Here is a 54,290-nt window from a genome sequence, read left to right as displayed (position 1 = left end):
TTCGTAACGCTTTGCCATGCGGGCCTCCAGCCAATCATGGCGGCAATTCTACCCTGCCGACTTTTCGTACAAAACCTAGTGCTTTGATATGCACTTTGGTGCTCACCCGGCGAGTGATGTCAATACCGCTGCTCTCCAAACGTACTGAACAGGTAAACAGAGGCGCGATTGAACCATGCGTCTTCGTCAGACACGTGCATGGTCGTGATGCCGGATGCGTTGGCGAACGGTCCCGTTTCCACTACATTGGCAGTCTTGCCAGATGATTGAAGTGCTTCTCGCCGTATTGGGGAAACACCACCGGCCAGCGATGCGATGCAAGTCTATCCCGCCGGACAGGACGACCTTTACCTGATGATGAACCAACCTCATATAGACGGATCTATCCAGCGCCTGCGGTTCAAGCGCTTCGCGCTGGCAGCAGGCACCTACGTGCTGCTGATCGCGCTCGTGTGGGTGGCGTACTGCGCGGGGTACTATTACGCGAATTTCTTCGGCCTGTGGCTGGCCACCGTTCTGGTATTGCTTTCTCAGGGTGTACTGAGCCTGGTGTTCTTCGGCGAGTACAACAAACGCTTCAAGGACCCGAGCCTGACCGAGTTTCAGGTGTTGCTGGGGCTCGGCTGGCAGACCTTTCTGCTCGCTCATCTGGAAACGGCCAGAGGCACTTTCATGGTGCTCTACGTACTGGTATTGCTGTTCGGTCTGTTTCACCTCCCGCCGAGAGTGTTTACCCGTTGCGCCATTCTCGCCCTGGTCGGCTTCACCGGGCTGAACCTGTGGGACGCCTTTGAGGGCCTCCTCGCAGATCCGGGCCTGGCCGCCTTGCAGACCTGTGCCCTGTTCATCGTGCTCGGTTGGCTGTGCCTGTACGCGCGTTTCGTGCAAAGCTCCCGCCAGCGCATGCATCAGCACCGCATCACCTTGCAGGCGCACCAGGAAACCTTGCGCGGAATGATGTTTCAGCTCGAAGAGCTGGCTTCCACCGATGAGCTGACCAACCTCTACAACCGTCGTCATTTTCTGCGTCTGGCCACCCGCGAGCTGGAAACCATGGACGGCTCCTACACAGAAGGTCTGGCCCTGATCGACATGGACCACTTCAAGCGGGTCAACGACCTGCTGGGCCACGCGGCGGGCGACCAGGTGTTGCAGGTGTTCGCCGCGACTGCCTCCGACTGCCTGCGGGCAGACGACATCCTGGCGCGCTACGGCGGCGAGGAATTCGTCCTGTTGATCCCCCGTTGCACCCGCGGCCAGTTGGTCGAGTGCTGCGAACGTGTGCGTCTTGCCTTTGAGCAGGTAGTGATTCCCGAGCTACCGGGCCTGAAGCTGAGTCTTTCGGTGGGCATGACCCTGATCGAGCGTGGCGACGACATGGATCGCGCCCTGCAACGTGCCGACCTGGCGCTGTACCGCGCCAAGCATCATGGCCGCAACTGCTGTCATGGGGCCTGGGATTATGCCGATGCCTGAGATACACGCCGGCGACCGCCGCTGGGCGGTCACTCCCGGCTGCAACCTGCTCGATGCCTTGAACAGCGCAGGCGTGGCGGTCCCCTACAGTTGTCGCGCAGGCAGTTGCCATGCCTGTCTGGTGCGCTGCATCCGTGGCGAGCCGCAGGATGCGCTGCGTGAGGCGCTGGATGCCGGTCAGCGCGCGCAGGGCTGGCGCCTGGCGTGCCAGTGTCAGGTGGTGGGCGACCTGAGTGTGGAAGTCTTCGACCCGCTGCGCGACGGCCTGCCCGCGCGGGTGAGCGCTTGCGACTGGCTGAGCCCTTCGGTCTTGCGTCTGCGCCTGGAACCAGAGCGGCCGTTGCGTTATCGCGCCGGGCAGCATCTGGTGCTGTGGACCATGAGCGGCATTGCGCGTCCTTACTCGTTGGCGAGCTTGCCGGGCGAGGAAGGGTTTCTGGAGTTTCACATCGACTGCCATAAGCCCGGCGCTTTCGCAGACGTTGCCCGTACGTTCAAGCCCGGTGACGCGATTCGCCTGGGTGAACTGCGCGGCGGAGCACTGCGCTACGACCCGGACTGGCAGGATCGGCCGTTCTGGTTGCTGGCAAGTGGCACCGGTCTCGGACCTCTGTGGGGGTTGTTGCGCGAAGCGCTGCGGCAGGGGCATCAGGGCCCGATCCGGGTGCTACACGTGGCCCGTGAGCATTACCTGGCCGTGCCGTTGCAAGCATTGGCTGCCGCGCATGCCCAGTTGGAGGTCGAGCTGATAAACCCTGAAGACTTTCAAGCGCGGCTGTCTGATCTGCGTGTTACTTCTCGCCAGACCATCACCCTCGTTTGCGGATCACCGGCCAGTGTCGAGGGCTTCTCAAGGCGCCTGTTTCTCGCAGGATTGCCCCGAGGCCAGTTGTTAGCGGATGTGTTTCTGGAGAAAGCCTGAGACACGCCCGACCCCAAAAGCCGCACGCCACCCCAGTTGAGATTCTGATCCCACGACACAAAAAAAGCCCCGCGCTCTCACGAGCCGGGGCTTTTTTATCGCTGCTGCGTCTTAGACGATCGGGTCGCCGACGTGCAGGATTTTCATGCCGTTGGTGCCGCCGATGGTGTGGTAGCTGTCACCTTTGGTCAGGATGACCCAGTCGCCTTGCTCCACCAGACCACGCTTGACCAGCTCGTCCACAGCCGACTGGCTAACCTGACCCGCTGGCAGCGAAGCCGGGTCGAACGGAATGGTGTACACGCCACGGAACATGGCGGCGCGCGCCTGGGTGCCGCGGTGCGGGGAGAACGCGTAGATCGGCACCGAAGAACGAATACGCGACATGATCAGCGGGGTGTACCCACTTTCGGTCAGTGCGATGATCGCTTTCACGCCCGGGAAGTGGTTGGCGGTGTACATGGCCGCCAGCGCGATGCTCTCGTCGCAACGGGTGAACGAGTGGCCGATGCGGTGGCTGGAGGTCTTGCCGGTCGGGTGACGTTCAGCACCGACGCAGATGCGCGCCATGGCTTCGACGGCTTCGACAGGGTAGGAACCGGCAGCACTTTCCGCCGACAACATCACGGCGTCGGTGTAGTCGAGCACGGCGTTGGCCACGTCGGACACTTCGGCGCGGGTCGGCATCGGGCTTGAAATCATCGATTCCATCATCTGCGTGGCCACGATCACCGCTTTGTTGTGGCGACGTGCGTGCAGGATGATTTTCTTCTGGATGCCTACCAGCTCGGCATCGCCGATTTCCACGCCCAGGTCGCCACGGGCAACCATGACCGCGTCACTGGCGCGGATCAGCGCATCCAGGGTTTCGTCGTTGGCAACGGCTTCGGCGCGTTCGATCTTCGCCACCAGCCAGGCCGTACCGCCCGACTCGTCACGCAGCTTGCGTGCGTATTCCATGTCGGCAGCGTCGCGTGGGAACGAGACGGCCAGGTAATCCAGGTCCATTTCGGCAGCGAGCTTGATGTCTTGCTTGTCTTTTTCGGTCAGGGCTGGTGCAGTCAGGCCGCCACCGCGACGGTTGATGCCTTTGTGGTCCGACAGCGGGCCACCGATGATCACGGTGCAGTGCAGGGCATCGGCAGTTTCGGTGTCTACGCGCATGACCACACGTCCGTCGTCGAGCAGCAGTTCGTCGCCTACGCCGCAATCCTTGACCAGATCGGGATAGTCGATACCGACGATTTCCTGAGTGCCTTCTGTCAGAGGATGACTGGTGGAGAAGGTGAATTTGTCACCGACTTTCAGTTCGATCTTCTTGTTGGCGAATTTGGCGATACGAATTTTCGGGCCTTGCAGGTCGCCCAGCAACGCAACGAAGCGGCCGTTCTTGGCCGCGATGTCGCGGATCAGCTTCGCGCGAGCCTTGTGCTCGTCGGGCGTGCCGTGTGAGAAATTGAGACGGGCAACGTCCAGGCCGGCAAGAATCAGCTTCTCGATGACTTCTGGCGAGTTACTTGCAGGGCCAAGTGTGGCTACGATTTTGGTGCGGCGAACGGACATGCACAAACTCCTTAAATGAAGCGCAGCGAGAGGCTACTACTGTATTGCGCTGTAGTCATTGTTCCTTTGCACTACTTGTTGCCTTCCAAGTGGGCAATCGGCCAAGTCTGGGCAGACGTACGGCACTCAAATCACGCTTGAAGAATTCCGGCGAGGCGCCGATACAATGCAGAGCGAAGGAGACTCTCATGCGAATCGTGATGATATTAGTGGCGCTGGCGGCCTTGAGTGGTTGCACCCGCTGGGCAATGAATAGCCATCTGAACAATGCCAACCGCGCGTACGCCCAAGGCGACTGCGATGCGGTGATGTACAACCTGTCGAAAGTAGACCGCGAAAGCCGTGCGCGTCGCTATGTACAACCGGAAGTGTCAATGTTGCGCGGAGAGTGCCTGGAACGCCAGAAGTTATATCTGGATGCAGCTCAGACCTACCAATTCATCATTTCCCAGTACCCGTACAGCGAATACGCATTCAGGGCACAGGCGCGATTGGATACGCTGCGTCAATTGGGGCACGACAACGCCGCACCTACATCCACCCCGAGACCTGCTTCACTGTAGTTACACCCGCTTGGATAGACGGTCTCTTTTTTGGGTGGCCTTTGTAAAAGGTTGAGCTAGTCTGCAGTCGGTAGGGACCTAAGATGTCATCACAGGAGTGGCGAAGGGCGCTCCGATGTTCGACCGGATGATCGTCGAAACCCGATGGTTATCGCGAAATCGAATAATCGGATCAGTGACTTCGGTTATGGCTGGTGAGTCAGATGACGTCCCTGTTGCAATGAAATGAACAGGTGGATCGATCGTTTTCGTCGTCTGTGCCGTTCCACACGCGACCGCATCCCTTTGCATTAGCAAGACCATGCTCAATGGTCATTCGAGGACCAATGTCCAATGCTCAACGAAAGACGAATCGAGCGTCACCAGCTCCCTTACTATCTCCAGGTATTCAATCGGTATACCGATAAGCCACTGGGCTGTCTGGGGAATGTTTCCGAACAAGGCCTGATGTTGATCAGTGATCTGCCGATTCTGGCGGGCGCCGACTTTCAACTGCGGCTGAAAGTACCGGACGAGAAGAGCGGGCTCTACAACATCGACATCAATGCCAGTTGCCTGTGGTGTCAGGAGGATGAAACGCCGGGTGTTTACGACTCTGGCTTCAGACTGCAAGCGGCGCCTGCCGAGTACTTCCATCTGATTCAGGCGTTACAGCGTTATTTCAGTTTTTATCCGCTGGAAGCGTCGGCCTGAGACCGGCGCCTTCTATTTATAAGGTGCCTGCCTTTTTCCAGCTCAGATAACGGCTCACCAATTGCGGCCCCAATTCTGCGGGTCGCACATCCAGCACGGGTATGCCGTGGGCGCTCAGGCGTTCATGCAGGGCCGCCCGTGCATTGAGAAATGCCACGGTGCCACAGTAATCCAGTGCTTGCTGCCAGGTGCGCACCGGCGTCTGGCGCAACGCGTCCAACACCTCTTCGCGCAGACTGGCCACCAGCACTCGATGATGCCGGCTCAGCTGTTTGACGGCGCCGAGCAGGTCTTCGTCGTCTTCATCGCGGAGGTTCGTTACCAGCACCACCAGCGCCCGGCGCTTCTGCCGGATCAGCACCTGACGGATCGCTGCGCTGTAGTCGGCAGGACGTCGCGTGCTGTTCAAATCATAAACGTGATTGAGCAGCACATTGAGCTGTGCTACTCCTTTTACCGGAGCAAGGTGCCGGTCGTGTTCGGCGGCGAACGTCGATACGCCGACCGCATCGCCTTGCCGAAGCGCCACATAGCCCAGCAGCAGACACGCGTTGAGGGCGTGATCGAAGTGGGTCAGCTCGCCATCCTGACTGCGCATCCGCCGCCCGCAGTCGAGCAGGAAAACGATCTGTTGATCACGTTCGTCCTGATATTCCCTGGCGATTGGGATGCGCTGGCGAGCGGTGGCTTTCCAGTCGATCTGCCGCAGGCTGTCGCCTTCGCGAAATTCACGCAGCTGATTGAATTCCAGCCCTGGCCCGCGTCGCTGGCGCTGACGGACACCGATCTGACTCAGCCAGTTATCCACAGCCAGCAATTGCCCGTTGTGCAGTCTTGCGAAGTCCGGATACACCCTCGCTGAATTGGCGACAGGCAGGTATCGCCGCGACAGCCACAAGCGCAGCGGGCTGCGCAGCTGGATTTCGATCCGCTGGAAGATGAAATGCCCGCGGCTGGTGGGGCGCAGGCGGTAGGTCAGTTGCGCTTTGCGATGGGGCCGCAGGGTCATCTGCTGCGGCAGGTATTCGACCTCGCAATGGTTGCCCGAACCTTGGGGGCCATGATCGAACAGGGTCAGCGGTACGCTGCGTCGAAAGTTGTGCTCAAGGTCGATGCGCACCTCGCTCCAGCGCCCGAGTGCCAGACTGCCGGACAGGTGACGCTGCACGCGAGGCGAGGGAAGGCGCCACAACCAGAAGGCGTCCAGCAAGGCCAAAGCACCAATCGCGCAAATCAGCGCCCAGAACAGGCTGTCGAGTCTGACGGTGGGCCCGCGCCCCAGTGCCTGAAGTATGCCCACCAGCACGGCAAACGCTGCCAGAATGACCAGCCACCAAAGCATTCGGGTCGATGGCTTGAGCAGTTGTTTCATTGGCGCGGCGCCGGAACCTGATCCAGCAGCTGCTTGAGCACCTGGTCCACCGACATGCCCTCGATGTCCAGTTCTGGCGACAGCCTGACTCGATGGCGTAACACCGCCAGTGCGCAGCCTTTGATGTCGTCGGGGATCACGAACTCGCCACCGCGTAGCAGGGCTCGGGCGCGGCCGCCACGTACCAGCGCGATCGAAGCACGAGGGCCGGCGCCCAGAGCCAGTCCCGGCCAGGTACGAGTGGCGCGGGCCAGGCGCACGGCGTAATCCAGCACCTGCTCATCCATCGGCAGCTCATTGGCGATGCGCTGCAACGCCTGGACATCCTTGGCCTGCATCAGCGTGCGCAACGGCTGGACGTCGAGCATATCCGAACGAGTGGAGCGGGTGACCTGACGTACCATTTCCAGTTCTTGCTCGGCCTGGGGGTAATCCATGCGCAGCTTGAGCATGAAACGGTCCAGTTCGGCCTCGGGCAGCGGATAGGTGCCTTCCTGTTCGATAGGGTTCTGGGTCGCCAGTACCATGAACGGCTGCGGAACGGGCAGGGCGCGACCTTCGAGCGTGACCTGCCGCTCCTGCATGGCTTCCAGCAAGGCTGCCTGAGTCTTGGCCGGAGCGCGGTTGATCTCGTCTGCGAGCAGCAGGTTGGTAAACAGCGGCCCCTTGCGCAGCTTGAACTGCTCGCTCTGCATGTCGTAGACGGCGTGACCTGTGACATCGCTGGGCATCAGGTCGGGAGTGAACTGAATGCGCGCGAACTCGCCGCCGAAACACCGTGCCAGGGCGCGCACCAGCAAGGTCTTGCCGAGGCCGGGAACCCCTTCGAGCAAGACATGCCCGCCGCCGATCAAGGCCGTCAACACATCGTCGATCACGGTGTTCTGGCCGATCACGGCCTTTTGCAGTTCGTGACGCACGGCCTGAGCCAGGTGAATGGCACGCTGACGTTGCTGGGCCGGATTGCTGGCAGGGGCCGATGAGGCGTCACTGCCTTTGGGCTCGACTGCGTGCAGAGCGGGGTCTGCGCTGCTCGACTGCGGGGTCGGATGATCGCTCATAAGGCATTCCTGAGGGTTTGCAGGTACGCAACCTGACGGGTGAGTTCGGTACTGGACAGGCGCTCTTCGATACGCGGTCGCAGGGCCTGGCCGATGTGGCTGGTGGGCTGGCGGGTGGTGCGTGCCAGTATCTGCCATTGTTCGGTCACTGGCAGCGCTTCAAAACCTGGGTGCCGCTGTCGGGCTCGCCGCAAAATGTCCTGCTGCAGCGAACGCAGCAGGGCATGTTGACCCCTGCGACGCAGCATGAAATCCGCACTGGCGCGCAAATGCTCGCTCAACTGGCGGCGGGCGCGGGACGGTTCCGGCTGCAGCGGACCGTTTCGCGTGCCGTAGTGCCAAAGCCCGGCAGCGATACACAGTGCCAGCGCCAGCAAGGCCTGGGGGAAGTACTTCCATAGCAGGCCGAACAGGTCGTCGTGTTCCGTGCGCAGCAGCAGGGTGACCGCGCTGTCCTGACTCAGGTACCACAGCAGCCAGGCATTGTCGTATTTGCCGATAGCGCGGGTCTTCCAAAGGTCAGCGTCGGTGAGCACCGTGATCAGGCCGTTACCATAGGCCATCTGCAGCATGTGCGTGGCATCTGCGCTGTTGGCCCACGACTGCGCATGATCCTGCGGGTCATCCAGATGAAACGCCGGGTCGAAGCTCATGTAGGCCGGATCGTGTTCGTTCTGCACATAAAGTCGGGTGAGTTCCGGCCAGGGCGTCTGAGGCGCCTCGATATCCGGCGTGCTCAAGGGAATGACGGGCTTGATCTGCTCGCGCTCACGGCGCCGGTCCTGCTCGCGCAGATCGCGGGTCATGAACTGATGGATCTGCAGTTGATCGAGCAGCAGATCGCCGCTACGTCCTTTCTTTTCATCCCACAGCTGTTCTGCGACGAACAGCAGCCGGCCACCGCCACGGGCCCAGCTCAGCAGGCGCGTTACTTCGCTCGGCGTCATCTTCTCGCGGGTGTCCAGTAGCATCAGTGTCTGTGCCTGCTGGCGTGTATCGGGCAGCGTGTTGAGCGCCTGAGTGACCTTGACCGAAACGCCGAGCTGGCGCAGGAACGTCTCGGCCGCCAGATAGGGGTTGGCCCGCACTTCAGGAGACGGACCTTGATCGACCACCTCCTGGTAATGCTCCAGGCGCTTGAATGGCACGCTTGCGCCGCCGATGCCGAGCAGCACCGTTGCGGCGAGCATGACCCACAACCGGCGGCTCATGTCGCCGCTCCGCGGGTGAACAGTCGTCGCCAGCCCTCACACAGGTCGTTCTGCACCTCGCTGGCAGGGAGCTGATGACCGTAGGCCAGGTTTTGCCAATGACGGGTGAGCTCCCGGCTGAAGTCGTGCAACGGCGGCTGATTCAATGCTGCGACGCGCTCCAGCACCTGACCTTCGGTGTCGGCGTTTTTCAGCGGCAGTTGATAGTCGGTGAGCAGGCGGTTGAGCAAAGCCCGATACAGCAAGCTCAGCGCCTCCCGTGGTGCTTCTGGCCAGAGCTTTTCCGCCGCGCTGGCGACATCGTCCGGCAGGCTTTCGATGTCCACTTGCAGGCCGAACAGTTGCCGGGGCGCGTCACGCCGTACCTGCGGTTTGCGTGTGTCTCTGCTGACAAAAGTGCCGAACCAGCCCCGATAGCGCCAGGTCACCCACGCCACTGCCAGCGCAATCGCGGTCCATAGCAGTGCCTCGAAAACGCTCGACAAGGTTTTGCCGATGTTCAGCAGAATGAGCACCAGTCTAGTCAGCCACTGGGATGTATCGCCGTTTTTTGCGGTTTTTGCGTCGCGTTTCTGGTCAGAGAGACGCCAGCCGGATACGGCCTTCGGATTCTTGAATGGCGGACTGTCGAGTACAGCCTTGATGGCACTTTGTGAGGCCTCGCTGTTCAGCGGCTGGCTTAGCAGACGCGCCGTGCCCGGAGCTGCGAGCTGTTCCTCGGTTTGTGGCAAGTCCAACGGCGGCAGAGGACAGCTGTAGTTCGACTCATCGACCGTGTCGTCGGCCATCGCGGTCGAGGGTGAGAAACTGAAGACAAGGGAGACGCCGAGCAGCAAAGCGTAGGCAGAGCCGACCAACCGCTGACGAAGGCGGCGGAACGCCAGTTCGATGTCCCAGCCCTCCAGGGTCGTGCGACGGTTCAGGTACAACGCAAACCCGCATGACACGTATATCGGTTCCCACACGATGAGGACCAGCGCGTAGAAGGCATTGGTCAGATGCTCGAGCCAATTCCAGCCGCTCTCGATCTCCAGCAGACTGCGCCAGGACCAGTCCAACTCGACCTGCTGGGGAATGAGCGCATAGAACAGTAGCATCAGGCCTATCCAGAAACACATCTCCAGGGTGCTGCCCATGGAGGTCAGGCATCGCACGACCCGCAGGTTCCTCTGGCCGAGCAGGGCAATGCGCTGCGCCCGCAGCAGTCCGTCCAGGCCTTCCAGTTGTTGAACAGGCAGGTTGAAACTGCGACTGAGGCTGAACCGCCGCCAGGTAAGGCTGGCGAGCAATTGCGGCTTGAGCGCGCGGGGCCAGGCTTTGAGCGCCTCCTTGAGCGACGGTGCAGCGCCGAACAGCGCCTGGGACAGAATCAGCAGCGGCAATCTTTCGTAAGCTGGTTTCAGCCACCAGAACAGCAACACGGCCGCGGACGGGTAATCCCAGAGCAGCACTGTGAGCAGCGCAAAGATGGGAAGGGTGACGATCGCCCAACTGGTCATCAGCAGGCGTCGGTGCTGGCGCGCCAGCAGAACACCGAGGTCGACCGCCTCCCAGGGATTGCGCGGGCGGATCGCCACGCGGGCTTCAGTCAGGCGCATGGGCGGTGCGTCCGGCGAAGATCAGGTAAGCGGCCACCAGCGCCCATAACGCGGCGCCGACCAGATATTTGGTGGTCGCGTGGGGCCAGGTCATCGACGACCAATAGGCCTCTATAAAAGCCGCGATCAGCAGAAACAGCATCACCCCGCCAATCAGGCGCACGCTGGTCCTGGCCGCCACTCGCAATGCTTCGCCACGGCGTAGCGAACCGGGAGCCAGCAATGCCCAGCCAAGTTTCAGGCCGGCAGCGCCTGCCAGAGCGATAGCGGTCAATTCGAAGGCGCCGTGGCCGACCACGAACGGCCAGAAGGTTTCGCCAAAGCCGACATCGGTCAAATGCCCTGCCACCGCGCCGATCATCAGCCCGTTGAAAAACAGGAAGAACAGGCTGCCCAGCCCAAACAGCAAACCGCTGGCAAAGGTCTGAAAGGCGATCCCGATGTTGTGCATGATGTAGTAGCCGAACATGAGCCAGTCGGTGCTCGACGCGCGTTCCGCAGCCTGACCGATGCGCCTTGCAGCGGGGTCGTACATGCTTTCCATCTCGCCCACCTGCGCGGGGCTTACAACGCTGTAGATCAGGTCTGGATAGGCGTAGACCAATAACCCCATGACGATCAGGCTGCCAAAGAACAACAGACACGCCAGCGCCACCAGTCGCCATTCGGTGCGCACCAGCCGAGGAAAGTCCGCCAGCACGAAGCTCAACAGTTGCGCGGCGAACTGACTGCGATGGCGGTACAACTGCTGGTGGCCGCGCATCGCCAGTTGTTGCAACGGTTCGATCAGATAACTGCTGTAACCGCGCTCCTGCGCCAGCGCCAGGTGCTGACAGATCCGCCGATAGTCCTCGGCGAAGCCGGTCCCCGCGTCATTCTTGCCTCGACTACGTTCCAGGACCACCAGACGCTCGGCGAATCGTTGCCATTCATCATCGTGGCGTTGTTCGAATTGGCGCTGCTTCATATCGACCGCCGCTTCATGCCGAACCCGCCAAGCCGCGAGCGATGCCGTTCAACTGACTCAGCGCCTGCTCCGGGGGCATGTTTGCCGGCATTTGCAGAGGGGCAATAAGGATGCCCGCCAGTTCCTGCGCGCGTGCCGCAGAGAGGCTGTCCTGTCGCTCGGCAAAGGACAGCACGGCGCGCTGCTCTTCGAGCGTCAATACCACGGGCGCGACGATGGCAGGTACTTGCGGCAACACCGGGCGCGCCGTCGGCGCATCGCGATAAATCACCAGCGTACCGGCCGCCAGATCACCCAGTCGTTTGAAAAAGGGATGCTGCAAACACGCGAATGCGCCCACGCTGTAGCCGAAAGGCAGCATGTCGACGAACCGCAGCAGGTTGCGCAGCAGCGACGCGGACCAGCCCACTGGCGTGCCGTCGTCATGGACCACGCGCAAACCCAGGAGCTGTTTGCCCGGCGTGCGGCCCTGGTGCAGCACTTCAAATAGCACCATGTACCACCAGTTGATGAGGAACAGCGCCAGCACGAAGATTCCTGTGCCGAATTCGCCAAACGCGTGGAGCAGGTAAAACAACGCAACCAGCAATGCACCACGAATCAACAGATCGATTGCAAATGCCAGCGACCGCGACAGCAGCCCCGCCGGACGCAGCACCAGATCGATGCCTTCCGGGGTTTCCATGCGGACACGGGTGTCCAGCGGAGCAGGCTGCGCAGCGTTGCTTGGCCAAGCGTGCGAGGGGGACATTGTCGGGAGGGGTACGCCAGAAAATAAAGCCTGATGCTAGCCAGCGCAGCAGTGCTAAGCAACCGGATGATTTGGAAGGCGGATGTGGGAAACGTCTTTAAACAGTTTCAGCCGGCATGCGAGTGAGCAGGGCGCTGCAGCGCATCTGTTAGACTGCGGCGGTCTTTGTTCAGGATCAGCCCGTGACTTCCAGCATCTTCTGGTACGACTACGAAACCACAGGGATCAATCCGCGAAACGATCGGCCGCTTCAAGTAGCCGGGATTCGCACGGACGATCAGCTCAACGAGATCGCCGAACCGGTCAATCTGTATTGCCAGCCCAGCGATGACATTCTGCCGCACCCCGCTGCGTGTCTGGTCACAGGCATCACGCCCGCGCGGCTGGCGGAAAAAGGTCTGTGCGAAGCGGACTTCATGACCCGCGTGCATGCCGAACTGTCACTGCCCGGCACCTGCGGTGCAGGCTATAACACGCTGCGATTCGATGACGAAATGACCCGCTACAGCCTCTATCGCAACTTTTTCGACCCCTACGGGCGGGAGTGGCAGGGCGGTAATAGCCGTTGGGATCTGATCGATGTCGTGCGCACCGCGTATGCGCTGCGGCCTGAAGGCATTGTCTGGCCGCAGGAGGAGGGGCGAGTCACTCTCAAACTCGAACGCCTGACAGCGGCCAATGGCATTGACCACGGCCAGGCACACGATGCGCTTTCCGATGTTCGTGCCACCATTGCATTGGCGCGTCTGGTGCGTGAGAAACAACCCAAGCTTTACGACTATCTTTTTCAACTGCGCAGTAAACACAAGGTTCACGAGCAGGTTCGTCTACTGCAGCCTCTGGTGCATATATCCGGACGGTTTTCCGCGGCGCGTAGTTATTTGAGTGTTGTACTACCGCTGGCCTGGCATCCGACCAACCGCAATGCCTTGATTGTGTGTGATCTGTTTCACGATCACAGCCCATTACTGGACGAGGACGCTGAGACGTTGCGTCAACGTTTATATACCCGGCGCGAAGATTTGCTGGAAGGGCAGTTGCCGGTTCCGCTCAAACTACTCCACATAAATAAATGTCCGGTGGTCGCGCCGTTAAGCGTGTTGCGCGAGGAAGATCGCCAGAGGTTGCAGTTGGATCTGCCTGTCTACAAAGAGCGCGTCATCCGTATGAACGAAGGGCAGGCAATCTGGCAAAAGAAGTTGAAAAGGGTTTATACAAGCGACGAATTCGCTGCCAGCGAAGACCCGGAACAGCAGTTGTATGATGGATTTATTAACGACCGGGATCGCCGACTTTGTGAACAGGTTCGAATTGCCGAGCCGCAACAGTTAGCCAACGAAGCGTGGTCGTTCGATGATCCGCGTCTTCCCGAACTGTTATTTCGCTATCGGGCGCGCAACTTTGCCGAAACCCTGAGCGTTGCCGAACAGCAGCGCTGGTTGAGTTTCTGTCGGCAACGCCTGACCGATCCGCAGGCCGGGGCGCCCAATACGCTCCAGGGTTTTACCAAGGCGTTGATAGCGCTCTCGCTGAAAGCCACGCCAGAGCAGCTGAAAGTCCTTTACCAGTGGCAGGATTACTCCCTGCAACTGCAGCAGCGACTAGGGTTGTGAATGCGACTGTCCGGCAACTAGCGCCAATAAAAAACGCCAGCTTTTGCTGGGTCGCACATCACTGTACAACGGCTTGGCAATACCTGGGATATTAGCCCAGCAGAGTTGCCCAGCTTTCAACCTCGTCACCGCCCCACTTGGCTTTCCACTCTTTCAAAGTTTTGTGATTGCCGCCTTTGGTTTCGATGATTTCACCGTTGTGCGGGTTCTTGTACTGCTTGACCTTGCGCGCGCGCTTGGTGCCCGTAGTTTTGACTACAGCGCCGCCACGTGGGGCCTTCAGTTTGGAGTCCGGATCCAGCAGCGCGATGATGTCGCGCAGGGACTTCTGGTATTCGCCCATTAGGGTGCGCAGTTTGCCTTCGAACTCAAGTTCCTTCTGCAGTTTGTCGTCTTGTTGCAGGTTTTGCAGACGAGCTTGCAGTTCTTTGATGGCTTCTTCTGTAGCGCGGTATTCGTTGATCAGGGACATGAGGGCTACCTGTGTTGTGATGGGCAGGGTGTAATGACGCAATAATAGTCACAGTATTTGCGCAAGTAAACATTTAAGAAATGTTTTATCTGTAGCATTTTGAAATAGCTGGCGGACATGCAAGGCTCATCAAAAAGTGTCTCATCTGCGAACCATAAAATAGCGCGCCTATTTAGTGCTTTTATCGTCGCCCTGTTTGACCAGGCTGCGCAACGCCGCGGCAGGAACGCTCTACCGTCGATCGGATCCTTTTTTTCGCCTGCGCAAATCATTCTCAACGGGTTACTGCACAGTCGCCGGGTAATCGCTAGAATAGCCGCCTTTGCGAAGTTCTGGAGTTTCCCCCCATGCGCACTTTTCGTCTGGTGATTGCTTGCCCGGACCGTGTTGGCATCGTTGCCAAAGTCAGTAACTTTCTGGCGTCATATAACGGCTGGATTACCGAAGCGAGCCATCACTCTGACAACCTCAGCGGCTGGTTTTTCATGCGCCATGAAATGCGTGCCGACACCCTGCCCTTCGATCTGGACGGCTTCCGCGAGGCATTCGCGCCGATTGCCGAAGAGTTTTCGATGGACTGGCGCATTACTGACTCTGATCAGAAAAAGCGCGTCGTGCTCATGGCCAGCCGTGAGTCTCACTGCCTTGCGGACCTGCTGCACCGCTGGCACAGCGACGAACTGGACTGCGAGATCGCCTGCGTGATTTCCAATCACCAGGACCTGCGCAGTATGGTCGAGTGGCACAACATTCCTTATTACCATGTGCCGGTTGACCCCAAGGACAAGGAGCCGGCCTTCGCCGAGGTTTCGCGTCTGGTCAAACAGCATGAAGCCGATGTCGTGGTACTGGCGCGCTACATGCAGATCCTGCCGCCGCAGCTGTGCCGCGAATACGCGCATCAGGTTATCAACATCCATCACAGCTTCCTGCCGTCGTTCGTCGGGGCCAAGCCTTATCACCAGGCATCGCTGCGCGGTGTGAAGCTGATCGGCGCAACGTGCCACTACGTAACCGAAGAGCTGGATGCCGGCCCGATCATCGAGCAGGATGTGGTGCGCGTCAGCCACCGCGATAGCATTGAGAACATGGTGCGTTTCGGTCGTGACGTCGAGAAGATGGTCCTGGCTCGCGGCTTGCGCGCGCACTTGGAAGACCGGGTGCTGGTGCATGACAACAAAACGGTCGTATTTGACTAAGCTGTTGATTCTGCCCATCGGCCTTCGCAGTCCGGGTTGCCGGCGGTAGCGATTTCACAACGCCTCCGCCAGTAGGCCGTGCTGCTTCAGGTCATGCGACGTGCGAATCTTCTGCAGCCACCGAGGCTTACGCCATGACCAACCCACTTGACAAAGCCACCTCCAAAGCCCCTCCCACCCTTGGCGAGGGGTGTCTCAGCCGTTACGATCCCGATGCTCTGTCGCCAGAAGACGGCACTGAGTTTGAAGGCGCGGCGCAGTTGTGGGAGCAGTTGAAGCCCGATGACGAGGAGAAATCAGGCGCTCTTGATCCGCAGTAGTTTGATCAGCAGCGGCTTGCCCACCATCAGCAGAAAAACCGGCCCGCCGGCTACCAGATAGAAATAGTACGTCACGATCCGCCAGATCAGAATCGCCGCCGCCGCGGTCGATTTCCCCACCATCGGCGTCAGTAAGGCCGCCGACGTCAACTCCGCTGCACCCGCGCCACCAGGCGACAGGCTGAACTGTCCGGCGCTCAGGGACAGCATCTGCACCAGAAACGTCCATGCCCAATCGATGTCCACGCCCAATCCGAGCAGTGCGAGATACAACACGCTGTAGCGCAGGCTCCAGTGCACGCAGGTCAGGACGAACACCTTGAGCAGTACGCGATGGGGCATCTTCCAGGTTTGCGCCAGGGCATCGCGAAAGTGCAGCAGCTTGCGGGCCCAGCGGATTCGCGTGCTGTGCTTGCGGTTCAGGCGTTTGAGCAGCTTGCCGTTGAACAGGATGATACGGCGGTGGTACCGGGCGAACCCCGCGCAGGCACACAGCCCGGCACCGATCAGCAAGGCGCTGGCGATGAGCATCCACTCCAGGTTCTCGCTGAGTTTGTGGAACACCGCATAAATCAGGATGCCGATCAGTGCCAGTAGAAAGAACACCAGGTCGTTGAGCTGATCGGTGGCGAACGCGGCGGTGCTTTTTGCCGGACCAATGCCGCAGCGTGACAGTAGAGCCACCAGAGTCAAAGGCGCACCACTGCCACCGGGGGTTGCGCTGTAGGCGAACTCAGTCGCCATGACCACTCCCAGACTCTTGCGCATCCCCAGCCCGCTGGCGCTTTCCCCCAACAGCAGGCGCAGGCGCATGGTGTTGGCGCACCAGCCCACCAGCACCATGCCGAACATGGCCAGAAACAGCGGCAGCGGGAAATTGCGCAGGCGATGGAGCATGTCCATTCCGCCCATGAACATCGGAATCATCAGGGCGAGCAACAAGACGACCGCCAGCCATACGAGTCGCTTCACGCGGTAGCCCTTGCGGCGCGCATGTATCGGGTTGGCTTGCGACCGGAGCAAATCAGCATGTCAGTGGGGGCGATAGGCACCTTGGTTGGGATCCTTGATAATTCGTCCTCGATTGACCACCCTCGACAATGGATGTTCGGTCTCGGGCGGTGATGGGGGCCGACGTGGCCGTGGCATGCGCTAGAGTGAAGGGGCCGACCCGGGTTGGCAATATTCGATGCAGGCAATGATGGGTTAATCGCCTTGGTCGTCCTGCAAACAACCCATACGATCTGTAGGTGAAGACATGCCGGATTCTCGACAAATTCTTATCGGTGCGGGCCTGGATGGCCAGCCGATCGGTCAGGCGTTGCATCTGGCCAATCGTCACGGCCTGATTGCCGGTGCGACGGGTACCGGTAAGACCGTGACGCTGCAGCGCCTGGCGGAAGCTTTCAGCGATGCCGGTGTGGCAGTGTTCGCGGCGGATATCAAAGGTGATCTTTGCGGGCTCGGCGCGGCAGGCAATCCGCAGGGCAAAGTCGCCGAACGCATCGCCAGCATGCCTTGGCTGAATCACAAGACGCAGGCTTATCCGGTTACGCTGTGGGACGTCAATGGCCAGTCCGGTCATCCACTGCGCACGACGTTGTCGGAAATGGGACCGCTGTTGCTGGGAAGTCTTCTTGAGTTGACTGACAGCCAACAATCGGCGCTGTATGCCGCGTTCAAGATCGCCGACCGGGAAGGTCTGCTCCTGCTGGACATCAAGGACCTCAAGGCACTGCTCAACTACCTGCGTGAAAATCCGCAGGTGCTGGGCGAGGACAGCGCGCTGGTGACCACCGGCTCCAGTCAGGCTCTGTTGCGGCGTCTGGCGGTGCTGGAACAGCAGGGGGCCGAAGCATTGTTTGGCGAACCTGCGTTGCAATTGGAGGACATTCTGCAACCGGCGAGTGATGGGCGAGGGCGCATTCATTTGCTCGATGCCAGTCGCCTGGTGCATGAGGCACCAAAGGTCTACGCGACGTTCCTGTTGTGGTTGCTGGCTGAATTGTTCGAGCAATTGCCGGAGCGCGGCGATGCCGACAAACCGCTGCTGGCGCTGTTTTTCGACGAGGCCCATCTGCTTTTCGCCGACACGCCCAAGGCCTTGCAGGACCGCCTTGAGCAAGTGGTACGGCTGATCCGTTCAAAAGGTGTGGGGGTGTACTTCGTCACGCAATCTCCGGGGGATCTGCCGGACAACATCCTGGCCCAACTCGGATTGCGGATTCAGCATGGCCTGCGGGCCTTCACCAGTAAGGAGCAGAAATCATTGAGGGCTGTGGCGGATGGATTCCGGCCCAATCCCGAATTCGATACGCTGACGGTATTGACCGAGCTGGCCATTGGCGAAGCGTTGGTGGGCACCTTGCAGGAGAAGGGCACACCTGAGATGGTCAAGCGCGTGCTGGTGGCGCCTCCGCAATCGCGAATCGGGCCACTGAGCGAGGCCGAGCGAGCCGCATTGATTGCCCAGTCGCCGCTGGCCGGGCGTTATGACAAGCCTATTGACCGTGAGTCGGCCTATGAAATGCTTCTCGCGCGCAAGGGGGCTGCACCTGACACGGCGCAAGCTCCGGCTGCTGAAGACAAGCCGAAAGGTGATTTCGCGGATATGGCGGGCGGATTTCTGGGTGGACTGGCAGGCCAAGCGGTCAAGAGCGCAATGCGTCAGGCGGCGAATCAGATTGGACGGGAGTTGGTGCGGGGGTTGATGGGGTCGTTGCTGGGCGGCAGCAAGAAACGCCGTTGAAGCTGTCTTGCGCCTGTGGGAGCACGCTTGCCCGCGAACAAAGCGCCGCGACTTTCTGACAGACTACGTCATCGTTCGGGCAAGCGCGCTCCTACAGGCTATGCACAGAAAAATGCCCATTCATTGAATGGGCATTTTCGAATCAAGCAGTCAGTTGAGTCAGGCCAGCGCCTTGGACGCCAGCCAGAACAGACCTGCCGACAGCGCAATGGTCGCCGGAAGGGTCAGCACCCAGGCCAGCAGAATATTGCGAACGGTACCACCTTGCAGGCCGCTCTTGTTGGCCACCATGGTCCCGGCCACACCCGAAGACAGGATATGGGTAGTCGATACCGGCAGGCTGAACACGTTGGCCAGTGCGATGGCGCTGGCGGTGGTGATTTGTGCGGACATGCCTTGTGCGTAAGTCATGCCTTGCTTGCCGATCTTCTCGCCAATGGTCAGTACCACGCGTTTCCAGCCAACCATGGTGCCGATACCCAGGGCCAGTGCCACGGCGAAGATTACCCAGAACGGTGCGTATTCTGTGGTGGTCGTCAGGTCCTTGCGCAGTTTCTCCAGATCGGATTTCTCACGGGCATCGAGCGCAGGCAGTTTGCCAACCTTACGTGCAGTGTCGTCCAGACACAGCAGATAGCGGCGCACTTCGATGCGATGCTCGGGGGCCAGGCCGCGGTAGTCGGTCACGCCTTTGAGGTTGTTGAGCAGAGCGTCGATGGTCGGCTCGGTCTGCTCGGGGTTGCAACTGAAACGTTCAGGCAGATCGCCAGTGGCCGACTTGCCCAGCGCCAGGTATTCACCGAGCGTTGCGGCATTGCGCTGGTAGAACTGGCTGAGGTGCAAAGTCGCGTCGCGGGTGCGCTCGATCTGGTAGGTCGTGCTGCTCAGATCCAGAACGAATTGCGCCGGTACGATACCGATCAGTACCAGCATGATCAGACCGATGCCTTTCTGGCCATCGTTGGAGCCGTGCACGAAACTGACGGCCATGGCCGAAATCACCAGCACCAGACGATTCCAGAAAGGCGGATGTTTTTTATCTTTCAGATTGCGGCGCTGTTCGGGTGTGTTGTGCATCTTCGACAACGGACGCCAGGTCTTGAGGGCCCACAAACCCAAGCCGGCGACAACGAATCCCATCACAGGCGAGAATACCAGCGAGGCGCCGATATCGATTGCCTTCTGCCAGTTGACGCCTTCTGCCAGTGGAATATGGTTGATCAGCGAATTGGCCAGACCCACGCCCAGAATCGAACCGATCAGCGTGTGCGAGCTGGACGCCGGAATCCCGAAGTACCAGGTTCCCAGGTTCCAGGTGATCGCGGCCGCCAGGAGCGAGAAAACCATCGCCAGGCCGTGACCGGTGTTGACGTTGATCAGCAACTCGACCGGCAGCAGGTGAACGATGGCATAAGCCACGCCAACGCCGCCGAGCAGCACCCCGAGAAAGTTAAAAACACCCGAGAAGAACACGGCCAGATGTGGCGGCATGGCTTTGGTGTAAATGACTGTCGCCACCGCGTTGGCGGTGTCATGAAAGCCATTGATGAACTCGAAGGTGAGGACAAAAGCCAGGGCGAGCAGCAAGCTCACAATCACCCAAGCGTCCAGTCCGCTGAATAAATCGATCATGGAAGGTTTTCTGACCCGGTATTAAGGGGGCGGGATTATGACAGAAAAAAAACTAATCGATAGGCACGCCGCTAATTGGTAGCAACCTGCAACGAAATTTCTGCCGAGCCACCCCGTTGACTTCCTGTCAGGAAGCGAAATGTAAAACGCATTTCACTTCAACCTTAGCTGAAACCGGTCGAGGCGAATCAAGCCTCCGGCTGCGGCTCGTCCGACGGTGATCCCGACGCTTAGGGTCAAGGCTCTTCTTTGAGCTCTTCTTCCATCTTCTGGAGTTCTTGCTTGAATGCCTGATCGAGCAAGCTGGCACGTTTGCGCCAAGGCTTGCGTTCTGGCTCCGGCTGAGCGGCGTAGGTGGTCACTTCGCCGCCGTATACTTCCTTGTAACGTTGTTCCTGGCGCTCTAATTCGGCGCGCAGTTCATCTTTGGTCACGTTATTACCTGATAGTGTCAAGTTTGATTCCGGTGATAACGCAGTGCCTGGAAGTGTCGTATGCCCCTGACCGATCAGCTGCGCTAAACGTTTGCGATCAGTTCTGGACGAGGTATTGAACACTTCTGTCACATGCGGCTACGCGCACCAGAACGACAAAACTGTCGTAGCTACATTCTTCTTTCGGGTTGCCAGTCTGCTGGCGAATTGACCAGGCTTCTGGCCCGTCTATCGCCGGGCGGTGCACTCGGGTAGTGCACGCAGCGTGTTGATTGGATCCATGCCCGACTGAGCTATGGACGTCACCCACGCCTTGGCGTTATAGCGCGTCAATTGACCGGTACTATCTCCAAGAAGATCACAAGAGTCAACTGTAGAGAGCGCTGTAATTGAATAACTGAGGAGAAATACTGTTTTCTTGTACGAAGGTTCCGAAGTTTGCCGAGTAAAATTATCGCGAAACTTTGTTAGTCATAAACAGTGTGGCAGAGACAGAATTCTGGCGACGTAATTCCTCTATGCGTCGTTCAGTCCGGTAAATGCAAATGTATTTGGAATTCTACAATTGAAGATGCAGCGAGAAGCGGAGATAAAAACGGCCTTGCGGGTAGCAAGGCCGTGCCTGGGACTTCTCAGTGGGTACCTGACCAGTATTTCCAAGAAGCCACCGGGTGGCGTGTGAAAGGTATAAGCAACCGGGCGGCGGGTCAATTGCGATTATCGGCCAGTGGTTCGATAATCGCCCAAATCTGCCTTGCCGGTGTATCTAAAAGAGGCGAGAGTGGCGCTACAGACGGCCTCCACGGCTACGACGAACGGTGTCAACATGAACGACCAACTGCGTAATTCCTTTGCTTCCCTGGCCCCGCCCATCGTGGCGTCTCCGGCCAAACGGATTCAAGCCTTGACGGGTGATCCTGACTTCATGACATCGCTGGCGCGCGGTTTGGCGGTCATTCATGCCTTTCAGGAGCGCAAGCGGCACCTGACCATCGCGCAGATCAGCCATCGAACCGAGATTCCTCGTGCCGCCGTGAGGCGGTGTCTGCACACCCTGATCAAACTCGGGTACGCGACCACGGATGGCCGCACCTATTCATTACTGCCCAAAGTACTGACCCTGGGCCACGCGTACCTGTCGTCGACGCCGCTGGCGGTATCTTCCCAGCCGTACCTGGACCGCATGAGCAATCAATTGCACGAGGCCTGTAACATGGCCACCCTCGAAGGCGATGACATCCTTTATATCGCTCGGTCGGCAACGACTCAGCGGCTCATTTCCGTAGACCTTGCGGTAGGGGGTCGTCTGCCGGCGTACTGCACGTCTATGGGCCGGATTCTTCTGGCGGCGCTGGATGATGTCTCGTTGCAGGAATATCTCGATCACGTCGACCTGCAACCCAAGACCAGCCGCACCTTGCGCACCGCCGACGCATTGCTTGAATGTTTGCAGCAGGTTCGTCAGCAGGGCTGGTGTATTGTCGATCAGGAACTCGAGCAGGGCCTGCGCTCGATTGCGGTGCCGGTTTACGACGCTTCGGGTCAGGTGCTGGCGGCGCTGAATGTCAGTACCAGCGCGGCGCGGGTGAGCCGCAACGAGCTGGAGCAGAAATTTCTCCCGATCATGCTCGACGCCAGTCGAGACCTGAGTACGCAACTATTTACCTGATTCTGCCTTCGCAACTCTCCGTTCGATTATCGAACAGATAGTCGATTATCGGATTGTTCCGCATAACGCTCAGGCATAACCTGAATCGCATCCCGGCGCAGATCGACGTGCCGCTCACCGATTGAGATTTTGAACCTGGAGCACCCCATGGCTGAAATTCTTTCCCTGCACGATGCTGTGAAGCAATTCGTCAACGATGGCGACACCGTTGCGCTCGAAGGCTTCACCCATCTGATTCCTACAGCAGCTGGTCATGAGATCATCCGTCAGAGGAAGAAAGATCTGACCCTGGTCCGCATGACCCCCGATCTGATCTACGACCAGTTGATCGGTGCGGGTTGTGCGAAAAAGCTGATTTTCTCGTGGGGTGGTAACCCTGGTGTCGGCTCGTTGCATCGCCTGCGTGACGCCGTTGAAAAACAGTGGCCGCAGCCGATGGAAATCGAAGAGCACAGCCATGCCGACTTGGCCAATGCTTACGTTGCCGGCGCCTCGGGCCTGCCGTTCGCGGTGCTACGTGCCTACGCCGGTTCCGACCTGCCGAAGGTCAACCCGCTGATCAAATCCGTCACCTGCCCATTTACCGGCGAGGTGCTGGCCGCGGTGCCTGCCGTGCGCCCGGATGTGACCGTGATCCACGCGCAGAAAGCCGACCGTAAGGGCAACGTGCTGTTGTGGGGCATCCTCGGTGTGCAGAAAGAAGCGGCCTTGTCTGCCAGGCGCTGCATCGTCACGGTTGAAGAAATCGTCGATGACCTGAACGCGCCAATGAACGCGTGTGTCCTGCCGACCTGGGCTCTGAGCGCAGTCTGCGTCGTACCGGGCGGCGCGCATCCGTCCTACGCTCATGGTTACTACGAGCGCGACAACCGTTTCTATCAAGCGTGGGACCCGATCGGGCGTGATCGTGAGGCATTTTCGGCCTGGATCGACGAATACATCCACGGCACCCCTGATTTCAGTGAGTTCCAGAGCAAGCTGGCCCGCGCTTCGGAGGCAAAATAATGACCTACACCACCAGTGAAATGATGACCGTAGCCGCTGCCCGTCGCTTGAAGAACGGCTCGGTCTGCTTCGTCGGTATTGGCCTGCCATCCAAAGCCGCCAATCTGGCGCGCCTGACATCTTCGCCTGATGTCGTGCTGATCTATGAGTCCGGGCCGATTGGCGCCAAGCCCAACGTGCTGCCGCTGTCCATTGGCGATGGCGAACTGGCGGAAACCGCTGACACCGTGGTGTCCACCAGCGAGATCTTCCGCTACTGGCTGCAGGGTGGCCGGGTCGATGTCGGCTTCCTGGGTGCCGCTCAGGTCGACCGCTTCGGCAACATCAACACCACCGTGGTGGGTGATTACCACAATCCCAAGGTACGTCTGCCCGGCGCCGGCGGGGCACCGGAGATCGCAGGTTCGGCCAGGGAAGTACTGATCATTCTGAAGCAGTCCTCCCGCGCCTTCGTCAACAAGCTGGACTTCGTCACCTCGGTCGGTCACGGCGAGGGTGGGGATTCGCGCAAACGCCTTGGGCTGCCGGGGGCGGGGCCCGTCGGCATCATCACCGACCTGTGCATCATGGAGCCCGAGGCGGGCACCAATGAGTTCGTCGTGACCGCACTGCATCCGGGCGTCACGCGTGAACAAGTGATCGCCGCCACCGGTTGGGAGCTGCGCTTCGCCGACAATGTAGTCGTGTCCGAGGAGCCGAGCGAGTATGAACTGTCTGCCCTGCGTGATCTGGAGGCGCGTACCGCTGCCGCTCACGGTCAGGCACCGGGAGAAGCATGATGCGCGATGTGTATATCTGCGATGCGATCCGTACCCCCATCGGCCGTTTTGGCGGCGCGCTGGCGACCGTTCGCGCCGACGATCTGGCGGCCCTGCCGATCAAGGCGCTGATCGAGCGCAACCCATCAGTGAACTGGCAGGAAGTCGACGAGGTGTTCCTCGGCTGCGCCAATCAGGCCGGTGAAGACAACCGCAACGTGGCGCGCATGGCCGCGCTGCTGGCCGGGCTGCCGGAAACCGTGCCGGGCGTGACCGTCAATCGCCTATGCGCTTCGGGGCTGGACGCTGTCGGCTCCGCGTTCAGGGCCATCGCGTCGGGCGAAATGGAGCTGGCGATTGCCGGGGGTGTCGAGTCCATGTCCCGCGCGCCCTTCGTCATGGGCAAGGCCGATGCTGCGTTCGGTCGCGGTCAGAAGCTTGAAGACACCACGCTGGGCTGGCGCTTCGTCAACCCGCAAATGAAAGATCAGTACGGCGTGGAAACCATGCCCCAGACCGGCGACAACGTCGCCGAAGACTACAAGGTTTCCCGTGAAGATCAGGACGCCTTTGCCCTGCGCAGCCAGCAACGCACTGCCGCAGCCCAGGCCAATGGCTTCTTCGCCGAAGAGATCGTGCCCGTGCGCATTGTCCATAAAAAGGGCGAAACCATCGTCGACAAGGACGAACACCCGCGTGCAGACACCAGTCTCGAAGCGCTGAGCAAACTCAAGCCTGTCAATGGTTCCGGCAAGACGGTCACCGCCGGTAATGCAGCGGGTCTGAATGATGGTGCCGTGGCGTTGATCCTGGCCTCGGCCGAAGCGGTCAAGAAACATGGCCTGACCCCTCGCGCTCGCGTGTTGGGCATGGCCAGTGCCGGGGTCGAGCCGCGGGTGATGGGCATCGGTCCGGTCCCGGCCGTACGCAAGCTGGTCGAGCGCCTTGGCCTGGCGGTTTCTGATTTCGATGTGATCGAACTCAACGAAGCCTTCGCCAGCCAGGGGCTGGCAGTGATGCGCGAACTGGGCATCGCCGACGATTCATCCAAGGTCAATCCGAACGGCGGTGCCATTTCGCTGGGCCACCCGTTGGGCATGAGCGGGGCGCGGCTGGTGCTGACGGCGTTGCATCAATTGGAGAAAACCGGCGGCAGCAAAGCATTGGCGACAATGTGCGTCGGTGTAGGACAGGGCCTGGCCCTGGCGATAGAAAGATAAGCGACACACGTCTGAAAACAACCACCCGAGTCATCGCTTGCCTCCACGAAAAGGCAACTGATCGCTTGGGTGGTTGTCCTTGTGATGTCGAAGTGTTACTGCTTAAGTCTAACTGTTTCAGGTTATGTCGTAGACTCACGCTTTAGGCTGGTCTTTATAAAACTGGGGAAAAAATAATGACAACGACTCACTACACCGGAGAAGAAAGGAGCAAACGGATTTTTGCGATTGTGGGCGCCTCTTCGGGCAACCTCGTGGAATGGTTCGACTTCTATGTCTATGCCTTCTGCGCGATCTACTTCGCACCGGCTTTCTTCCCGTCCGATGACCCGACCGTACAGCTGCTCAACACCGCTGGCGTCTTCGCCGCGGGCTTTTTGATGCGCCCGATTGGTGGCTGGCTGTTTGGCCGGGTGGCCGACAAACATGGCCGCAAGAACTCGATGATGATCTCGGTCCTGATGATGTGCGCTGGCTCGTTGGTCATCGCCTGTCTGCCGACCTACGCGGCAATCGGGGCCTGGGCGCCGTTTCTGCTGTTGATCGCGCGGCTGTTTCAGGGCTTGTCGGTGGGTGGCGAGTACGGCACTACGGCCACGTACATGAGTGAGGTCGCGTTGCGGGGGCAACGGGGTTTCTTCGGCTCGTTCCAGTACGTGACGCTTATCGGCGGTCAATTGCTGGCGGTGCTGACCGTGGTCATCCTGCAGCAGTTTCTCAGTGCCGATGAGCTGAAAGCCTACGGCTGGCGCATCCCGTTCGTGGTGGGCGCCATCGCTGCAGTGATCTCCTTGCTGCTGCGTCGCTCGCTCAAGGAAACCACCACTGCCGAAGTGCGTCAGGACAAGGACGCCGGCAGCATGTCCGCGCTGTTCCGTGATCACAAACGCGCGTTCATTACCGTGCTGGGTTACACCGCCGGTGGCTCGTTGATTTTCTACACCTTCACTACGTACATGCAGAAATACCTGGTGAACACCGTGCACATGGACGCCAAGGTCGCCAGTTACATCATGACCGGCGCGCTGTTTCTCTATATGTGCATGCAACCGGTGTTCGGTATCCTGGCGGACAAAATCGGCCGTCGCGCTTCGATGCTTTGGTTCGGTGGTCTGGGCACAATCTGCACCGTACCGTTGCTGATGACGCTCAAGACCACGACCAGCCCGATCATGGCGTTCATCCTGATCACGCTGGCACTGGCCATCGTCAGTTTCTACACCTCCATCAGCGGCCTGGTGAAAGCCGAAATGTTCCCGGTGCATGTGCGTGCATTGGGAGTGGGCCTGGCGTACGCCGTGGCCAATGCCATCTTCGGTGGTTCGGCGGAATTCGTTGCGCTGAGTTTCAAAAACATGGGGTCGGAAAACATCTTCTACTGGTACGTGACGGGCATGATGGCGATCGCCTTCCTCTTCAGCCTGCGGTTGCCGAAGAAGCCGGACTACCTGCATGAAGACCATTGATCCCGTTGCGCGCGCCTGCAACCGGGCGCGCGTCATCGATGTTCTTCAATGACATCCTCGCAAGTGCTCGATAACAAGGGAGCTGCCATGGCATTCGTACAACTTCAAGACGGTCAACTGCATTACGAGATCGAGGGTCCCACGGATGCTCCGGTGCTTGTTCTGTCCAATTCTCTGGGTACTGATCTGCACATGTGGGATGCGCAGATCGCTTCGTTCAGCAAGTCGTTCCGGGTCTTGCGTTACGACACCCGTGGCCACGGCAAGTCTGGGGTGAGTCACGGCCCTTACAACATCGAGCAACTGGGCCGCGATGTGCTGGGGTTGCTCGATGCGTTGGAGATCAAGCGCGCGCATTTTTGTGGCCTGTCCATGGGGGGCCTGATCGGTCAGTGGCTGGGTATTCATGCCAGTGACCGGTTGCACAAGCTGGTTTTGTGCAACACCGCTGCGAAGATTGGTGGACCTGACACTTGGAACCCCCGAATTGAAGCGGTAGAGAAGGGTGGACAGCAGGCGATGCTGGAGCTGGGGGCTGGCGCTGTAGGGCGTTGGTTCACGCCGGAGTTTGCCCGTGATCATGTCGACAAGGTCAAGGCGGTGACTGATGTGTTGGCGGCAACTTCACCAGTGGGGTACGCGGCGTGCTGCGCGGCGGTGCGTGATGCGGATTTCCGCGGCCAAGTGGGTTCGATTGCGGTTGATACATTGGTGATTTGTGGCAGTCATGACGCTGTGACGACGGTTGAGGATGGGCATTATCTGCAAAACCATATTCATGGGGCCCAGCTTTCGGATTTCTACGCGGCGCATCTTTCCAGCGTTGAGTTGGGTGATGTGTTTGCCTGGCGCGTTAATGAGTTTTTGTTGAGCTGAGTTGGCGTTGAGATGGCGTGTATATCCATGTCTGCGGTAACTGCGACTCATGGTTCCGCTTTTTACAGCGGGTCAATTTTGTAAGAGCAACAAAAGTGGCCAAAGCGCTTTTCGAAAGTGACCCGCTGTAAGAGCGGAATCGATATTAGCGCCAACGCAAACAACGGATATACACACAAACCAGCGCCACATCCGACACCCATAAAAAAACCCACCAAATGGTGGGTTTTTTATCGAACGTCGAATCAGAACATCCGCGTTTCCGGGACATCACCCGAGGTCGGCTTTTTATCGCCCTTCGGGGTTTGCTCGTACCAGCCGCCACCCAGCGCCCGATAGAGGTTCACCTCACTGTTGAGCTGCGACAGACGATCAGTGATCAACGATTGTTGCGCACTGAACAACTGACGCTGGGCATCGAGGAAGGTCAGGTTGCTGTCGATGCCGATGCGGTAGCGACGCTCTGCCAGGCGGTAGTAGTCCTGGTTGGCGTTGACGAAGTCGTTCTGCGCCTTGAGCTGATCGGTGAAGGTCTTGCGTGCGGCCAGACCGTCGGAGACTTCCTGGAAGCCCGTCTGAATCGCCTTCTCGTAGTTGGCGACGCCGATGTCCTTCTGGATCTTCGAGTAATCCAGGCTCGCACGCAGGCTGCCCGCGTTGAAGATCGGCAGATTGATCTGTGGCTCGAACAGCCAGGAGCCCGAACCGCCCTTGAACAGGCCGCTCAGATCACTGCTGGCAGTCCCGGCACTGGCGGTCAGGCTGATGCTCGGGAAGAACGCTGCACGTGCCGCGCCGATGTTGGCATTGGCTGCCTTCAGACTATGCTCGGCCTGGAGGATGTCCGGACGGCGTTGCAGCAGCTCCGATGGCAGACCGGCCGGCAATTCGTTGAGCATGTCGGCGCTCAGCGGTTGCGAAGCTGGCAGGTTGGCTGGCAGCCCAGTGCCCAGCAGCAGGACCAGGTTGTTTTCATCTTGCGCGACCAGACGCTGGTATTGCGCCAGTTTGACGCGGGCGCTTTCCACCGACGTGCGCGACTGCGCCAGATCCAGCGCCGAGGCGACGCCGACTTCGTTGCTGCGCGAGGTCAGCCGCAAGCTTTCTTCGAAGGCGCCGAGGGTGTCCTGGGTCAGCTTCAGCAGCTCCTTGTCCGCCTGCCAGGTCAGATAAGCGTTGGCGACGTTGGCCACCAGGCTGATCTGTGTGCTGCGACGGGCCTCTTCGCCGGCGAAGTAAGTTTCCAGGGCTTGCTCGCTCAAGCTGCGCACGCGGCCGAACAGGTCCAGTTCATAGGCGCTGACGCCCAGGCCGACCGAGTACTGGCTGGTGATGCCCTCCCGGCCGGTCTGCGACAGGTCTGCTGGCACCCGCTGACGGGTACCGGAAGCATCGACGGACACTGCCGGGAACAGGTCCGCACGCTGGATGCGGTACTGTGCCCGGTAGGCGTCGATATTCAGCGCCGCGACACGCAGATCGCGGTTATTGCTCAGCGACGTCTGAATCAACTGTTGCAGCGCCGGGTCATGAAAGAACTGGCGCCAGCCTTGTTCAGCGGCTGCCTGGTTGGCCGCTTCGGCCGGCGCGTACGCCGGGCCTTGCGGATACTGGGCGGCCACGGGGGCCGCGGGCTGCGTGTAATCAGGGATCAACGAGCAGCCGCTAAGTACGAACGCGGTAACTGCCAGAGAGATCAGGGACTTGCTCATTGGCCAGCCTCATCGTGTGGGATGTGTTTCTGTTTGCTCTTGAACAATCCGGATACCGATACGAAGAACAGCGGCACCCAGAAGATCGCCAGAATGGTAGCGGTGATCATACCGCCGATCACGCCGGTACCGATCGAATGCTGACTGCCCGAACCTGCACCGCTGGAGATCGTCAGTGGCACCACGCCGAGGATGAACGCCATCGACGTCATCACGATCGGACGCAGACGCATCCGGCATGCTTCCACCGCCGCATCCATCAGCGACTTGCCCTGTTCATGCAGCTCTTTGGCGAACTCGACGATGAGAATGGCGTTCTTCGCCGCCAGACCCACTGTCACCAACAGGCCCACCTGGAAGAACACGTCGTTGGACAGGCCGCGCAGGCTGGTTGCCATCAGCGCACCGATCACACCGAGCGGAACCACCAGCAGAACAGCGATCGGAATCGACCAGCTCTCGTACAGTGCCGCCAGACACAGGAACACGACGAGCACCGAAATCGCATACAGCGCCGGGGCCTGCGAGCCGGAGAGCCGCTCTTCGAACGACAGGCCGGTCCAGGAGTAGCCGATACCCTGCGGCAGTTGCTGCGACAGTTTCTCGATTTCCGCCATCGCCTGACCGGTACTGTAACCAGGGGCTGGAGTACCGAGGATTTCTTCCGCTGGAACACCGTTGTAACGCGACAGTTTCGGCGATCCGTACACCCACTCGCCGCCGGCGAAAGCGTCGAACGGAACCATGGTGCCGCTGGCGTTACGCACGTACCACTTCTTCAGGTCTTCAGGGCTCATCCGGGATTTTGCATTACCCATGATGTACACCTTCTTCACCCGCCCGCGGTCGATGAAGTCGTTGACGTAGCTACCGCCCATCGCCACCGACAGCGTGGTGTTGATGTCGGATTGGGTCACGCCGAGGGCGCGGGCTTTTTCGTCATCGATGATCAACTGGTATTGCGGTTCGTCGGTCAGACCGTTAGGGCGCACACCGGCCAGCACCTTGCTCTGCGAGGCCAGGCCCAACAGTTGGTTACGTGCCTGCATGAGCTTCTCGTGGCCCAGACCCGCCTGATCCTGCAGATACAGGTCGAAACCGGTAGCGTTACCCAGCTCCAGTACCGCGGGTGGAACAACGGCAAAAGACATCGCGTCCCGGAAGCCAAAGAAGTGGGCCTGAGCCCGTTTGGCCACTTCGAACACGCTGTTGGACGAGTCACGATCTTCCCATGACTTGAGCATCACGAATGCCAGACCGGAACTCTGTCCACGGCCTGCGAAGTTGAAGCCGTTGATCGAGAATACGGAATTGACGCCCGGATCGGTCACCAGGTATTCGCGCATCTTGTCCAGGGTGTCTTGAGTCCGCTCGGCGGTCGAGCCGGGTGGCGTCTGCACCTGCGCGAAGATGATGCCCTGGTCTTCTTCAGGCAGGAACGCCGTCGGAATGCGAGTGAACATCCAGATCATGCCGCCGAAGATCAGCAGGTAGACGAGGAACGCCGGGATTTTGTGACGGATGATGTTGCCGACACCACGCTCGTAGCTCAATACACCGCGATCGAACGTGCGGTTGAACCAGCCGAAGAAACCTTTGCGCGGCTGACCGTGTTTTTCGGAATCGATCGGCTTGAGCAGCGTCGCACACAGGGCCGGGGTGAAGACCAATGCGACCAGTACCGAGAGCGCCATCGCGGACACCACGGTGATCGAGAACTGTCGATAGATCACACCGGTGGATCCACCAAAGAATGCCATTGGCAGCAGTACCGCCGACAGCACCATGGCGATACCTACCAGAGCGCCCTGAATCTGTTCCATGGACTTGCGCGTGGCGTCTCGGGGAGACAAGTGCTCCTCGGCCATCACCCGCTCGACGTTTTCCACCACAACGATCGCATCGTCCACCAACAGACCGATCGCAAGCACCATGCCGAACATGGTCAAGGTGTTGATGGTGAAGCCGGCCGCGGCGAGGATACCGAAGGTCCCCAGCAGTACCACCGGCACGGTCATCGTGGTGATGATGGTGGCGCGGAAGTTTTGCAGGAACAGGTACATCACCAGGAACACCAGAATGATCGCTTCACCCAGGGTGTGTACTACCCCGCTGATCGATTCTTTCACCACTGGGGTGGTGTCATATGGGTAGACGACTTTCATGCCCGGTGGAAAGAACGGTTCCAGACGACCGATGGTGTCGCGAATGGCCTTGGAGGTGTCCAGTGCGTTCGCGCCGGTAGCCAGTTTGATTGCGATACCTGACGCCGGCTTACCATTGTATTGCGCATCAATACTGTAGTTTTCGCCGCCCAGACCAATGCTGGCGACGTCTTTCAAGCGTACTTGAGAGCCATCCTGATTGACCTTGAGCAGGATGTTGCCGAACTGCTCGGAGGTCTGCAGACGAGTCTTGCCGATGATGGTCGCGTTGAGCTGCTGGCCCTTGACCGCTGGCAAACCACCGATCTGCCCGGAGGACACCTGAACGTTCTGTGCAGTGATGGCCGACTTGACGTCAACCGGAGTCAGCTGGAAGTTGTTCAGCTTGTCCGGGTCGAGCCAGATGCGCATCGCGTACTGCGCACCGAACACCTGGAAGTCACCTACACCCGGAGTACGGGCGATCTGATCCTGGATGTTGGACACGATGTAGTTGGACAAGTCTTCCTTGCCCATGCTGCCGTCTGCGGATACCAGACCGACCACCAACAGGAAGTTCTTCACTGCCTTGGTCACGCGCAGGCCCTGCTGTTGCACCTCTTGAGGCAGCAGCGGGGTGGCCAGGTTGAGCTTGTTCTGCACCTGAACCTGAGCGATATCCGGGTTGGTACCCTGGTTGAAAGTCACGGTGATGGTCATGCTGCCATCAGAGTTACTTTCCGACGAGATATAGCGTAGGTTGTCGATGCCGTTCATCTGCTGCTCGATAACCTGTACCACGGTGTCCTGCACGGTCTGTGCGGACGCACCCGGGTAGGTCACCTGGATCGCGATGGCCGGTGGCGCAATGGCCGGGTACTGGTTGATCGGCAGATTGAGGATCGATAGAGCCCCGACCAGCATGATCACGAGGGCAATTACCCACGCGAAAATGGGACGGTCGATGAAAAACTTCGACATGGATCAATTACTCCCTTGGGCGGGAGCCGGCGCGGCAGGCTTGATGTTGGCGGCTTCCGCTACCTTCACTTCGGCGCCCGGCTTGACGTACTGCAGGCCTTCGGTGATCACGCGATCGCCTGGATTGAGGCCTTTCTCCACCACCCAGTCAGCGCCGCTGGTGCGATTGGCGACAAGTGTGCGTAGCTCCACCTTGTTGTCCTGATTGACGACCAGCGCAGTCGGAACGCCTTTCAGGTCACGGGTGACGCCTTGCTGCGGCACCAGAATCGCCTTCTCGTTAACGCCCGATTGCAGACGCGCGTGCACGAACATGCCTGGAAGCAACGTGTGGTTGGGATTCGGGAAAACAGCGCGAAGGGTGACCGAGCCTGTGGTCTGGTCAACGGAAACTTCGGAGAATTCCAGCTTGCCGTCTACCGGGTATTGGCTGTTGTCTTCCAGGGTCAGCTTGACCTTGGCAGCGTTGTCACCGGCTTTCTGCAGCTTGCCGCTTTCCAGCTCGCGACGCAGACGCAGCAACTCGGTCGACGACTGCACCACGTCCACATAAATAGGGTCGAGTTGTTGAATGGTTGCCATCGCATCGGTCTGGCCATTACTCACCAGCGCACCCTCGGTGACCAGCGAACGACCTATGCGACCGGAAATCGGTGCATACACCTTCGTATAGCGCAGATTGATCTCGGCGGTCTGCACGGCGGCCTGAGCTTCGCGGGCATTGCCGACGGCGGTGTCGTATTCCTGGCGGCTGACGGCCTGCTCGTTGATCAACTGCTTGTAGCGACCTGCCAGCGAGTTGGTCGCATCGAAGGTCGCCTTGGCGCTATTGAGGTTGGCCTCATACACGGCAGGGTCGATCTGATACAGCTGCTGGCCGGCTTTTACGTCCGTACCTTCAGTGAACAGGCGCTTGAGAATGATGCCGTTGACCTGGGGACGCACTTCCGCAACGCGATAGGCAGTGGTGCGGCCGGGCAGGTCGGAGACCAGCGTGTAAGGCTGGGGCTGGAGGGTCACGACGCCGACCTGAGGGGGCGGTGGTGCAGCCGCAGCCGCGTCTTCCTTTTTACTGCATCCGCTGAGCAGCGATGCCAGGGCGGCGGCAGTGACCAGTACGGTAACAGCTGGCTTGAATTGCATGAAGATCCTCGGGTCAGGAGCTGGGCTCATGAGAAGTTGTAAGGGGCGTTAAATGGTTTCCGGCTGGATAAGTAGCAAGCTAATGAATATACTTACGTTCACGGTTGTTTGTAAACACCCACGGCTGCGACACTCGAACGCACCGGGGGTATCGATTGCGGATCCGGGACAAGGCAATACAAAGGCCGCCCGGCATGCTGTTCAGGCCATTCGAGCAGAGAGCCTGAAGCATTTTCATTGAGGTTTTACTGCCATGGTTCGTCGCACGAAAGAAGAAGCTCAAGAAACGCGCAGGCAGATTCTCGAAGCCGCCGAGCGAGCTTTTTACGATCGTGGCGTGGCGCGCACGACTCTGGCAGACATCGCGACGCTGGCGGGAGTGACGCGTGGGGCCATCTACTGGCACTTCAGCAACAAGGCCGATCTGGTGCAGGCGATGCTCGACAGCCTGCATGAGCCACTGGAAGAAATGGCCCGCGCCAGCGAAAGCGCTGAAGAAACCGATCCACTCGGGTGGACGAGAAAGCTTCTGGTTCACTTGTTTCAGCAAGTTGCTACGGACCCGAAAACCCGCCGCATCAATGAAATTCTGTTTCATAAATTCGAATTCACCGATGAAATGTGTGACATGCGGCGTCAGCGCCAATTTGTCTGGCTCGATGCCAACGAACGCATTTCCCTGGGGTTGAGCAATGCGATACGCCAAGGGCAATTACCCGCTGACCTCAACCCTCAACGAGGGGCGATCTGTCTGCATGCTTATGTACATGGCATTCTCGGCCAGTGGTTGCTGGTACCGGACAGTTTTCAGCTGTCCAGAGACGCCGAACGCCTGGTCGATACCGTTCTGGACATGCTCCGCTACAGTTACGCGTTGCGAGACCCTGCTCCCGAGTCGGCGACGGGCGCGACTAACGGATGAGTGGTAGATGCTCGATCCTGCGCAAGGCATATTCGGCTTACTCTTCAGGCAGGCGACTATAACCGTGTGGCGCGCAGCCTGCATCTATACATTTGTTCGTGCCGCTTGAACAGATGGTTTACTTAGCCTTTACTCAGATCCTTATGGGCATTCAGCAAAGCGACAGTCCATCAAGCGCAGATCCGGCGTCCGAATACTTCCCTATTGCCTCCTCCCGTCTAAGCTTGCTCGCAAATCAATAAGAACGGAGTAAGCGCAATGCCAGTCGTTTCGAAATGTGGTACGTGGAAAACATTCGTGATCGCTGCGCTTGCCTGCGTTTGTGCAGGCCGGGTGCTGGCGGCGGACGAAGCTCAGGAGGCGGCAGCGGCAAAAGGGCTACTGGAAAAGGCCGTCACCCATTACCGGCAGGTAGGCGACAAGGCGCTCGCCGAATTCAGTCGCCAGGGGGAGTTCGTCGATGGTGAGCGATATGTGTTCGTCACCGACACCAACGGCGTGATGCTCGCCAGTGGCGGGCCGTCTGTCGTGCTGATCGGACGCGACATCTCTTCGGTGCTGGACCCCGCGCTGCAAAAGGCCTTCAAGGACGTGTTGCAGACCCCGGAAAGCGCCGGTATCCAGCAGGCCGAATACCGCTGGGAGAATTGGCGCGATGGCAAGATCGAGCGCAAGCGCGTGTATTTCGAGCGCGTGGGCAATCGCATCCTGGCCGTGGGCTATTACCTGCCTCGGGCCACGGCGGAACAGGCCAAAGCGTTACTGGACAAGGCATCGAAAGCGCTGGCGCAGGATGAGCCCAACACGGTCGAAGCGATAAACAGCCTCAAGGGCGGATTTCTCCAAGATGATTTGTATGTGTTCGTCGTCGATACGGACAGCAAACGCTACGTCGCCCACGGCACCAATCTGCGTCTGGTCAACACCGACTTCAGCAAGGTCAAGGACCCGGAAGGCAAACCTGTCGGAATCCCGATGCTGGAGAAGATCAAGAAGCAGCCCGAAGGCGAATACGAATACCTGTGGCGTAATCCCGTGACCGGCAAGGACGAGCACAAGCACGCTTACATGCGCAAAGTTGGGCATTTTCTGGTAGCGGTAGGGTATTACAGCGGCTGATTTTTTTCTGTGTTCGCCTCCAACCTGTAGGCGCGCGCTTGCCCGCGAGAGGCCGGTTTGACCAGGGAAGAGTTATAGCCTGGCCCAATGGCTCGCGGGCAAGCGCGCTCCTACAGATCAACGTCAGCGATCCTTATCTTCCCGCCCACGCAGCAGATGATTCGGCATCGCCAGGGCTGCAGCCAGACCAAGCAGCGAGACCGCGGCACTGGTCATCAGCAAATGCTGGAAGGTCATCGACAGTTGCCCACGCAACAGGACCAGCGCCGGACCGCTCACCGCGTGCAGGCTGTCCATCAGCAGATTCCCCGAACCGCGTTTACCGCCTATCGTGCTGCCGTCGATCTGCTCCAGACCGGAACCCGCAAGCATCGCCAGCAGTACGGCCGACATGCTGGCGACACCCACCGCACCGCCCAGCGAGCGAAACAGATTGGTGGTGCTGGTTGCCACACCCATGTCCTTCATCTCGACCGAGTTCTGCGTGCCCACCAACGAGGTCGGAAACTGCAACCCACAGGCGATACCGGCCAGCACCATGAACACGCCGGTGAGGATCGCCGAATGGGGTGGAGTGAAGGCGATCCCCAGAATGGCCAGCGGCATCAACAGCGCGCCGGTCAGGATGATCGGTTTGTAGCGACCTGTGAGAGACGTGCGTCGGCCACCGAAGTAGGCCCCAATGGGCATGCCGATCGCCAAGGGCATCAGGTGCAGCGCTGCGCTGTCCGCGCCGCCGCCGGTCACGGTCTGGAAGCGCAGGGGCAGCAGAACGATCAACGAGATCGCCTGAAAACTGGTGAAAAAAATCGTGCACCAGCACAACACCGCGCTGCGGTTGGTGAACAGGTGCATGGGCAGCAGCGGCTCGCGGGTGCGGCGCTCGTAAAGCACGAAAAACACCAGCGCCAGCAATGCCACGCTCAGTTGCCCCAACACATGCTGATCGCGCCAGCTGTGGCCCTGGCCGATTTCAGTGATGCCGAGCAGCAAGGCGGTGAGGCCGACGATCATCAATAGCGTGCCTGGATAATCGATGATCGGTTTACGCTGCGGCACCGGCAGGCCGATGAGCGTCTGCCGGGCGACCCACCAGGCCAGGAAGCCCAATGGCAGATTGATGATGAAAACCCAGCGCCAGGACAGGTACTCGGTCATGAACCCGCCAAGCACTGGTCCAGCCACGCTGGCGGCCGCGTACATGCTGCTGAAATAGCCTTGGTAGCGACCTCGTTCGCGCGGGGGCACGATGTCGCCAATGATTGCCTGACTGACCGATACCATCCCGCCCGCACCGATGCCCTGCAGCACCCGCGCCAGTACCAGTTGTTCCATGCTTTGCGCCATCGCGCAGAACAGCGAAGCGAGGGTGAACACGCCCAATCCGAGCAGCATGAGACGGCGTCGCCCATAAAGGTCGCCCAGCTTGCCGTAAATCGGTACGGCGACAGTCAGCGCCACCATGTAGGCAGAAATGACCCAGGCCAGCAGGTCGAAATCCTGGAATTGAGCAGAAATGGCGGGCATCGAGACCGCAACAATGGTTTGGTCCAGCGCGCTCAAAAAGACGGCCATCATCAGCGCAAAGAGAATGCTGCGGATGTCCGGGCGGGTTTGATTGAGGCTGGTCACGAACAAGAACTCGAACTGACAGGTCGACCCGCCAAACTTTCTGCGGGAAAAAGTGCGTCCAGTCTAATCCGTTAGTTTGCTATTCGATAGCTGGCTCAATCGATTCATCCAGCCTGAATAGCGATCATCGCAGTGCGCTGAAGCTGGCATCCGCAGGCACGCAGTGGCCGATGGTGCACACCACCGCCATGCGCGGTGATTGGCGAAGTTGCTCGATTCTGTAGGCACCCGCCGCATAGATGCTCAGCACCGTAACGACAGCAACGACATAAACGCATTGTCTTTTTATTGTGGTTCTCATGACGCGTACCTCGATCCGGTTAAAAATTATTTTTTTGCGGATGAGGTGAGTGTAGGTCGCTATTCCGGTCCTGGCCTAACGACAGGCATTGAATGTTTTTATCGGCGGCCGGACGGGGCGACGATTTGGTGATCAGGCCGGGTCGGCGCGCCACCGCTATCGGTTACGCGCGGCGGCTTCTGCCAGCAGCCAGTCCAGCAACTCGCGCAGCTGTGGCGTCGATTCCGTGCGCGTGGGATAGACAAAGTAATACCCTGCGCCTGTCTTCACCCTGAGATCGAACGGGGTAATCAAGCGCCCCGCGCGCAGGTCCTCGCCGATCAGCGACCAGTCGCCCATGGCAATGCCTGACCCTTGAGAGGCAACGGTCATCGCCAGGTCCATGGTGTCGAAGTGCTGACCTTTGCCGACATTACCCAGGCGGGTCCCCGCTGCCTTCAACCAGTGCGCCCAATCCTGCTCATCGAGCGTGGGATGCAGCAGCATGTGCTGGTCCAGATCCTCGAATCGTTCCAGCGGCTGAGCGCCCGCGAGCAGCGACGGTGCGCAGACCGGTGTCAGCTGTTCGTCAAACAGGTGGTGAACGTGCGGCGAATCGTCGGGATATCCACCATAAACGACAGCCGCGTCAAACCGTTCGCGCCGGAAATCCACGTCGTGGGCAATAGTAGTGGTCAATTCGACCGGCACATCGGGGCGCTCTTTCTGCCATTGCAACAAGCGCGGCAAAAGCCAGCGCGTAATGCAGGTGGGCGCCTTGAGTTGCAAGGTTTGCTGGCCGGTTTCCAGGTGATCCACCGCTTCTTCAATCAGGCCAAAGACATGCTCGATACGCGGAAAAAACTCACGGCCCTGTGCAGTCAGACTCAACCCCCGCGCCTGGCGATGGAACAGCCGATACCCCAAGTGGCTTTCCAGGCCGGAAATCTGTCGACTGACAGCGCCTTGGGTGATGTGCAGCAATTGCGCCGCCCGCGTGAAATTGCAGCATCGCGCCGTGATCAGAAAGGTGTGTAGAGCGGGCAGGGGCGGCAGGCGTTTCATGGGTAGGCGCAGGCATGATCTGAGAACATGGCTAAGCATGACATTTTTTGCGTTGTCACCGGTATCGCCACGCGGTTCCAATGATCGCCATGCAGCGCTCCAGGCGTAGCCCGGCGGGCGCCTTCGAAAGCGATTCCACGAACGAATGAAGGTCCAGACATGGCAACATGCGGCGAAGTATTGGTCAGGTTACTTGAGGGGTATGGCGTTGAGCAGGTCTTCGGCATACCCGGTGTGCATACCGTGGAGCTGTACCGCGGGCTGGCCAGCTCTTCGATCAATCACGTCACCCCGCGCCACGAGCAGGGCGCCGGTTTCATGGCCGATGGCTATGCACGCACCAGCGGCAAGCCGGGCGTGTGCTTCATCATTACCGGTCCCGGCATGACCAACATCACCACCGCAATGGGTCAGGCTTACGCCGATTCGATTCCGATGCTGGTGATTTCCAGCGTGCAGTCGCGCAGTCAACTGGGCGGCGGTCGCGGCAAGCTGCATGAATTGCCATCGCAAGGGGCACTGATCGCAGGGGTCGCCGCGTTTTCGCATACCTTGATGTCCGCTGCGGAATTGCCATCGGTCCTGGGCCGCGCTTTCGCGCTGTTTCAGGCCGGCCGTCCGCGCCCCGTGCACATTGAAATCCCTTTGGACGTGCTGGTGGAAAACGCCGACGACCTGCTCGATAGCCAGCCGGTGTCGATTACCCGCGCCGGGCCTGCGCCTTGCGCGATCAAACAGATGGCTACGCTTTTGGCCAGCGCCAAACGTCCCTTGATCCTGGCCGGTGGCGGCGCCATCGATGCCGCTGCGGCGCTGACGCAACTGGCCGAGAAACTGGACGCGCCTGTCGCGCTGACCATCAATGCCAAGGGCATGCTGCCATCCAGCCACCCGCTCTTGATCGGTTCGACGCAGTCCCTCGACCCCACCCGCGAAATCATCGAAGGCGCCGATGCAGTGCTGGCGATTGGCACTGAATTGGCGGAAACCGATTACGACATCACGTTCCAGGGCCACTTCAAGATTCCTGGCACATTGCTGCGCATCGATATCGACCCTGACCAGACAGTGCGCAATTTCCCGCCGAAGGTGGCGCTGGTGTCCGATTCGAAAATGGCCGCTGAAGCCCTACTGGCGGCATTGGACGAGCACGACCTGGCCGAACGCGAAGCAGACTGGGGTCGCAAACGCGCCGCCGCGCTGAAAGCCACTCTGCACGCCTCATGGGATGAAGCAACGCGCGGGCAGACCCTTTTCCTGCAAACCGTGCTGGAAATTCTTCCCGAGTTGGTCATCGTTGGCGACTCGACCCAGCCTGTCTACACCGGCAATCTGACGCTCGATCTGGACAAGCCGCGGCGCTGGTTCAACTCGTCCACCGGCTACGGCACCCTCGGCTACGCCTTGCCGGCTGCGATCGGTGCCTGGCTCGGCAGTCAGGACGCTGGCGAGCGCAACCCCGTGGCCTGCCTGATCGGTGATGGCGGTCTGCAATTCACCCTGTCGGAACTGGCCAGCGCGGTCGAGGCGCGCACGCCCATCATCGTCCTGCTGTGGAATAACCAGGGTTACGAGGAGATCAAGAAATACATGCTCAACCGGGCCATCGAGCCGGTCGGTGTAGACATCTACACCCCCGATTTCATCGGCGTTGCCAAGGCGCTGGGCTGCGCCGCCGCAGCGGTCAGTGGCGTGGAGCAATTGAAAGCCGCCCTGAATTCAGCGAAAGATCGTCAGGGGCCGAGCGTCATCGAAATCGACCAGCGCGGCTGGATGAATGGATTGAAAGCATCATGAGTGAGGCGACAGTGTCGAGTCCGGTTTTGGCAGGTCTGTACATCGACGGGCAATGGTGCTCGGGTGGCGAGCAATTGACGGTGACCAATCCTTGCACTGAAGAGCGGTTGGCGATCGTCACGGGCGGCGATGCGCGGGCGGTGGATGAGGCAGTGCACGCCGCGCAGGCGGCGTTCGACGCCTGGTCGAAAACCACGGGTGCAACACGGGCGTTGATCTTGCGCCGGATCGCCAGCGGCGTTGCCGCACGTCGCGAGCGCCTGATGGCGCTGCAGTCGAGCAATAACGGCAAGCCAACTTTCGAGGCGGGTATCGATGTCGATGATGTGATCGCCACGTTCAGCTATTACGCCGATCTGGCCGAAGCTGCCGATGGCCAGCAGAATCGCGCGGTCGAACTGCCGAGCGAAGCCTTCGACGCCCGCCTGCGTCGAGAGCCTTGTGGTGTGGTCGGTTTGATCGTGCCGTGGAACTTCCCGATGGTCACCACCGCATGGAAGCTGGCCCCAGCGCTGGCAGCCGGTTGCTGCGTGCTGCTCAAGCCCTCGGAAGTCACCCCGTTGGCAGAGCTGGAACTGGCGCAGATCATTGCCGCCAGCGGCTTGCCGACGGGGGTATTCAACGTAATCTGCGGCACCGGTCTGGCGGTCGGCGCGCCGATGTCCGCACACCCCGGTATCGCCAAGGTCTCCTTCACTGGCAGCAATGCGGTTGGCGTGCAAGTAATGCAGCGCGCGGCGGAAACGGTGAAAGGTGTGAGTCTGGAACTGGGTGGTAAATCGTCGTTGCTGGTCATGGCTGACGCCGACCTGGATCTGGCGGTGGAGCTGGCCAGTGGTGGCGGTTATTTTAACGCCGGCCAAATGTGCTCGGCCACCAGTCGGGTACTGGTGGCGCAGGAGCTATTGGAGCCGTTTCTGCAGCGCATTGTCGCCAAGGCTCGGTCGATCAAGGTTGCCGGACCTCTGGAAGACGACACCGAGATGGGGCCGTTGGTCAATCAGGCGCAGTATCAGCGAGTGATCGACCACATCGAAGCCGGGAGGGAGGCTGGCGCGTATCTTCTGTGCGGTGGCAAACGTCCGGCCGCACAACCTCGCGGTTACTTCCTGGAGCCTGCCGTGTTCACTGAAGTCCCTCTGGACAGCGCGCTGTGGCGCGACGAGATCTTCGGTCCGGTGCTTTGTGTGCGCGGCTTCAGCAGCGAGGCCGAGGCGATCGCGCTGGCCAACGACACCCGGTTCGGGCTTGTGGCCAGCGTGGTCAGCGGCGACAGTGAAACAGCCGATCGCGTCGCGAATGCGTTACAGGCCGGGCTGGTCTGGATCAACGCGCCGCAGGTGATCTTCCCGCAGACCGCTTGGGGTGGTTACAAGCAGAGCAGCCTGGGTCGCGAGCTGGGGCCGTGGGGCATGCAGGCGTTTCAGGAGATCAAGCACGTGGTGCGTGCGCTCTGATCAGATGGTTTTGCGCAAGCGCGCCAAGTCCCGCAAGGGGGGCGCGCCGAACAGACGACTGTATTCGCGGCTGAACTGAGACGGGCTCTCGTAGCCCACCCGGTAACCGGCTGCCGACGCCTCGAGCCCGTCGGCCAGCATCAGGCGCCGGGCTTCCTGCAATCTCAGCTGTTTCTGATACTGCAACGGGCTCATGGCCGTCACGGCCTTGAAACGGTGGTGCAGCGTAGAGACGCTGAGGTTTACCTCCCGAGCGAGTTCCTCGATGCGCAACGGTTGCTGGAAATTGTCGTTCAGCCACTTGATCGCTTGGGTCACGCGATGGGTTTGACAATTGGCGATTGCAATTTCGTACAGCCGATAGCCCTCACTGCCGCGCAGCAGGCGGTAAAGGATTTCGCGGGTGATCAGCGGCGCCAGCATCGGGATGTCTTTTGGACTGTCCAGCAGGCGAATCAGGCGAATCACCGCATCCAGCAACTGCGAGTCGATTCGCTCGACATACATCCCGCGACCGCTGGGGCGCGTTGGCACGCTCATGGGACCGGCTTCCGCGATCAGCGCATTGATGTCAGCTGGATCGATGTCCAGGCGCATGGCCAGATGCGGATCTTCGGGCGTGGCATGGATGACCTTGCCGCTGATGGGCAGCGCCACCGACAGCACCAGATAGTTCAGCGGGTCGTAGGTGAACAGTTCGCCACCCAGCGTCACGTCCTTGCGGCCTTGGGCCATGATGCACAGCGCTGGCTGCACAAGACCTGGCACCGACTGCAACGGGCGATCATGACGAACCATGAACAACGACTTGATCACGGTTTGGAAGCTGCCATCGGTGGGCGCGTGGCGGCGGATCAGCTCCGCGAGTTCGGCACGCTGTTGCTCCATGTGAGCGCTCAGTTCGGGGATAGGCAACGTGCCTGGCATGGCGTCCGGCATGGCGGCAGCCGCAGCAGTTGGCAACATGGAGAACTCCTCTGGCGAAGCATTGATGCGATACAGCTTATTTTTGTGCAAGCGCATGCGTTATGCGAATCCTGTCGGATGATTGCCTGATTCTGCAGCATGGTCATCTATTGACCGATGAAACGCGCTGCCCAGCAGGGCCGATTGCTTGAAAGTCCCGACTGCGAGCCCTCAGGTCTTAGCCGTGAGGGCTCGTTATTGCACGACACTTGCGCAGAATGAGGCAATAACCGGGCAGTAATTGGCTATCGGGCATTGCGCCCTGGCCTCTAATCTTCACTCCTGGCCGCAGCGTGTTCTTTGATTGCGGCTGATCAAAAGGAGCCCAGATCATGCATAGCACTCCCTTCGTGACCCACCTGGTAACCCTTCGCGCCAGCGTTGGAAACAGTGCGCAATTAGGCGCGCGTCTGAACACGCTGAGCAGCACGTCCGCCAGGGCCGCCGGGTGCCTGCACTTTGCTTTGCAGAAATCCATGACCGAAGACGATGTGTGGGTGATCAGCGGGCTGTGGGCAGATAAATCGGCGATGAGCGACTGGTTCGCTGCGCCGGAGCTGAATATCTTTTCAGAGCTTGTTACCGAGGGGTTGGTGAGCCACCTGGATTTTCAGACGTTCGCCAACGTGACAATAGCCCAAGGCGAGGCGGCGATTGAGGCTGCAAGCGCGCGGATGGCGGGCTGAGCGCTTTCTCGCTGCGGACCGCTACGCCCTTGGGCCAGAATCAGAATCAGGCACCACTGGCCCCAAACCATGATCGACGGTTTAAAATCCGCGCCTTTCCCTTTTCAGGCAGGATGTTCCTTACATGGCACGCAAAGAATTCCAGCATTACGAAGCCGTTTCCGCCGCCGTTCCCGGTGATGGAGGCTACAGCGCAGCGATCGCGGTCAAGGGCCTGGACGCAGGAGGCGCGCCTACTTTCCATCGGGTGCTTCAGGATCAGAAGTTCAAGACCGCGCTGGCCGCCGATCAAGCCGCTGTCGAGGAACTGGAGCGCTTGATCGACGTGACGTCTGAAGGCGAGCTGATGTTCGCTCAGGATTGATCAGGCTTTTGGCCGGTACATTTTGAACAGCGATTCGGGGCTCAGCTGGAAATAATCTGCCGGGCCGCCACCCCGCAGGATTGGCTCCCCGGCTGCGGTGTCATAGATGCCATCCTTGAGAAGCCGTTTGGCGATATGAATCGCCACCACTTCTCCCAGAATCAACCAGCTCGGCACGACCTCTTTATCGGCGCGTTGCAACTGGACGATTTGCGTCACTTTGCATTCGAACGCCACCGGCGTTTCCTTCACTCGTGGAACCGAGACGATACGCGAGGGTTCGGCTGTGAGATTGGCCAGTTCGAACTCGTTGACGTCGGCCGCCACTGCGGCACAGCTCATGTTCATTTGTTCGGCGAGCGGGCGGGTAGCCAGGTTCCAGACGAATTCGCCGGTCTGTTCGATGTTGTTCAGGCTGTCTTTTCGACCGATGCTGCAGAAGCCAATGATCGGCGGAACATAGTTGAAGGCGTTGAAGAAGCTGTAGGGCGCGAGATTGAGCTTGCCCTGTGCGTCGTGGGAGGAGATCCAGCCGATGGGGCGCGGGCCGACGATGGCGTTGAATGGGTCGTGGGGCAAACCGTGCCCCTTGGAAGGTTCGTAGAAATGGATATCGTCTGACATGGCGGCGGTTCCTGAGCGGTTGAGCCGACAGGGATGACTGCCTGTCGGTTGTCGAGCTGACCATAGTGCAAGGCATTGGAACGGGATGCCAGAGCTTGCAGGGATTGGTGGGTAAAAAAGGCGGAGCCTGAAAAAATGCCAAAAAAAGCCCGACATCAGTCGGGCTACAAAGGGAGTTTCGGGAGGTGGAACGTGTAAAGCGGGAATCAGCTGACGCGGTTATTGCCTACGCGGTCGGCGCCGTCAGAGGCCAGGCGGTTGGCACCGACGTGGTCAGCGCCATCGGCAGCCTGACGGTTGTTGCCTACGCGGTCGGCGCCATCGGAGGCCAGGCGGTTGGCGCCGACATGGTCAGCGCCATCGGCAGCCTGACGGTTGTTGCCTACGCGGTCAGCGCCGTCAGAGGCCAAGCGGTTGGCACCAACGTGATCGGAACCATCAGAAGCCTGACGATAGCTGCCAGTGTGAGAGGCATTGGTGTGAGAAGAACCGCCCTCGGCTACAACATTGCCGTTCAATACAGCGTGAGTATCCGAAACAGGCAGAGCGAATGCGCTCGACGCCAGAATCGACAGACTAAAAGCAAATACCAGGTTCGAAGTTTTCATGATGTTAGCTCCACAGAAGTTCAATAATTTTCTTCACTTGGGTATGGAGCTAAGTTTACGCGCGCATGGATTAAGTAGAAGTTAACAAGGTTGCTAACGATCATCGGCGAAAATGATAGTTGGCCGCAGCGCCCGTTTTTAAAGCGCTCCAGCGGATTTTGATTCGAAATGGGGCGATTTTTGTCAAAAATGGCAAAGCATGCTATTGACAGATTTGAAGTTATGTGGTTTTGAATTTTTTTGCGATCAGCTTGCTTGATGCCACGGGATACGCTGCAATCATGCTGAAATTTGCTGTTCACGGGCATTAAATTGCTGGCCTCAATGAGAAGCCCATAAGCCACTGCGCTTGTAACGATATGTGGCGGCAGAAAAAACTAAGCCCGGCATAAGCCGGGCTGGAGAGAACCGCCAGAAAAATCAGCTCAGGCGATTTGCACCCACGTGATCAGCGCCATCAGCAGCGAGACGATTTGCACCAACATGGTCAGCGCCATCAGCAGCTACACGATTTGCACCGACATGGTCAGAACCATCAGCGGCAACGCGATTTGCACCCACATGATCAGAGCCGTCAGCAGCGACGCGGTTAGCGCCCACGTGGTCCGAACCATCAGCAGCAACGCGGTTAGCGCCTACGTGATCCGAGCCGTCAGCAGCAACCCGGTTGGCGCCTACATGGTCCGCGCCGTCAGTAGCGAGGCGGCCGATGTTGGTATGGGAAGAACCATTTTCGGCAACTACGGATGCATTCACTTGTTGGTGTGCGTCCACCGCTGGAAGTGCGAAAGCGCTAGTTGCCAGGATGGAGAAAGCGAGGCCGAAGATGAGTTTGTTAGTTTTCATGTTGCGTTTCATGACAGTTGCTCCAGATCGATTCAGTTAGTTGGTAACTCGGTATGGAGTTAACTTTACTCGACTCTGGTTCATTAAGAAGTCAATCGCATTGGTAGCGATCATCGTTGAAATTGATATTACGAAAAGCTACCGGTGATTCAGCCACTTAGCTGCCATGAGAGTGAAAAACGGGGGCAGTCACTTGCGCGATTGTCCCCCTGTTTTGCGGATCGAATATGCAGATTCGCCCTGCTGATACGATCAGTCAGTCTCGATCCGCGAGTGCTTGCGGGTGTCCTTCATGAACACGTAGACCAACAGCGAGCAGGCGATACATGCCGTGACGTACCAGTAGTAGCCGGTCTCCATGCCGATGCTCTTGAACCACAGTGCGATGTACTCGGCCGTACCGCCGAAGATAGAAACCGTCAGCGCGTAGGGCAGGCCGACACCCAGCGCGCGGATTTCAGTCGGGAACAGTTCGGCCTTCACCACTGCGTTGATCGAGGTGTAGCCGCTGACGATGATCAGCGCCGCCATGATCAGGAAGAACGCGCCCCACCACGTCTGAATGGTGTGCAGCGCGGTCAGGATTGGCACGGTGCACAGCGTACCCAGTACGCCGAAAGCGATCAGGATCGGGCGACGACCGATTTTGTCCGAGAGCGCGCCGACCACTGGCTGCAGAACCATGAACAAGAAGAGCGTGGCAGCAGAAATGGTGGTGGAGTCGGTGATACTCATGCCGACGGTGTTAACCAGGTATTTCTGCATGTAAGTGGTGTAGGTATAAAACGCCAGGGTGCCGCCCATGGTCAGGCCGACGACGGTCATCAGTTCCCTGGGGTGACGCATCAGGGTGCGCATCAGGCTTTCTTTCGGCGCTTCCTTTTTCTTTGTGAACGACTCGGTTTCTTCCATACCGCGACGCAGAAACAGCGCGACCACGGCACACAGCGCGCCAATAGCGAACGGGATGCGCCAGCCCCATGCATTCAACTGTTCGGTGGTGAGGGTCTGTTGCAGCACAATGAGCACGCCCAGCGCGATGAGCTGGCCGGAAATCAAGGTCACGTATTGGAAGCTGGAGTAGAAGCCACGACTCTTCTTGGTCGCCATTTCGCTCAGATAGGTCGCTGAAGTGCCGTATTCGCCGCCTACGGACAGACCTTGCAGCAGACGCGCAAGTACCAGGAGGATCGGAGCGCCAACGCCGATGGTTTCATAGCCTGGCGTCAGGGCGATGATCAGCGAACCGAAGCACATAAGCAGAACCGATGCCATCAGCGCGGCCTTGCGGCCTCTGCGGTCAGCGTACAAGCCCATCAGCCAGCCGCCGATCGGGCGCATCAGGAAGCCTACGGCGAAGATCGCAGCCGTATTCAGCAGTTGTGCGGTGGTATCCCCTTTGGGGAAGAAGACTTTGGCGAAGTAGAGGGAGAAGGCGGCGTAGACGTACCAGTCATACCACTCGACCATGTTGCCGACCGAACCGCTGAAAATGGATTTCAGGCGACTTCCGGTGGTTTTTTCGGCGACAGGCGTGGCAGTCGATCCGTTTGACACAGGGTTGGGGATAGCCATTGGTTTTCCTGCAAGTCATTGTTGTTAGAAAGAGCGCATCGATGCGATCTGCCGACAGTGATAGCAGGAGCTGTGCCAAGGCTTTAAAGGCCCGGTTTACAAGGGTTTGCCGCGTATCGGTGAGCGGGAATCCGCTTATGGGCCTTTCTGAGGTGAGCGGGAAATTGCTGATCGCGGTTTATCTGTAGGGGCGTGCTTGCCCGCGATGGCAGGGGGTCCGACTGAATATTTTTCAAAAATAGCCCAATCGCGGGCAAGCGCGCTCCTACGGTGATGTGTCGTTTGGAGCAACGAAATCCTCCCGCACCAACCCATGACGCTGCATTTTCTCGTTCAAGGTACGGCGCGGCAACTGTAGCTCCTGCAAAACCGCCTTGATCTCCCCCCTGTGCCGACTCAGCGCCGAACGCAGGCAATGGGCCTCGAACGCTTCCTGCTGCGCGACCAGTGACTGGCCGGCTGGCATCTCGATGCAGGCAGGACTCTCAAGTCCGAGTACCTGCCGCTCAGCCGCATTGGCCAGCTCGCGCACGTTCCCAGGCCAGTCCTGACTCAACAATTGACCCAGCTGCCCGCCGCTAAGGACCGGTGCCTTGCGGGCCAGGCGTCCTGCGGCCAGGTGCGAGAAATGCGCGAACAACAACGGGATATCTTCGCGTCGTTCACGCAACGGTGGAAGGCGCAGTTCAGCGATGTTCAGGCGATAGGCCAAGTCTTCGCGAAAGCGTCCTGCGCGAGCCTCGTCCAGCAGATCCGGTTTAGTGGCGGCAATGATCCGCAAGTCGACCTCGATGCTTTGGTTCGAACCCAGTCGCTCCAGACGCCGCTCCTGAATCACGCGCAGCAGCTTCACTTGTTGGGCCAGGGGCATGCTTTCGATCTCGTCGAGAAACAGCGTGCCGCCGTCAGCGAATTCGAGCTTGCCGATGCGTTTGCCCTGAGCGCCTGTAAATGCGCCGCTTTCATGGCCGAACAATTCCGCCTCGAACAGTTGCTCCGGGATGGCCGCACAGTTGACCGCCACGAACGGTTTTTTTACCCGAGGACCGAAGTCGTGCAGGCAGCGAGCGACCATTTCCTTGCCGCTGCCGGTTTCGCCGCGAATCAGCACGTTGACCGGCAATTGCGCCAGGTCCAGCACCTGACTTCGCAAGGTTTGCATCGCAGGCGACAGCCCCAGCAACGTCGTATCAAGACGAGCTCGGCTGTCGGTCTGTTGGTGCAGCCGACGGTTTTCCAAAACCAGTGCACGTTTCTCCAGGGCGCGGCGCAGGCTGTTCAGCAAGGTCTCTGGAGTAAAGGGTTTTTCCAGAAAGTCATAGGCGCCGTCACGCATGGCTTCGACTGCCATCGGCACGTCGCCATGGCCGGTGAGCAGAATGACCGGCAGATCGGCATCGCGGGTCTGCAGCTCGGCAAGCAGCTCCAGGCCGCTCATACCCGGCATGCGCACGTCCGTGAGCACCACGCCGGCAAAGTGCTCTGGCAGTTTCGCCAGGCAGTCCTCGGCGCGGCTGTAGAGGTGCACGACAAAGCCGGACAGTGAGAGCCACTGCTCCACTGCCTCGCGGATGGGAGCCTCGTCGTCGACCAGGATGACCGAGTTCAGCATGGGGTATCGGCCTCCGGAGCCTGGGTCAGAGAAAAGAAGAACTGAGCGCCATTGTTCAGATTTTTCGCGCTCAGGCGACCGCCCAGTTCATGAACGATGGCGTAGGACACCGCCAGCCCCAATCCGAGGCCGTCCCCGACCGGTTTGGTGGTGAAAAACGGATCGAAGACATTCGCCAGATGGCCCTCGGCAATTCCGCCGCCGCTGTCCGTCACTGACAGACGCCACTGGTCATTTGTGTCTTCGATGCGGATTTCCAGGCGCTTGAGCGATTTATCGCTCATCGCATCCAGGGCATTGCGCAGAAGGTTGATCAGCACCTGTTCCAGACGAATCGCATCGCCGCGCACCCAGGCCGGCCGCGTCAGGTCGAGCACGCAGCTGACCCGCTCTTCGCGAATACGCGCGTCCAGCAACAGCAATGCCTGATCGACGACGCAGGCCAGGTCCAGTCTTTCGCGCAGGCCGCTGGGGCTTTTTCGGGCGAAGGTCTTGAGATGGCCGGTGAGGGCGGCCATGCGGGTCAGTTGCTGGTCGAGCAAGGTCAGGGCCTTGTATGCATCGTCGACGCGGCCGTGATCGAGCAGCAGACGCAGGGTCGCCAACTGCATGCGTTGAGCGGTCAGTGGCTGGTTGATTTCGTGAGCCAGCGCGGCTGACATCTGCCCCAATGCCGCCAGTTTGGTCGATTGCACCAAACCGTCCTGGGCTGTCTGTAGGTCGCGGGTGCGCTCTTCCACCAATTGCTCCAGCTCTACGCGGCTGCGCTGACGCAAACGCGCCAGACGCCAGCGTTGGTAGAGAAACAGTCCGAGAAATACCAGTGCCAGCCAGATGCCTGCGGCAGCCAGCGCGGCATTGCGCAGGTCTTCAGCGGCGGGCTGGGGTCTGCGCAACAGGTGCAATCTCCAGCCTTCCGGTTGCAGCGGCAGCGACTGCCAAAGGTATTCAGCCGTGCCCTCGGGCGCGAGCACCTGGCTCAGGTGACTGGCGTCGTTGAACGTGCGCAGCGGCTGATGGACCAGCGGCGTTAGCGACTGTTTGTCGTATTGGCGCGTGCTGCTCAGCTCCGCCCGGTCCTTTTCGGACAGCGGCCGCAACGCGCGATAGCGCCAGCCGGGCTGATTGGCGATGAACACGATGCCTTTGGCGTCGCTGACCAACAGCAGGTCGTCGCCCTGCGCCCAGGTGTGCTCCAGGTCGGGAAATTCGAGCTTGACTACCATCGCGCCGATGAACTGCCCCGCATCGTCGTGCACGGCGTTGGACAGGAAATAACCAGGGATGCCACTGGTCACGCCGACCGCATAGAAACGTCCGACGCCGTTGGCCTTGGTCTGAGTGAAATAGGGCCGAAAGCCATAATTGTGACCGACGTAACTGCTGGGCAGTCGCCAGTTACTGGCACCGATGGCCAGACCGTTGCGGTCGAGCAACTCTAATGTCGAGGACTGCGCAGCGCCGTTGATCTGCTCCAGCTTCAGGTTGAGGGCCTGGGTGGTCTCGAGGCTGACCGGGCCTTTGAGTGCATCCCGTAGCTGCGGATCCAGCGCCAGCACGGCGGGCAGCGCGCGATAGCGTTCGATGAGGGTTTGCAAGGTGTTGGCGTAAAGCGAAAGTTGGGCCTGCGCACGCGCTGCATCGTCTTCCAGCGAATGTCGCTGCGCCTGATGCATCGCCAGCGTGGCGACAATGACCGCGCCGGCGAGGATCAGCAGTATGTATAAAAGAAGGCGGGCAAAGCGGGGCATGGCGAAAACCTGTGGGGCTGGACCTGTAGGAGCGCGCTTGTCGGCGAGGCGGTATGTCGGTCACCTTTGCAGGGCCTGAAAAAAACCAACGCGGGCAAGCGCGCTCCTACAAATACTCCATGTGTAGCGCGGTCGAGGTTCAGGCCGTGCTACCTGCAGTTTTACAACAAGTTGAACGTCGCCTCTTTCACATCCTCGGAATCCAGGCCGATCATCAGCTTGAACTCGCCCGCTTCAGCGGCGTACTTGAGTGACGGGTTGAAGAACTTCAGGTCTTCTTCGGTCACAGTAAAGGTCACGGACTTCTCTTCGCCTGGCTTCAACATGATTTTCTGAAAGTTCTTCAGCTCTTTCACCGGACGACTCAGCGAAGCCGCCACGTCGCGCAGATACAGCTGAACCACGGTTTCACCAGCGACCTTGCCGATGTTCTTGACTTGAACCGTGGCGGTCAGTTTGTCCTTGCGGGTCATCTTGTTGATCGAGAGCACGATGTCCGAGACGCTGAATTGCGTATAGCTCAGGCCATAACCGAACGGGAACAGCGGGCTGGTCTGCTCTTCGAAGTAGTTCGAGGTGTAGTTCGAATCGTCCGGACGATACGGGCGACCAGTGTTCAGGTGGTTGTAGTACGCCGGCACCTGACCTACCGAGCGCGGGAAGGTCATCGGCAGTTTGCCCGACGGGTTGTAATCGCCGAACAGCACGTCAGCCAGCGCGTTACCGCCCTCGGTGCCGAGGAACCAGCTTTCGAGCATCGCATCGGCCTGTTTGTTTTCTTCAACCAGCGCCAGCGGCCGGCCATTCATCAGCACGATGACCAGCGGCTTGCCAGTGGCCTTGAGCGCCTTGATCAGATCGCGCTGACGGCCTGGAATGACCAGATCGACACGGCTTGCCGCTTCGTGGGACATATTGCGTGACTCACCAACGAACGCAACGACCACGTCCGACTGCTGAGCGACCTTGACCGCTTCGTCGATCATTTCCTGCTCTGGACGTCCATCGATGTGGAGCTGATCGTCCATCTTGTCCAGATAAGCGATGGCTTGCTGGTTATCGGTGATGTTGGAGCCTGCGGCATAAAGGATTTTCGCCTTGTCACCGACCGCGTTGGCCAGGCCGTCGTAAGCGCTGACGGTCTGACGCGCCAGCCCGGCCCCGGACCAGCTTCCCATCATGTCCAGCGAGCTTTTCGCCAGCGGACCGATCACGGCGATGGTGCCTTGTTTTTTCAACGGCAGGGTGTCGTTTTCGTTCTTCAGCAGCACCACGCTGCGTCGTGCGACATCCCGGGCCTCGGCGCGGTGCAGGCGGTTTTCTGCATCGCGATCGGCCGGGTCGTCCACTGCCGCGCCGATGCGCAGGTATGGGTTGGCGAACAGGCCCATGTCCCACTTGGCGCCGAGCACTTCACGCACGGCATTGTCCACTTCCTTGACCGAGACTTCGCCGCTCTCGACCAGCGCAGGGAGTTCTTGGCCGTAAGCCTTGTCGTTCATGCTCAGATCGACGCCAGCCTTGATCGCCAGCTTCGCCGCTTCGCGGAAGTCCTTGGCGACGCCGTGGTCTATCAGTTCCTTGATCGCGCCGTGGTCGCTGATGGTGACGCCTTTAAAGCCCCAGTCCTTGCGCAGCACATCCTGCAGCAGCCACGCATTGGAGGTCGAGGGAACGCCGTTGATCGAGTTCAACGCAATCATCACACCGCCAGCGCCTGCATCGATTGCGGCACGGTACGGCGGCAGGTAGTCCTGCCGCATACGGACCGGACTCATGTCCACAGTGTTGTAGTCCCGACCGCCTTCGACCGCGCCATACAGCGCAAAGTGTTTGACCGCCGCCATGATGCTGTTCGGCGCCTGGGTGCTGGAGCCCTGGAAGGCGTGGGTCATGGTGGCCGAGAGCCTCGAAACCAGATAGGTGTCTTCGCCGAAGCCCTCGGAGCTGCGGCCCCAGCGGGCATCGCGCGTGATATCGACCATCGGTGCGAACGTCATGTCCACGCCGTCGGCAGCGGCTTCGATCGCCGAAACGCGGCCCGCGCGGGTGACGGCGTCCATGTCCCAGGTCGATGCCAGGCCCAGGCTGATCGGGAAAATGGTGCGTTGGCCGTGGACCACGTCGTAGGCGAAGAACATCGGGATCTTCGTGCGGCTGTGGGCAACGGCGGCGTCCTGCATGGCGCGGTTGTCGGGCAACAGGACAGAGTTGAAGGTGCCGCCGATCCGGCCAGCGGCGATTTCCTTGAGGATTTCCGACTTCGGCATCTCCGGCCCGATGCTGATGAGGCGCAGTTGCCCGATCTTCTCGTCGAGGGTCATCTGCTTCATCAGGTTGGAGATGAATGCATTCTTGGCTTGTAGCGTGGAGACATTACTGGCGGGGTTGGCGGCGGTTTCAGCCCAGGCGGACTGACTGGCTAATCCGATGACAAGACTCAGCAAACACAGCTTATTCATGAATGATTTTCTCAAGGCGTTGGCCGGCAACTCGCGCGAAATACCGGGCGGCCTTTGTTTTTTGGTGTGAAACCTTTGGTTTTTATTGTCACCAGGACGAGGTGGTCGCTGAACTCCCGACGCTTTCGGGCATCAGTAGCGCAGCGAGTTTTATCCGATTGCGGCTGGGCAATCCAGAGCCTGGCGACGTAATGGGCCGAGATTATGCCGGGGATCGTCCAATTTGGCTAAAGTCATGTCTGACGGGACGACCACTAAAGAACACAAAGGAGTGCGCAGGCCATGCAAATAGAGCGTTACGGGCACATTCGGGGCAGTCGTTACAATTTGTCACTGACACTGCTGATGCTGCTGAGCACGTTGTTGTCCGGTTGCGGCATCAACAATATCCCTACCTACGACGAGCAGGTCAAAGCGGCCTGGGCACAGGTGCAGAACCAGTATCAGCGTCGGGCAGACCTTATTCCCAATCTGGTGGAAACCGTGAAGGGCTACGCCAAACAGGAGCAGGAGACCCTGACTGCAGTCATCGAGGCGCGCGCCAAGGCCACGTCGATTCAGGTCGATGCCAGCACCTTGAACGATGCGGCCAAGCTCAAGCAGTTCCAGGATGCACAAGGCCAGCTTACCGGCGCCTTGAGCCGCTTGATGGTGGTATCAGAGCGCTACCCGGATTTGAAATCCAACCAGAATTTCCTTTCATTGCAGTCGCAGCTCGAGGGCACGGAAAACCGGATCGCCGTCGCCCGTCGTGACTTCATCGCCGCGGTGGAGAAATACAACACGGAAATACGCACGTTCCCCGGTCGCCTCTGGCATTCGGTGATGTACAGCGATCTGCCGATTCGCCCTAACTTCGAAGCCACCGCCGCTGGCGCCGACAAGGCTCCGGAAGTGAAGTTCTGATGACCGGCGCGCGGCGGGGAGCGATAGTCGCGTTTCTGGCGATGTGGG

At 59.5% G+C, this 54,290-nt stretch carries 48 protein-coding genes (1 of these 48 running past the window's edge); 22 read left to right on the top strand and 26 right to left on the bottom strand.

Annotated elements, in window-relative coordinates:
- The first annotated feature begins 354 nt into the window (after nt 1-354).
- Entirely contained in the window at nt 355-1,476 is a 1,122-nt protein-coding gene (locus CE491_RS20770; protein ID WP_110950219.1) for a GGDEF domain-containing protein, read from the top strand.
- Complete coding sequence (locus CE491_RS20765; protein ID WP_110950206.1) at nt 1,469-2,398, top strand: iron-sulfur-binding ferredoxin reductase; 930 nt, start codon at nt 1,469-1,471, stop codon at nt 2,396-2,398. Before CE491_RS20770 ends, CE491_RS20765 begins: the two co-directional genes overlap by 8 nt.
- A 111-nt stretch (nt 2,399-2,509) precedes the next feature.
- Here the strand turns inward: CE491_RS20765 and pyk are convergent, their stop codons facing one another.
- A complete protein-coding gene (gene pyk / locus CE491_RS20760) occupies nt 2,510-3,961 on the bottom strand; it encodes a pyruvate kinase (RefSeq protein WP_110950205.1) in 1,452 nt (483 codons plus the stop codon).
- A 188-nt stretch (nt 3,962-4,149) separates the two neighbouring features.
- Here pyk and CE491_RS20755 point away from each other — a divergent pair, with 188 nt between their 5' ends.
- Nucleotides 4,150-4,524 (top strand): tetratricopeptide repeat protein, encoded by a 375-nt coding sequence (locus CE491_RS20755; RefSeq protein WP_110950204.1) that lies wholly within the window; start codon nt 4,150-4,152, stop codon nt 4,522-4,524.
- Between the two features lie 333 nt (nt 4,525-4,857).
- A complete protein-coding gene (locus CE491_RS20750; RefSeq protein WP_110950203.1) occupies nt 4,858-5,217 on the top strand; it encodes a PilZ domain-containing protein in 360 nt (119 codons plus the stop codon).
- Between the two features lie 16 nt (nt 5,218-5,233).
- Here the strand turns inward: CE491_RS20750 and CE491_RS20745 are convergent, their stop codons facing one another.
- From CE491_RS20745 to CE491_RS20720, 6 genes are read right to left on the bottom strand one after another with little or no spacing between them, the layout of a single operon-like run.
- The gene (locus CE491_RS20745) at nt 5,234-6,589 is read right to left on the bottom strand and encodes a DUF58 domain-containing protein (protein WP_110950202.1); all 1,356 of its coding nucleotides are present in this window, start codon (nt 6,587-6,589) and stop codon (nt 5,234-5,236) included.
- Entirely contained in the window at nt 6,586-7,650 is a 1,065-nt protein-coding gene (locus CE491_RS20740; protein ID WP_234407638.1) for an AAA family ATPase, read from the bottom strand. The genes CE491_RS20745 and CE491_RS20740 overlap by 4 nt, the downstream gene beginning before the upstream one ends.
- A complete protein-coding gene (locus tag CE491_RS20735; RefSeq protein WP_110950201.1) occupies nt 7,647-8,861 on the bottom strand; it encodes a DUF4350 domain-containing protein in 1,215 nt (404 codons plus the stop codon). The genes CE491_RS20740 and CE491_RS20735 overlap by 4 nt, the downstream gene beginning before the upstream one ends.
- Nucleotides 8,858-10,459 (bottom strand): DUF4129 domain-containing protein, encoded by a 1,602-nt coding sequence (locus CE491_RS20730; protein ID WP_110950200.1) that lies wholly within the window; start codon nt 10,457-10,459, stop codon nt 8,858-8,860. The genes CE491_RS20735 and CE491_RS20730 overlap by 4 nt, the downstream gene beginning before the upstream one ends.
- Nucleotides 10,446-11,426 carry a stage II sporulation protein M gene (locus tag CE491_RS20725; protein WP_110950217.1) on the bottom strand — a complete coding sequence of 327 codons (981 nt, stop codon included), beginning with the start codon at nt 11,424-11,426 and terminating at the stop codon, nt 10,446-10,448. Before CE491_RS20725 ends, CE491_RS20730 begins: the two co-directional genes overlap by 14 nt.
- Before the next feature lie 13 nt (nt 11,427-11,439).
- The gene (locus CE491_RS20720) at nt 11,440-12,177 is read right to left on the bottom strand and encodes an RDD family protein (RefSeq protein WP_110950199.1); all 738 of its coding nucleotides are present in this window, start codon (nt 12,175-12,177) and stop codon (nt 11,440-11,442) included.
- Nucleotides 12,178-12,359: 182 nt separating this feature from the next.
- On the opposite strand from CE491_RS20720, the gene sbcB reads away from it, so the two are divergent.
- Nucleotides 12,360-13,790, top strand: coding sequence for an exodeoxyribonuclease I (gene sbcB, locus CE491_RS20715; protein WP_110950198.1), 1,431 nt, complete (start codon nt 12,360-12,362; stop codon nt 13,788-13,790).
- Nucleotides 13,791-13,881: 91 nt separating this feature from the next.
- Here sbcB and mvaT read toward each other — a convergent pair whose 3' ends face one another.
- Nucleotides 13,882-14,262, bottom strand: a complete 381-nt coding sequence (mvaT, locus tag CE491_RS20710) for a histone-like nucleoid-structuring protein MvaT (protein WP_110950197.1) — start codon at nt 14,260-14,262, stop codon at nt 13,882-13,884.
- 347 nt (nt 14,263-14,609) lie between these two features.
- Here mvaT and purU point away from each other — a divergent pair, with 347 nt between their 5' ends.
- Both purU and CE491_RS20700 read left to right on the top strand, forming a co-directional pair.
- The gene (gene purU / locus CE491_RS20705) at nt 14,610-15,461 is read left to right on the top strand and encodes a formyltetrahydrofolate deformylase (RefSeq protein WP_110950196.1); all 852 of its coding nucleotides are present in this window, start codon (nt 14,610-14,612) and stop codon (nt 15,459-15,461) included.
- A 134-nt stretch (nt 15,462-15,595) separates the two neighbouring features.
- On the top strand, nt 15,596-15,781 hold the full coding sequence (locus CE491_RS20700) for a hypothetical protein (protein ID WP_110950195.1): 186 nt from the start codon (nt 15,596-15,598) through the stop codon (nt 15,779-15,781).
- Here the strand turns inward: CE491_RS20700 and CE491_RS20695 are convergent.
- Nucleotides 15,758-16,753 (bottom strand): lysylphosphatidylglycerol synthase transmembrane domain-containing protein, encoded by a 996-nt coding sequence (locus tag CE491_RS20695; protein ID WP_110950216.1) that lies wholly within the window; start codon nt 16,751-16,753, stop codon nt 15,758-15,760. The two genes, CE491_RS20700 and CE491_RS20695, sit on opposite strands and share 24 nt — an antisense overlap.
- 286 nt (nt 16,754-17,039) lie before the next feature.
- On the opposite strand from CE491_RS20695, the gene CE491_RS20690 reads away from it, so the two are divergent.
- A complete protein-coding gene (locus tag CE491_RS20690; RefSeq protein WP_110950194.1) occupies nt 17,040-18,530 on the top strand; it encodes a helicase HerA-like domain-containing protein in 1,491 nt (496 codons plus the stop codon).
- Between the two features lie 159 nt (nt 18,531-18,689).
- Here CE491_RS20690 and CE491_RS20685 read toward each other — a convergent pair whose 3' ends face one another.
- Both CE491_RS20685 and CE491_RS20680 read right to left on the bottom strand, forming a co-directional pair.
- On the bottom strand, nt 18,690-20,162 hold the full coding sequence (locus CE491_RS20685) for an inorganic phosphate transporter (RefSeq protein ID WP_110950193.1): 1,473 nt from the start codon (nt 20,160-20,162) through the stop codon (nt 18,690-18,692).
- Nucleotides 20,163-20,398: 236 nt separating this feature from the next.
- Nucleotides 20,399-20,596 (bottom strand): hypothetical protein, encoded by a 198-nt coding sequence (locus CE491_RS20680; RefSeq protein ID WP_037014498.1) that lies wholly within the window; start codon nt 20,594-20,596, stop codon nt 20,399-20,401.
- Between the two features lie 826 nt (nt 20,597-21,422).
- On the opposite strand from CE491_RS20680, the gene pcaR reads away from it, so the two are divergent.
- The 6 genes from pcaR (at nt 21,423) to pcaD (ending at nt 27,590) form a co-directional block, all read left to right on the top strand.
- Nucleotides 21,423-22,265: a pca regulon transcriptional regulator PcaR gene (pcaR, locus tag CE491_RS20675; RefSeq protein WP_110950192.1), complete on the top strand. Its 843-nt coding sequence runs from the start codon at nt 21,423-21,425 to the stop codon at nt 22,263-22,265.
- Nucleotides 22,266-22,412: 147 nt separating this feature from the next.
- Nucleotides 22,413-23,270, top strand: a complete 858-nt coding sequence (locus tag CE491_RS20670; protein WP_110950191.1) for a CoA transferase subunit A — start codon at nt 22,413-22,415, stop codon at nt 23,268-23,270.
- On the top strand, nt 23,270-24,049 hold the full coding sequence (locus CE491_RS20665; protein ID WP_110950190.1) for a CoA-transferase subunit beta: 780 nt from the start codon (nt 23,270-23,272) through the stop codon (nt 24,047-24,049). The genes CE491_RS20670 and CE491_RS20665 overlap by 1 nt, the downstream gene beginning before the upstream one ends.
- Nucleotides 24,046-25,248, top strand: coding sequence for a 3-oxoadipyl-CoA thiolase (gene pcaF / locus CE491_RS20660; protein WP_199885192.1), 1,203 nt, complete (start codon nt 24,046-24,048; stop codon nt 25,246-25,248). Before CE491_RS20665 ends, pcaF begins: the two co-directional genes overlap by 4 nt.
- Nucleotides 25,249-25,424: 176 nt before the next feature.
- Nucleotides 25,425-26,714, top strand: a complete 1,290-nt coding sequence (locus tag CE491_RS20655) for an MFS family transporter (RefSeq protein WP_110950188.1) — start codon at nt 25,425-25,427, stop codon at nt 26,712-26,714.
- A gap of 87 nt (nt 26,715-26,801) precedes the next feature.
- Nucleotides 26,802-27,590: a 3-oxoadipate enol-lactonase gene (gene pcaD, locus CE491_RS20650; protein WP_110950187.1), complete on the top strand. Its 789-nt coding sequence runs from the start codon at nt 26,802-26,804 to the stop codon at nt 27,588-27,590.
- Nucleotides 27,591-27,835: 245 nt separating this feature from the next.
- On the opposite strand, the gene CE491_RS20645 is transcribed toward pcaD, so the two are convergent.
- The 3 genes from CE491_RS20645 to CE491_RS20635 are packed head-to-tail and all read right to left on the bottom strand — an operon-like array spanning nt 27,836 to nt 33,570.
- Nucleotides 27,836-29,302 carry an AdeC/AdeK/OprM family multidrug efflux complex outer membrane factor gene (locus tag CE491_RS20645; RefSeq protein WP_110950186.1) on the bottom strand — a complete coding sequence of 489 codons (1,467 nt, stop codon included), beginning with the start codon at nt 29,300-29,302 and terminating at the stop codon, nt 27,836-27,838.
- Entirely contained in the window at nt 29,299-32,427 is a 3,129-nt protein-coding gene (locus tag CE491_RS20640) for an efflux RND transporter permease subunit (RefSeq protein WP_110950185.1), read from the bottom strand. Before CE491_RS20640 ends, CE491_RS20645 begins: the two co-directional genes overlap by 4 nt.
- Nucleotides 32,428-32,430: 3 nt before the next feature.
- The gene (locus tag CE491_RS20635; RefSeq protein WP_110950184.1) at nt 32,431-33,570 is read right to left on the bottom strand and encodes an efflux RND transporter periplasmic adaptor subunit; all 1,140 of its coding nucleotides are present in this window, start codon (nt 33,568-33,570) and stop codon (nt 32,431-32,433) included.
- Nucleotides 33,571-33,823: 253 nt separating this feature from the next.
- Here CE491_RS20635 and CE491_RS20630 point away from each other — a divergent pair, with 253 nt between their 5' ends.
- Both CE491_RS20630 and CE491_RS20625 read left to right on the top strand, forming a co-directional pair.
- A complete protein-coding gene (locus tag CE491_RS20630) occupies nt 33,824-34,492 on the top strand; it encodes a TetR family transcriptional regulator (protein WP_110950183.1) in 669 nt (222 codons plus the stop codon).
- Between the two features lie 258 nt (nt 34,493-34,750).
- The gene (locus CE491_RS20625; protein ID WP_110950182.1) at nt 34,751-35,611 is read left to right on the top strand and encodes a cache domain-containing protein; all 861 of its coding nucleotides are present in this window, start codon (nt 34,751-34,753) and stop codon (nt 35,609-35,611) included.
- 123 nt (nt 35,612-35,734) lie between these two features.
- On the opposite strand, the gene CE491_RS20620 is transcribed toward CE491_RS20625, so the two are convergent.
- The 3 genes from CE491_RS20620 to CE491_RS20615 form a co-directional block, all read right to left on the bottom strand.
- Nucleotides 35,735-37,243, bottom strand: a complete 1,509-nt coding sequence (locus CE491_RS20620; protein ID WP_110950181.1) for an MDR family MFS transporter — start codon at nt 37,241-37,243, stop codon at nt 35,735-35,737.
- A 124-nt stretch (nt 37,244-37,367) separates the two neighbouring features.
- A complete protein-coding gene (locus CE491_RS30355) occupies nt 37,368-37,544 on the bottom strand; it encodes a hypothetical protein (protein ID WP_199885191.1) in 177 nt (58 codons plus the stop codon).
- A 156-nt stretch (nt 37,545-37,700) separates the two neighbouring features.
- Nucleotides 37,701-38,588 (bottom strand): LysR substrate-binding domain-containing protein, encoded by an 888-nt coding sequence (locus tag CE491_RS20615; RefSeq protein ID WP_110950180.1) that lies wholly within the window; start codon nt 38,586-38,588, stop codon nt 37,701-37,703.
- 159 nt (nt 38,589-38,747) lie between these two features.
- Here CE491_RS20615 and CE491_RS20610 point away from each other — a divergent pair, with 159 nt between their 5' ends.
- The gene (locus tag CE491_RS20610; protein ID WP_110950179.1) at nt 38,748-40,385 is read left to right on the top strand and encodes a 5-guanidino-2-oxopentanoate decarboxylase; all 1,638 of its coding nucleotides are present in this window, start codon (nt 38,748-38,750) and stop codon (nt 40,383-40,385) included.
- Complete coding sequence (locus tag CE491_RS20605; protein WP_110950178.1) at nt 40,382-41,842, top strand: aldehyde dehydrogenase family protein; 1,461 nt, start codon at nt 40,382-40,384, stop codon at nt 41,840-41,842. The genes CE491_RS20610 and CE491_RS20605 overlap by 4 nt, the downstream gene beginning before the upstream one ends.
- On the opposite strand, the gene CE491_RS20600 is transcribed toward CE491_RS20605, so the two are convergent.
- Entirely contained in the window at nt 41,843-42,769 is a 927-nt protein-coding gene (locus CE491_RS20600; RefSeq protein ID WP_234407641.1) for an AraC family transcriptional regulator, read from the bottom strand.
- Between the two features lie 371 nt (nt 42,770-43,140).
- Between CE491_RS20600 and CE491_RS20595 the strand changes: the two genes are divergently transcribed.
- Both CE491_RS20595 and CE491_RS20590 read left to right on the top strand, forming a co-directional pair.
- Entirely contained in the window at nt 43,141-43,494 is a 354-nt protein-coding gene (locus tag CE491_RS20595) for an antibiotic biosynthesis monooxygenase family protein (protein WP_110950177.1), read from the top strand.
- A 124-nt stretch (nt 43,495-43,618) separates the two neighbouring features.
- Entirely contained in the window at nt 43,619-43,858 is a 240-nt protein-coding gene (locus CE491_RS20590; protein ID WP_110950176.1) for a hypothetical protein, read from the top strand.
- Here CE491_RS20590 and CE491_RS20585 read toward each other — a convergent pair whose 3' ends face one another.
- From CE491_RS20585 to bglX, 8 genes are all read right to left on the bottom strand, one after another.
- Nucleotides 43,859-44,482: a flavin reductase family protein gene (locus CE491_RS20585; RefSeq protein WP_110950175.1), complete on the bottom strand. Its 624-nt coding sequence runs from the start codon at nt 44,480-44,482 to the stop codon at nt 43,859-43,861. It abuts the gene before it with no gap.
- A 206-nt stretch (nt 44,483-44,688) separates the two neighbouring features.
- Entirely contained in the window at nt 44,689-45,090 is a 402-nt protein-coding gene (locus tag CE491_RS20580) for a hypothetical protein (protein ID WP_110950174.1), read from the bottom strand.
- 20 nt (nt 45,091-45,110) lie between these two features.
- The gene (locus CE491_RS30350; protein WP_199885190.1) at nt 45,111-45,392 is read right to left on the bottom strand and encodes a hypothetical protein; all 282 of its coding nucleotides are present in this window, start codon (nt 45,390-45,392) and stop codon (nt 45,111-45,113) included.
- A gap of 118 nt (nt 45,393-45,510) precedes the next feature.
- Nucleotides 45,511-45,936 (bottom strand): hypothetical protein, encoded by a 426-nt coding sequence (locus tag CE491_RS20575; protein ID WP_110950214.1) that lies wholly within the window; start codon nt 45,934-45,936, stop codon nt 45,511-45,513.
- 252 nt (nt 45,937-46,188) lie between these two features.
- The gene (locus tag CE491_RS20570) at nt 46,189-47,511 is read right to left on the bottom strand and encodes an MFS transporter (RefSeq protein ID WP_110950173.1); all 1,323 of its coding nucleotides are present in this window, start codon (nt 47,509-47,511) and stop codon (nt 46,189-46,191) included.
- 265 nt (nt 47,512-47,776) lie between these two features.
- Entirely contained in the window at nt 47,777-49,123 is a 1,347-nt protein-coding gene (locus CE491_RS20565) for a sigma-54-dependent transcriptional regulator (RefSeq protein WP_110950172.1), read from the bottom strand.
- Complete coding sequence (locus CE491_RS20560; RefSeq protein WP_110950171.1) at nt 49,117-50,874, bottom strand: sensor histidine kinase; 1,758 nt, start codon at nt 50,872-50,874, stop codon at nt 49,117-49,119. Before CE491_RS20560 ends, CE491_RS20565 begins: the two co-directional genes overlap by 7 nt.
- 161 nt (nt 50,875-51,035) lie before the next feature.
- Complete coding sequence (gene bglX / locus CE491_RS20555; RefSeq protein WP_110950170.1) at nt 51,036-53,336, bottom strand: beta-glucosidase BglX; 2,301 nt, start codon at nt 53,334-53,336, stop codon at nt 51,036-51,038.
- Nucleotides 53,337-53,618: 282 nt separating this feature from the next.
- Here bglX and CE491_RS20550 point away from each other — a divergent pair, with 282 nt between their 5' ends.
- Complete coding sequence (locus CE491_RS20550; RefSeq protein ID WP_110950169.1) at nt 53,619-54,242, top strand: LemA family protein; 624 nt, start codon at nt 53,619-53,621, stop codon at nt 54,240-54,242.
- Nucleotides 54,242-54,290, top strand: the 5' portion of a protein-coding gene (locus CE491_RS20545) for a TPM domain-containing protein (protein ID WP_110950168.1). The gene runs 704 nt beyond the window's last position; only the first 49 of its 753 coding nucleotides appear in the window; the start codon lies at nt 54,242-54,244; the stop codon falls past the right edge of the window. The genes CE491_RS20550 and CE491_RS20545 overlap by 1 nt, the downstream gene beginning before the upstream one ends.

This window comes from Pseudomonas bohemica (assembly GCF_002934685.1).
Taxonomy (GTDB): domain Bacteria; phylum Pseudomonadota; class Gammaproteobacteria; order Pseudomonadales; family Pseudomonadaceae; genus Aquipseudomonas; species Aquipseudomonas bohemica.
The sequence above is the reverse complement of the archived record's forward strand: the minus strand, read 5'-3'. Positions and strand labels throughout refer to the sequence as shown.

Bases quoted from the DNA above. Each gene is read 5' to 3' on its own strand.
- CE491_RS20720 (WP_110950199.1), bottom strand. From the start codon at position 12,177: ATGTCCCCCTCGCACGCTTGGCCAAGCAACGCTGCGCAGCCTGCTCCG.
- CE491_RS20565 (WP_110950172.1), bottom strand. From the start codon at position 49,123: ATGCTGAACTCGGTCATCCTGGTCGACGACGAGGCTCCCATCCGCGAG.
- pcaF (WP_199885192.1), top strand. From the start codon at position 24,046: ATGATGCGCGATGTGTATATCTGCGATGCGATCCGTACCCCCATCGGC.
- CE491_RS20740 (WP_234407638.1), bottom strand. From the start codon at position 7,650: ATGAGCGATCATCCGACCCCGCAGTCGAGCAGCGCAGACCCCGCTCTG.
- CE491_RS20770 (WP_110950219.1), top strand. From the start codon at position 355: ATGATGAACCAACCTCATATAGACGGATCTATCCAGCGCCTGCGGTTC.
- CE491_RS20560 (WP_110950171.1), bottom strand. From the start codon at position 50,874: ATGCCCCGCTTTGCCCGCCTTCTTTTATACATACTGCTGATCCTCGCC.
- CE491_RS20640 (WP_110950185.1), bottom strand. From the start codon at position 32,427: ATGTCGAAGTTTTTCATCGACCGTCCCATTTTCGCGTGGGTAATTGCC.
- CE491_RS20630 (WP_110950183.1), top strand. From the start codon at position 33,824: ATGGTTCGTCGCACGAAAGAAGAAGCTCAAGAAACGCGCAGGCAGATT.
- CE491_RS20685 (WP_110950193.1), bottom strand. From the start codon at position 20,162: ATGATCGATTTATTCAGCGGACTGGACGCTTGGGTGATTGTGAGCTTG.
- CE491_RS20595 (WP_110950177.1), top strand. From the start codon at position 43,141: ATGCATAGCACTCCCTTCGTGACCCACCTGGTAACCCTTCGCGCCAGC.
- CE491_RS20700 (WP_110950195.1), top strand. From the start codon at position 15,596: ATGACCAACCCACTTGACAAAGCCACCTCCAAAGCCCCTCCCACCCTT.
- CE491_RS20755 (WP_110950204.1), top strand. From the start codon at position 4,150: ATGCGAATCGTGATGATATTAGTGGCGCTGGCGGCCTTGAGTGGTTGC.
- CE491_RS20665 (WP_110950190.1), top strand. From the start codon at position 23,270: ATGACCTACACCACCAGTGAAATGATGACCGTAGCCGCTGCCCGTCGC.
- mvaT (WP_110950197.1), bottom strand. From the start codon at position 14,262: ATGTCCCTGATCAACGAATACCGCGCTACAGAAGAAGCCATCAAAGAA.
- CE491_RS20605 (WP_110950178.1), top strand. From the start codon at position 40,382: ATGAGTGAGGCGACAGTGTCGAGTCCGGTTTTGGCAGGTCTGTACATC.
- bglX (WP_110950170.1), bottom strand. From the start codon at position 53,336: ATGAATAAGCTGTGTTTGCTGAGTCTTGTCATCGGATTAGCCAGTCAG.
- CE491_RS20600 (WP_234407641.1), bottom strand. From the start codon at position 42,769: ATGCCAGGCACGTTGCCTATCCCCGAACTGAGCGCTCACATGGAGCAA.
- CE491_RS20750 (WP_110950203.1), top strand. From the start codon at position 4,858: ATGCTCAACGAAAGACGAATCGAGCGTCACCAGCTCCCTTACTATCTC.
- pyk (WP_110950205.1), bottom strand. From the start codon at position 3,961: ATGTCCGTTCGCCGCACCAAAATCGTAGCCACACTTGGCCCTGCAAGT.
- purU (WP_110950196.1), top strand. From the start codon at position 14,610: ATGCGCACTTTTCGTCTGGTGATTGCTTGCCCGGACCGTGTTGGCATC.
- CE491_RS20690 (WP_110950194.1), top strand. From the start codon at position 17,040: ATGCCGGATTCTCGACAAATTCTTATCGGTGCGGGCCTGGATGGCCAG.
- CE491_RS20610 (WP_110950179.1), top strand. From the start codon at position 38,748: ATGGCAACATGCGGCGAAGTATTGGTCAGGTTACTTGAGGGGTATGGC.
- pcaD (WP_110950187.1), top strand. From the start codon at position 26,802: ATGGCATTCGTACAACTTCAAGACGGTCAACTGCATTACGAGATCGAG.
- CE491_RS20725 (WP_110950217.1), bottom strand. From the start codon at position 11,426: ATGAAGCAGCGCCAATTCGAACAACGCCACGATGATGAATGGCAACGA.
- CE491_RS20590 (WP_110950176.1), top strand. From the start codon at position 43,619: ATGGCACGCAAAGAATTCCAGCATTACGAAGCCGTTTCCGCCGCCGTT.
- CE491_RS20670 (WP_110950191.1), top strand. From the start codon at position 22,413: ATGGCTGAAATTCTTTCCCTGCACGATGCTGTGAAGCAATTCGTCAAC.
- CE491_RS20745 (WP_110950202.1), bottom strand. From the start codon at position 6,589: ATGAAACAACTGCTCAAGCCATCGACCCGAATGCTTTGGTGGCTGGTC.
- CE491_RS30355 (WP_199885191.1), bottom strand. From the start codon at position 37,544: ATGAGAACCACAATAAAAAGACAATGCGTTTATGTCGTTGCTGTCGTT.
- CE491_RS20635 (WP_110950184.1), bottom strand. From the start codon at position 33,570: ATGCAATTCAAGCCAGCTGTTACCGTACTGGTCACTGCCGCCGCCCTG.
- pcaR (WP_110950192.1), top strand. From the start codon at position 21,423: ATGAACGACCAACTGCGTAATTCCTTTGCTTCCCTGGCCCCGCCCATC.
- CE491_RS20625 (WP_110950182.1), top strand. From the start codon at position 34,751: ATGCCAGTCGTTTCGAAATGTGGTACGTGGAAAACATTCGTGATCGCT.
- CE491_RS20645 (WP_110950186.1), bottom strand. From the start codon at position 29,302: ATGAGCAAGTCCCTGATCTCTCTGGCAGTTACCGCGTTCGTACTTAGC.
- CE491_RS20765 (WP_110950206.1), top strand. From the start codon at position 1,469: ATGCCTGAGATACACGCCGGCGACCGCCGCTGGGCGGTCACTCCCGGC.
- CE491_RS20580 (WP_110950174.1), bottom strand. From the start codon at position 45,090: ATGAAAACTTCGAACCTGGTATTTGCTTTTAGTCTGTCGATTCTGGCG.
- CE491_RS20735 (WP_110950201.1), bottom strand. From the start codon at position 8,861: ATGAGCCGCCGGTTGTGGGTCATGCTCGCCGCAACGGTGCTGCTCGGC.
- CE491_RS20570 (WP_110950173.1), bottom strand. From the start codon at position 47,511: ATGGCTATCCCCAACCCTGTGTCAAACGGATCGACTGCCACGCCTGTC.
- CE491_RS20615 (WP_110950180.1), bottom strand. From the start codon at position 38,588: ATGAAACGCCTGCCGCCCCTGCCCGCTCTACACACCTTTCTGATCACG.
- CE491_RS20585 (WP_110950175.1), bottom strand. From the start codon at position 44,482: ATGTCAGACGATATCCATTTCTACGAACCTTCCAAGGGGCACGGTTTG.
- CE491_RS20550 (WP_110950169.1), top strand. From the start codon at position 53,619: ATGCAAATAGAGCGTTACGGGCACATTCGGGGCAGTCGTTACAATTTG.
- CE491_RS20655 (WP_110950188.1), top strand. From the start codon at position 25,425: ATGACAACGACTCACTACACCGGAGAAGAAAGGAGCAAACGGATTTTT.
- CE491_RS20575 (WP_110950214.1), bottom strand. From the start codon at position 45,936: ATGAAAACTAACAAACTCATCTTCGGCCTCGCTTTCTCCATCCTGGCA.
- CE491_RS20730 (WP_110950200.1), bottom strand. From the start codon at position 10,459: ATGCGCCTGACTGAAGCCCGCGTGGCGATCCGCCCGCGCAATCCCTGG.